Here is a 57671-nt window from a genome sequence, read left to right as displayed (position 1 = left end):
AGTATAACAGGAAGCCGCTGGCGCCAGTTCGGATGCTCGTCGATCGTGCCGGGGATGTTGGGCTGGTCGATCACGCCGAGCAGATCCTCCAGCGACACCGCGAGCAGCCGCGATGGCGTGCGCGACAGAAAGGCGAGCACGGAATAGAGATCGTTGGTGTTGATGCCGTTCTGGCGCAAAATCTCGTCGAGCCTGCCGAGCGCGTCCCAGCGCGCCTGCTCGCTTTCGCCGGGATCGATCCCGAGCGAAAGCTTCATCTTGAGGTCGCTGAAGGAGCGCCAGCCGGCATAGGTCGACAGGTCGTGCGTATTCAGCGTGACGAGTGCGTTGGGCCGGTAGTGGTCGACATTGCGGAAGTGGCCGGCATCGTCGCGCTCGAACATCATGACGAGGTAGGACCAGATGCCGAAATCCTGCATGGTCTCGCGGAAGCCTTCCGGCACCGTGCCGAGGTCCTCGCCGATCACGATGCATTTATGAGCCGCACTCTCGCACGCCACCGCCGCCAGCAGCGCCTCGAACGGCATCTGCACATAGGCACCGTTGTCGGGCTTGAAACCGCGCGGCACCAGATAAAGTCGCTTCAAGCCGAGCACGTGATCGAGCCTGATCGCCCCTGCATGACGCATCGAGGCCGCGAGCATGTCGGCGAACGGCACGAAGGATTGGGCCTCCAGGCCGCCCGCGTTGAAGCCGGCAAGACCCCAGTCCTGGCCGACGGTATTGAGCACATCGGGCGGCGCGCCGACGGCGAGATGGCGCGAAATCGCCATCTGCTCGTTCCAGGCATCGAAACCATTGGACTGCACGCCGACGGCAACGTCGAGATAGAGCCCGACCGGCATGCCGAGCTGGCTGGCCAGCTCCTTGGCCGCATGCAACTGGCTGTCAGCCGTCCATTGCACGAATTCGACGAACTCGACATCGCGCTTGTTGGCCCCGTTGCGCAGCTCGGCGCATTTCGCATCGTCGGGCTTTTGCCATTCCACCGGCCATTCCCACCAAGGCACGGTGAAGCGATGACGCAGCACTTCGAAGCAGGCAAAGCGGGACAACAGCGGGCCGCGGGCAGCGCGGAAGGCGTCAAACTCCCGGCGGCGTGCTTCGCTCGCGCTCGTCACGAAACTGTTGAAGGCAGCGCGCAGGCCCAGCCATTTCAACGCCGCCATGTCCGCGTACGGCACACGGTCGCCCTCGCGCAGCCGTGCTGCGGTCGCGGCGGCATCCGGCACGAGGTCGGGCGCAAATTCCGGGATCGCCGCGACGTCGATATAGAGCGGATTGAGAAACAGCCGGCTGTTCGGCGAATAGGGGCTGCAATCGGCGGGCTGGTCGTCGAACAGCACATGCAGCGGATTGAGCCCGACGCCGTCGGCCCCCAATTGTTTGGCGAGCCGGACGAGGTCGGCCAGGTCCGTGAAGTCACCGATACCCCAATTGCGGTTGGAGCGGACGCTGTAGAGCTGCACGGCAAGCAACCAGCCGCGGTCGAAATCGCCGCCGAAGGCGCGCTCGGGCGCCACGATCATCGGCACCTCTTCCGTCACACCTTCGGCATCGGTCAGCGTCAAACGGTGATAGCCGAGCGGCAGGCCGGCCGGCCAGGCGATCACGGGCTCGCGCGTCTGGCCTTGCGCGATCGATTTACCGTTTGCGGCCAATTTCCATTGCAGCGGCGGCGCACCGATGGCCGCCAATTCCGTCCGCGGATGCCCTAAGGCGCGCACCACGACCGGCCCGCCGACGAAGCGGTAAACCCGCTTCTCGGGCAGGGCGTCGAGGATGGATTTGAGGGCCACGGGGTCGGTGACCCGCAGCTTACCCAGGGCATCGATGAATTCGGACTGGACGCCCTTGATCCGGGCTTGAGTTATGAGATCCATTCGGCACGCAGCTTGCAGGCCACCCTTTTGCCGGGGGCATCGATTTAACGAGGCAGCGAAAGACGTTAGTCGGGCTTAACTCACAAACCGCGCCTGCCGTTCCCCGCCGGAACTAATGACACACAAGCGGCTTTTTATATAGGTATCAAGCGTAGGTTCCCGACAAGGGAAACGGGCCCCTGCTTTCTTGTCAATGGCATCACCGTGAACAAGACAATTCAAACTGTCGAAAGTGCCGCAGCCGGCAGCGCTTTCCTCATCGAAGACGTCTATCCCTTGATCGATGGCGGCCGCTTCGCCGTGAAGCGGATCGCGGGCGACCGGGTCGAGGTCTGGGCCGACATCTATCGCGACGGCGATGCCGTGATCGGCGCCGCGCTGCTGTGGCGCCGCGAGCAGGACCGCGAATGGCAGCGTGAGCCGATGAGCCATCATGGCAATGACCGCTGGTCGGGCGCCTTCGTCCCGACCGCGGCCGGTCAATACATCTACGCCATCGAAGCCTGGACCGACGAGTTCGCCACCTGGTCCCACGGCGTCGCGCGCAAACAACGCTCCGGTGCGGACGTCACCCTCGACGCGATCGAGGGCGCCGGCCTCTTGACCAAGGCGCATGGCGCCGGGCAAGACGCAGCGGTGGTCATCATCAGGCAATGCGAGGACTATCTGCAGAGCGGCGACGTCGGCCCGCTGCTCGCAACCGAGCTCGGTGAAGCCATGGCCGAGAGCCAGTCGCGGTCCGACCTCACCCGCTCGGCCCTCTTTCCGCTGATCATCGACCGCGACAAGGTACGCTTTGGTGCCTGGTATCAGATGATGCCGCGCAGCCAGAGCCGGATCCCCGGCCAGCACGGCACCCTGAGAGACTGCATCGCCCGCCTGCCCGACATCGCCGCGATGGGTTTTGACGTGCTCTACCTCACGCCGATCCACCCGATCGGCCACGCCCGCCGCAAGGGCCGCAACAATGCGCAGGTCGCGAGTGCAGGCGATCCCGGCTCGCCCTATGCGATCGGCGCGACGGAGGGTGGCCACGATGCGCTGCATCCCGAGCTCGGCACGATCGAGGATTTCCGCGCATTGGTTGCGACCTGCCTGGAATACGGCCTCGAGCTCGCGCTCGATTTCGCCGTGCAATGCTCGCCGGACCATCCCTGGCTGACGCAGCATCCGGAATGGTTCAAGTGGCGGCCGGATCGCTCGGTGCGGACGGCGGATGGCCCCTATTCGGACATCGTCATCCCAGATTTCAACTCCGTCGACAGGCCTGGACTGTGGAACGCGTTTCGGGATGCTCTGCTGTTCTGGATCGACCATGGCGTGACCATCTTCGCCATCGACAATCACGACACCGCGCCGCTTCCGTTCTGGGAATGGCTGATCCGCGACATCCGCCGCCGCCACCCCGAGGTGATCCTGTTCTCCAAGACATTCGCGCGGCCGAAGCTGATGAAGGGCCTCGCCAAGCTCGGCTTTGCGCAGTCCTTCACCTATTTCCCCTGGCGCACCTCGCGGTGGGAGCTGGAGCAATATCTCGGCGAGCTGACGCGCTATCCCGAACGCGACTTCTATCGACCGAACCTGTTCGTCAACACGGCCGACCTGCTGCCCTATCACCTCCAGAGCGGCGAAGCCTGGGCGTTCAAGTCGCGCCTCGCGCTGGCCGCGACGCTGTCGGGCAATTACGGCATCTTTGGCGGATTCGAGCTCTTGGAGCACGAGGCGATTCCCGGCCGTGAAGAATATCTGGATTCCGAGAAATACCAGATCAAGCAGCGCGACTGGGACAAGCCCGGCAACATCAAGCCCTACATCACCGCGCTCAATCGCGTCCGCAACGAGAATGCGGCGCTCCGGCAGACGGCCAATTTGCGCTTCCTCGGCGTCGAGGACGGCGAAACCATCGCCTTCGCCAAGGAGGCAGCCGAGACAGCCAACACCGTCATCGTCGTGATCGCGCTGTCGCGCCATGTGCGCGAATTCTGGCTGCCGCTCGGTGACGTCACCGTTGACGCCGGCGGGCAGCGACACCATGTGACGGCACTCGAAAACCTCCTCACCGGCGAAAAGTCCCGCATCGAATGGGGCGGGGTCAGGCTGCGTATCGATCCCGAGCGCGATCCGGCGCTCTTGTTCCGCGGCCTGGCGTAAGGGTTCACGCCATGAATGTTCTGTCTTCCGTCGACACCAAGAAAGCCGAGGCTGCCGAGATCGTGGACGAGCTCTGGTACAAGGACGCCATCATCTACCAGCTCCACGTCAAGGCGTTTGCCGACAGCAACAATGACGGGATCGGCGACTTCGCCGGGCTGACCGAGAAGCTGCCCTATCTCCAGGAACTCGGCGTCACCGCGCTGTGGCTGCTGCCGTTCTACCCCTCGCCCGGCCGCGACGACGGTTACGACATCGCCGATTACGGCGCGGTCAATCCCGATTTCGGGACGATGAAGGATTTCAAGCGCTTCATCCAGGAGGCGCAGAAGCGGGGCCTGCGCGTCATCACCGAGCTGGTCGTCAACCACACCTCGGACCAGCACAAGTGGTTCAAGCGCGCGCGCCGCAGCCATCCGGGCTCGAGCGCCCGCAACTGGTATGTCTGGAGCGACACCGATCAGAAATACCAGGGCACGCGCATCATCTTCACCGACACGGAGAAGTCGAACTGGACCTGGGACCCCGAGGCCGGCGCCTTCTACTGGCACCGCTTCTTCTCACACCAGCCGGATCTGAATTTCGACAATCCGCGCGTCGTCAGCGCACTCATCCAGGTGATGAAGCGCTGGCTCGATGCCGGTGTCGACGGCTTCCGGTTGGATGCCATTCCCTATCTGTGCGAGCGTGAGGGCACCTCGAACGAGAACCTGCCCGAGACGCATGCGATCATCAAGCGCTTGCGCCAGGAGCTCGACGCCTACTCCAAGGGCAAGCTGCTGCTGGCCGAGGCCAATCAATGGCCGGAGGACGTGCAGGAATATTTCGGCCGTGGCGACGAGTGCCACATGGCCTATCATTTCCCGCTGATGCCGCGGATCTACATGGCGATCGCGCAGGAGGACCGTTTCCCGATCACCGACATCCTGCGCCAGACCCCGGACATCCCGGCGAGCTGCCAATGGGCGCTGTTCCTGCGCAATCATGACGAATTGACGCTGGAGATGGTCACCGACGTCGAGCGCGACTATCTCTGGACCACCTACGCCAACGACCCGCGCGCGCGCATCAATGTCGGCATCCGCCGGCGCCTTGCGCCGCTGATGGACAATGACCGCCGCAAGATCGAGCTGATGAACTCGCTGCTGCTGTCCTTCCCCGGCACGCCGATCGTCTACTACGGCGACGAGATTGGCATGGGCGACAACATCTATCTCGGCGACCGCAACGGCGTGCGCACGCCGATGCAGTGGAGCCCGGACCGCAACGGCGGCTTCTCACGCTGCGACCCGGCCCGCCTTTACGCGCCGCTGATCATGGATCCGGTCTACGGCTACGAGTCGGTGAACGTGGAGGCGCAGTCGCGCAGCCTGTCCTCGCTGCTCAGCGCCACCAAGCGGCTGATCTCGGTGCGCAAGTCGACGCTTGCCTTCGGCCGCGGCACCATGACCTTCATCCGCCCGGCCAACCGCGCCGTGCTGGCTTATGTCCGGCAATACCGCGACGAGGTGATCCTCTGCGTGGCCAATTTGTCGCGCGCCGCGCAGGCGACCGAGCTTGACCTGTCGCCTTGGAAGGACCGCATCCCGCAGGAAATGCTCGGCCGCACGCGCTTCCCCGCGATCGGCGAGCTGCCCTACATGATCACGCTGGGGCCCTACGGTTTCTACTGGTTCCAGCTTCAGGAGCGCGACAAGTCCGAGCCGGTGACGCCGCGCGCGGTGCCGGAGTTCGAGACGCTGGTGGTGCCGGTCAACTCGAATTGGGTGTCGCTCGCCCGCGAGCGCGGCGTGTTCGAGCGCGACGTGCTGCCGGGATTCCTGTCGCGGACGCGATGGTATCCCGAGCACAATGCCAAGCACATCAAGACCACGCTGACCTCGGCGGCGCCGTTCTGCGACATCGGCGACAACCGGCCCTGGATCGCGTTCTTCGAAACCAAGCAGGGGAACGAGACGACACGCTACGTGCTGCCGTTGCAGATCGAGTGGGTGCGCTTCGATCGCGAACGCTTCAACCCGAAGGCGCTTGCCGCAGTGCGTCAGGGCGCGCGCGAAGGCACGCTGCTCGATGTTGCGACCGAGCAGATCTTCATCGGCCTGTTCCTGCGCAATTTGTCGCAGAACCTGGCAGTGGAAGAGAACAACCTGCGGCTGGAATTCAAGGCGACCAGCCGGTTTGCCGATTACATCATCAAGGAGCCCGAACGCATCCGCGCGATCGAGCAGTCGAACAGCACCGCGCTGATCGACAATCAATACGTCGCCAAGATCTATCGTCGTCTCGAAAGCGGCATCAGTCCCGAGATCGAGATCGGCCACTATCTCACCGAGATCGCCCGCTTTGCCAACACGCCGGCGCTGCTGGGTAGCGTCGAGCTGGTCGAGGGCGAGCAGCGCAGCGCGCTCGGCGTGCTGCATGCCTATGTCGAGAACCAGGGCGACGGCTGGACTGTGACAACGGGCTACCTCGATCGCTATATCGACGAGCAGCGCGTGTTGCCGGCAGGCGAAACGCTCCGCGAAACCCAGGAGCAGGCGCCTTATCTGCACTTCATCGCGCAGATCGGCCGGCGGCTCGGCGAGCTGCATGTCGCGCTGGCCGCGGCAAAGCCGGACGAGCTCGCTCCGGAGCCGATCGGCTCCTCGTACATCACGCGCCTCGTCTCCGACCTCAAGGCGCGCGCCGAGCGGGTCTTCGAACGGCTGGCCAACAGCCGCGACGGCCTGCGGGAGGCGGATCGGCCGCTGATCGATCAGCTCACGGAGGCCCGCGCGACCCTGCCCGACCGCCTGAATGCGCTATTGCCTTCCGGGATCGGCGGGTTGAACATCCGTCATCATGGCGACTTCCGTCTCGGACAAACTCTGATCGTGAAGGACGATATCTTCATCATCGACTTCGACGGCGATCCGCGTGTGCCATTGGCCGACAAGCGGCGCAAGGCGCCGGCCGCGCGCGACGTCGCGGGCATGATCCACTCGATTGATGTTTCGGTCAACGCGGCCCTCAGTCGCGCGCTGACGGGCGCTTCCGACGAGCAGGGCCGGCTCGCAGCCGCGCTCGACGAATGGCGCGAGCGCGCTACCGCAACCTTCTTGTCCGCCTATCGCGAAACCATGACCGATCGGCGGATTTGGCCGCAAGATCCGCAATCCGCGGAAGGCCTGATAAACTTCTTCCTGCTTGATCAAGCGTTCAACGAAGTAGAGTACGAGCTGTCCCACCGGCCTGAGGGGCTCAATGCGCCGCTGACCGGACTGCTTCGCATTCTGTCCAGTGCCGAGAGCGAAGCCCATGCCTAAACTGCCTGCTGAGGCCTACGCGATCATCGAAGGCCGCCACTCCGATCCCTTCCACTATCTCGGGCTGCATCCCGAGGGCGGTAGAAGTGTGGTGCGCGCCTTTCTCCCCGAAGCCTCGAATGTCGAGGCGGTCGGCGAGCATGGCGAAGTCGCCCCGCTCGACCGCGTGCACGATTCCGGCCTGTTCATCGGGGCCCTGCCCAACGGCTCGAAGCATTACCAGCTGCGCGCGAAATTCGGCGGCAACGTCGTCGAGTTCGAGGACGCCTACCGCTTTCCGCCGATCCTGACCGATTTCGACCTTTATCTGCTCGGCGAAGGCACCCACCAGCGCCTCTACGACAAGCTCGGCGCCCATCCGATGCGGCACGAAGGTGTCGACGGCATCGGCTTCGTGGTGCTGGCGCCGAATGCGCGGCGCGTGTCCGTGGTCGGCGATTTCAATTTCTGGGACGGGCGGCGCCATCCCATGAGGGTACGCGGCAGCGGCTATTGGGAGCTGTTCATCCCGCATGCGAAGATTGGCGATCACTACAAGTTCGAAGTCATCGGCCCGCATGGCCATATGCTTCCGTTGAAATCCGATCCGCTGGCCTTTGCGAGCGAGGTGCGGCCCAAGACAGCGTCGATCGTGTTCGACGAGGCGCGCCTGCCGCGGCCGCGGCCGGCGCCCGACGGCATCAACGCGCTGTCGGCGCCGATGTCGATCTACGAGGTCCATCTCGGCTCGTGGCGGCGCAAGAACGGCAATGAATGGCTAACCTATCGCGAACTGGCCGAGCAGCTGCCGGCCTATGCCCGCGACATGGGCTTCACCCATCTCGAATTTCTCCCGGTGAGCGAGCATCCGTTCGACGGCTCCTGGGGTTACCAGCCGACCGGCCTCTATGGCCCGACCAGCCGCTTCGGCACGCCGGAGGATTTTGCCGTTCTCGTCGATGCCTGCCACCGCGAAGGCGTCGGCGTGCTGCTCGACTGGGTGCCCGGCCACTTCCCGGACGATCCGCACGGGCTAGGTCATTTCGACGGCACCTCGCTCTACGAGCACGCCAACCCGCTCCAGGGCCGCCACCTCGACTGGGGCACGCTGATCTACAATTACGGCCGCACCGAAGTGACGAACTTCCTGGTGTCGAACGCGCTGTTCTGGCTGGAGCGCTATGCGATCGACGGCCTGCGCGTCGATGCCGTGGCATCGATGCTCTATCTCGATTACAGCCGGCCGCCCGGCGCGTGGATTCCGAACCAGTATGGCGGGCGGGAGAACATCGAGGCGATCAACTTCCTGCGCCGCTTCAACACGGAAGTCTTCGCCCGCTTCCCGCAGGCGACCACGGCGGCTGAGGAGTCCACCGCCTGGCCTCAGGTCTCACGCCCGGTCGAATTCGGCGGGCTCGGCTTCGGCTACAAGTGGAACATGGGCTGGATGCACGACACGCTGAGCTACATCAGCAAGGATCCGATCTACCGCAAGCACCACCACGGTGAGATCCTGTTCGGCCTGCACTATGCGTTCTCGGAAAACTTCATCCTGCCGCTGTCGCATGACGAGGTCGTGCACGGCAAACGCTCGATCCTCGGCCGGATGCCCGGCGACGAGTGGCAGCGCTTTGCGAACTTGCGCGCCTATTACAGCTTCATGTTCGGCCATCCCGGCAAGAAGCTGTTGTTCATGGGCGCGGAGATCGCGCAGAGCCGCGAATGGAACCATGACCAGTCGCTCGACTGGCACCTGCTCCAATACAAGTACCATTCCGGCATCCAGGCGCTGATCCGCGACCTCAACCGGCTCTATCGCGCGGTGCCCGCGCTGCACCAGATGGATTGCGACCAGGCCGGCTTCGAATGGCTGGTCACCGACGACGCCAACCGCAACGTGTTCGCCTGGCTGCGCAGGGGCTTCGACGAGCAAGCGCGGTGCCTGGTGATCGTCAACTTCTCGCCGAACGTCTACCAGAACTATCGCGTTCGCGTGCCCTTTGGCGGCAAGTGGAAGGAAGTGCTCAACTCGGATTCCGCCCACTATGGCGGCAGCAACGTCGGCAACATCGGCGAAGTCCATGCCGAGGGCGGCGAGCTCCGCCTCACCATTCCGCCACTTGCCGCGATCTTCCTCGTTCCAGAAAGCTGACACATGCGCTTGACTGCTGGATCGCCCGCACGCCTCGGCGCAAGCTGGGACGGACGCGGCACCAATTTCGCGCTGTTCTCCGCCAACGCGCAGAAGGTCGAGCTCTGCCTGTTCGACACGCAAGGCCGCCGCGAGCTCGAACGCATCGAGTTGCCGGAACGGACCGAAGACGTCTGGCATGGCTATCTCAACGACGTCTCGCCCGGCCAGCTCTACGGTTATCGTGTGCACGGCCCCTACGAGCCCGAGCACGGCCACCGCTTCAACGCCAACAAGCTGCTGCTCGACCCCTATGCCAAGCGGCTGGCCGGACGGCTGGTCTGGAGCGATGCGCATTTCGCTTACCGCACCGGCTCGCCGCGCGAGGACCTGTCGTTCGACCGGCGCGACAATGCGCGCGGCATGCCGAAGGCCGTCGTCGTCGACGAGACCTTCAACTGGGGCCGGCGCGAGATCCGTCCCAACATCCCCTGGGAAGACACCATCATCTACGAGGCCCACGTCAAGGGCCTGACGCAGAAGCGCGACGACGTGCCGCCGAACCTTCGCGGCACCTATGGTGGCCTGTCATCGCCGGCGATGATCGAGCATCTGAAGAGGCTTGGCGTCACAACGATCGAGCTTCTCCCGATCCACAGCTTCGTCGACGACCGCATCCTGGTGGAAAAGAAGCTCGCCAATTACTGGGGCTACAACACGCTGTCCTTCTTCGCGCCCGAGCCGCGCTACGCCCAGGACAACGCGCTGGATTCCTTCCGCACCACGGTCGCGCGGCTGCACGATGCCGGCATCGAGGTGATGCTGGATGTCGTCTACAACCACACCGCCGAGGGCAATCACCTCGGCCCGACGCTGTGCTATCGCGGCATCGACAACGCCTCCTATTACTGGCTGAACCGCGAGAACCCGCGCTATTACGACGACTTCACCGGCTGCGGCTCGTCGGTGAACCTCACCCATCCGCGCGTGCTCCAGATGGTGATGGATTCGCTTCGCTACTGGGTCGAGGTCTGCCATGTCGACGGCTTCCGTTTCGACCTTGCGACCACGCTGGCGCGCGGCCCGAACGGCTTTGATCGCGGCATCTCGTTCCTGACTGCGGTCCGGCAGGATCCGGTGCTGGCGACCGTCAAGCTCGTGGCCGAACCGTGGGATCTCGGGCTTGGCGGCTATCAGGTCGGCGCCTTCCCCTCGCAATGGTCGGAGTGGAACGATCGCTATCGCAGCGCCATGCGCCGCTACTGGAGCGGCGAAGGCAGCCTGATCGGCGACATCTCCAGCCGCATGACGGCGTCATCAGACCTGTTCAACCATGACGGACGGCGGCCGCGCGCCGGCATCAACCACATCACCGTGCATGACGGCTTCACGCTCGCCGACCTCTTCAGCTACAACGAGAAGCACAACGAGGCCAACGGCGAGGACAATCGCGACGGCTCCAACGACAACCACAGCAACAATTGCGGCGTCGAGGGCCCGACCGACGATCCCCAAATCCTCAGCCTGCGCCGGCAGCTTCGCAAGAACGTGCTGGCCTGCCTGATACTGGCGCAAGGCGTTCCGCTGATCCTCGCCGGCGACGAGGTCGGCAATTCTCAGTCCGGCAACAACAACGCCTATTGCCAGGACAACGAGGTCGGCTGGGTCGGCTGGGACAATCTCGGCAAGGAGGGCGACGACATGATCGATTTCGTCGCCCATCTCGCCGACATCCGCCGCCGGTTCTCGCAACTCCGCAGCCATCGCTGGCTCGACGGCCGCACCAAGGACGGCATCTCCTACGGCGCGCTGTGGCTGACGCCCGCCGGGGACGAGATGACGGAGAACGACTGGAAATTCCCGGAAGGGCGGTTTCTCTCCTATGTGATGGGGCCGATGGAACCGGGCAGCGCCGCGATCTTTATCGTTCTGAACGCCGCTCCCGAAGAGATCGCATTCAAATTGCCCAAAATGACCGAATACAAGAGCTGGCAGCAGATCCTCAACACGACCGAGGCCAGGCTGAACTCGATCGACTTCCTGCCCGGAAGCGACAGCAAGGCGCCGCCGCGATCCGTGCTCGCCTTCGCGGGGGCGCTATGAGGCCATCCTTCGGGGCGAGGCCGACCAAGGACGGCGTGTCGTTCCGGCTGTGGGCGCCCGGCGCGCGCCGCGTCGATCTCCTGCTCGACAGAAGGCACGCGATGCAGCGCCGGCGGGATGGCTGGTACGTGGCCGACATTGCCGGCCTGCGCGCCGGTAGCAATTACAAATTCCGGATCGACGACGAGATCGACGTGCCCGATCCGGCCTCGGCATTCCAGCCCGAAGATGTGTTCGGCCCGAGCGAGGTGATCGATCACGACGCCTTTGTGTGGCGCGCGCGCGATTGGCGCGGCCGTCCCTGGGAAGAGACGGTGCTGATCGAGACCCATGTCGGCACCTTCACGCCAGAGGGTACCTACCGCGCCATGATCGACAAGCTCGATCATCTCACAGCGAGCGGCATCACCGCACTGGAATTGATGCCGCTGGCCGATTTCGCCGGCCGCCGCGGCTGGGGCTATGACGGCGTACTGTGGTATGCGCCCGACAGCGCCTATGGCCGCCCTGAAGACCTGAAGACGCTGATCGACGAGGCGCATTTGCGCGGGCTCATGGTGTTCCTCGACGTCGTCTACAATCACTTCGGCCCCGAGGGGAATTACCTCGGCCGCTATGCGCCGACCTTCTTTACCGACGCGCACACGCCCTGGGGCAGCACAATCGACTATCGCGTGCCGCAGGTGCGCGCGTTCGCGGTCGAGAACGCGCTGTCCTGGCTCAGCGACTACCGCTTCGATGGCCTGCGGCTGGATGCCGCCAACCACATCATGGCGGTGCCCGGCGAGCAGTCCATGCTGCAAGACCTCAGCGTCGCTGCCGGCGAGCTCGCCAAAGCCACGGGACGGCACATCCATCTGGTGCTCGAGAACGGTGACAACCGCGCGAGCCTGCTCGATGCCGCGCAGGAGCCGCCGAACGGCAAATATCGCGGACAGTGGAACGACGACTATCACCACGTCTGGCACGTGATGCTGACCGGCGAGCTCGCAGGCTACTACGCGGACTACCAGACGCCGCGCATGGATCTTGCGCGCGCGCTCGCCTCCGGCTTCGTCTACCAGGGCGAGATCTCGGAATTCTGGGGCAAGAAGCCGCGCGGCGAGCCGAGCGGCGAGCTGCCGCCGGCGACCTTCGTCAACTTCCTGCAAAACCACGACCAGATCGGCAACCGCCCACTCGGCGACCGGCTCGAGAGCCTGGCATCGCCAAAACAGATCGAGGCCGCGCTCGCGGTCACCCTGCTCGCGCCGATGGTGCCGATGCTGTTTCAGGGCGAGGAATGGGGCTCCACGGTGCCCTTCCCATTCTTCTGCGACTTCCACGACGGATTGGCCGATGCCGTGCGCAAGGGGCGCAAGCAGGAATATGCCTGGGCCTATGAGAAATACGGCGACGAGGTACCTGATCCGCTCGATCCGGCAACGCTGCAATTGGCCGTGCTCGACTGGAACGGCCGCACGCCCGAGCAGGACGCGCGGCTTGCGCTGGTGCGCGAGCTGCTCGCGCTCCGGCGCAAGGAGATCATGCCGCGGCTGAAAGGAGCGAGGTTCGGCGATGCCGAGGCAGCAGATACCGGCTTGCTCACTGCACATTGGCGCATGGGGGACGGCGCGACGCTCCACCTGACCGCGAATCTCTCGGACAAGGACGTCGCGTATTCCAACAGCAATGCGGGCACGCCGATCTGGGGCGGCGAGGCCGGCGAGCGGCTTCCGCCCTGGTCGGTGGTTTGGCATCTCGGAGGTTAGCATGCCTCCCGCCATTCCGCTCGCGACCTACCGGCTCCAGCTCACCGCGGATTTCGACTTCGACAAGGCCGCCGCGGTCGTGCCCTATCTCAAGGCGCTGGGGATCACGCATCTCTACGCCTCGCCGGTGATGAAGGCGCGCAAGGGCTCGACCCACGGCTACGACACCGTCGATCATAGCCAGCTCAGTCCCGAACTCGGCGGCGAGGCCGGCTTCGCACGGCTGAGCGAGACGCTTCAGCAGCACGATCTCGGCCTCATCATCGACTTCGTGCCCAATCATGTCGGCGTGCATTTCGCCGACAATCCCTGGTGGCTCGACGTGCTGGAGTGGGGCCAGGCTTCACCGCATGCGGTCTCCTTCGACATCGACTGGGATCAACTGGCCTTCCGCGCCCGCGGCGGCGTGCTGCTGCCGATTCTCGGCGTGTCCTATGGCGAGGCGCTGGAGCGGGGCGAGATCGAGCTGCGCTACGATCCGGATGAGGGAAGTCTTTCCGCCTGGTATTTCGAGCATCGCTTACCTGTCGCGCCGGAGCGCTATGGCGAAGTGCTGCGGATGATCGTCAAGGAAGCGGACGCGGCAGAAACGGAGCCCGGCAAGCGCCTGCTCGCGCTCGCGGCGCGCTACACCGGACTGCGCCGTCCCAACCGCAAGGAAGCTCCCGCCTTTAAGGCAGAACTCAAGAACATTGCGGGTGCTGCCGACATCATCGCGCGAGGTCTTGCCGCCTATCGCGCCGCCAAGGACCGTCCCGCGCACACGCTGGCGCTGCATCATCTGCTCGAGCGCCAGCACTACAAGCTCGGTCACTGGCGGCTCGCCTCCAGCGACATCAACTATCGCCGCTTCTTCGACGTCAACGGGCTTGCGGGCTTGCGCGTCGAGGATCCCGGCACGTTTGCCGCCACGCACCGGCTGGTCAAGCAGCTCATCGCCGACGGCAGATTGCAAGGCATCCGCCTCGATCACATCGACGGCCTGCGCGATCCCGCGCAATATTGCCAGCGACTGCGCCGGCTGGTCCGCGATGCGCAGGGTACGACGAAGCCCTTTTATACCCTGATCGAGAAGATCCTGTGCGAGCACGAACGCCTGCCGCACTTCGCCGGCGTCCAGGGCACCACCGGCTATGAATGGATGAACGTCATCACCCAGGTCCTGGTCGACGGCAAGGGGCTGGCGGCGCTGGACGAGACCTGGCGGCAGATCAGCAACCGGCCGCCACGGCTTGCGCCTTACGTCAAGGACGCCAAGCGGCGGGTGCTGGAGACGCTGCTCACCAGCGAGTTCACCGTGCTGACGCGGCTTTTGGCGCGCATCGCCAACGGGCATTACTCGACGCGCGATTTCTCCGCCGACAGCCTGCGCCAGGCGCTCGAACTCTATGTGCTGCATTTCCCGGTCTACCGCACCTACCTCACGACGAGCGCGCCGACCGCGCACGATCGCAAGCTGATCGAGGAGACCATCGCGCGGGCGCGCGCAGAATGGTTCGCCGCAGATGACGGCATCTTCGACTTCCTGCGCGACGCCCTGACCATGGACCTGCTCAAGCCCGGCCGTCCCCCGCACAGCGCCCCGCGCGTGCGCCGCTTCGCGCTGAAGGTGCAGCAATTCACCGGACCGATGATGGCGAAGTCGCTGGAGGACACCGCGTTCTATCAATTCCACCGGCTGCTCGCGCTGAACGAGGTTGGCGGTGATCCCGCAAGCATCGGCCTTACCATTCCCGCCTTCCATCAGGCCATGCAGACCCGCGCCAGGGAATGGCCGCACGGCATGACTGCGACGGCTACCCACGATACCAAGCGCGGCGAGGATGCCCGCGCGCGCATTGCTGCGCTCAGCGAGATTCCCGGCGAATGGACCAGCGCGGTGGCGCGCTGGAAGGTGTTGAACGCGCCGCATCTCACACACCACGGCAGTTTCCGCGCGCCGTCGGCGACCTTCGAGTACATGCTCTACCAGACCCTGCTGGGGGCCTGGCCGCTCCAGGGGCCGGTCGATGCTGATGTCGTCGAGCGCATCCAGGCCTATGCCCTCAAGGCCGCGCGTGAAGGCAAGGAGGAGACGAGCTGGCTCAATCCGCATGAAGCGTATGAAAACGGCGTCAAGAGCTTCATCGGCAAGATCCTCGATCCCGCTCAGTCCGCAGAATTCCTGGAGGCGCTGCAGACCCTGGCCCGCCGCGTTGCATTGCTCGGCATGTTGAACTCGCTGAGCCAGCTCACGCTCAAGGCGACACTGCCGGGCGTGCCGGACTTCTACCAAGGCACCGAATTCTGGGACCTGTCGCTGGTCGACCCCGACAACCGTCGTCCCGTGGACTTTGTCGCCTGCCGTGCAGCGCTGAGCTCATTGGACAAGCCGGATTGGCGTGGCCTGATCAAGGCCCGGCCGGACGGCCAGCTCAAGCTGGCCTGGACGCGTCATCTTCTCGAGCTGCGCAACCGGCTTCCCGACATCTTCGTCCGGGGCGACTATCAGCCGCTCGAGGTAAGCGGCGGGCATGCTGACCACGTCATCGCCTTCGCCCGCCGCCATGGCCGCGCGGCCGCGATCGTCGTGGTCGGGCGTCACTTCGCGCCGTTCACGCAAGCGGGCCGGGAATGGCCCGCGCTGGAGGGCTTCGATGCGACCGTCGACATCACCGGCTATGCCGCGACGGATCTTGCGAGCAACGAACTGCCGCTTGCGCAGGCTCTGCGCGATCTTCCCGCGACAATCATCGAGGCGCGCACCGCCAGTGCAGCGAAGCCGATGCGGCAGCGCGTGCGCGCCTGAGGCTACTTGCCGCCGTCCTTGGTCAGCAGCAACTGTCCGCGCTTCCTGATCGCGGCCTGGGCCATCTCGGCAAAGCGCTGCAACAGCCAGGGCAGCACCACCTCGACCCGGACGTGATCTTCGGTGACCTCGACCTGCCCGGTCGCAATCTGCCCGAGCGCGCGGATACGGAAATTCATGCTGTCGCCGCTCCAGCGCTCCTCTTCGACTTGCAACACGGGAATGCTTGCTGCGGCGCGGCCAAGCCCCGTCTTGAGGCGGCGCACCGCCTCATCGCGGCCGAGACGATGCGGAATTGAAACGACGAGCGGTTCTGACATGGCCGTGGCCCTGCTGACTGCCCCTCACCTGATCATGCCGCATGAAACGGCAAAAGTTCCATGCATGCCGGAGTTGGGGCCCATTTGCGAAGGCGGAACTTTAAAACCTGCGGCAAGTTGCCCCCGCACGACGGGACAGGTGCAACGACCCTTTCAAGAAAGGGCTGGAGGAGACTCGCATGTCTATCGGCACGATCATTCTGATCATCTTGGTCATCGCCCTGCTCGGCGGCTTCAGCGGCATTGGCGGCGGGCCGTTCTACGGCACCGGCTATTACGGCGGCGGCGGCCTCGGACTCGTCATCGTCATCCTGCTAATCCTGCTCCTGATGGGACGGATATAGGCACGCTTGTAGGGTGGGTTAGCGAAGCGTAACCCACCACGCTTCCTGCGAATATTGAACGAAATTGGTGGGTTACGCCTTCGGCTAACCCACCCTACTTCACCTTCGACGCCAGCTTCTTCATGGCCGCCTTGATCGACGCGGCGGCATCATCATAACCTTTCCACGCCTTCGATCGCGCCAGCAGGCCCGGCACGGTGCGCATCGTATAACGCTTCGGATCGAGATCGCTCTTCACCTGCGCCCAAGTCAGCGGCATCGACACCGTGGCACCGGCGCGCGCGCGCGGCGACAGCGGGGCAATCGCCGTCGACATACGGTCGTTGCGCAAATAGTCCAGGAAGATCTTTCCCTTGCGCAATTTCTTGGACATGTTGAGCAGATAGCGTTCGGGATCGTCATTGGCCATCCACTGGCAAACGCCTTGCGCAAACGCCTTGGCCTCCTTCCAGCTCACCTTGTCGCGCGCGCCGTGGAGCAGCGGCACCACCACATGGATGCCCTTGCCGCCAGTGGTCTTGCAGAAGCTGTCCATGCCGATATCGGCGAGCCGCTGCCGCATCTCCTTGGCCGCCTCGACGACGTCGGCGAAGTCGACGTCAGGCGCAGGGTCGAGATCGAACACCAGCCGGCCCGGCGTGTCATAGGCATAAGGCGCGCAATTCCAGGGATGCAGCTCGACGCCGCCGACCTGCGCCACCGCGGCGAGCCCTTCGATCCGATCGATCTGCAGGTACGGCTTGCGGTCGCCGGAGACCCTTGCGAGCTCCAGAAGGTTCGACGTGCCCTGCATGGCATGGCGCTGGAAGAAGCATTCGCCCTTGATGCCGTCAGGAGCGCGGATCAGCGAGCAAGGCCGGCCCTTCAGGTGCACGATCATCCATTTGCCGACGGCTTCGAGATAGCGGGCAAGGTCCAGCTTGGTGACGGGATCGCCATGTCCGTCGTCGGGCCAGAGCTCCTTGTCCGGCTTGGAGATGACGACACCCATGACCTCGGCGTTGCCGCCGCTGGGGGCCGATCGCGCGCCTGGCTTCGCTTTTGCGCGCTTCACTCCTTTGGCCGAGGGTTTGGCGAGCTCGGTGTCGACTGGCGTTTCGGCCTCGACCTCCTCGGCCGGCTTGTCCTGCCGCAGGCCTTTGAAAGCCGCTTGGCGGACATTGCCGTCGGCGGTGAAGCCGGCGAACTCGATCTCGGCGACGAGCTCCGGCTTCAGCCAGTGTACCTCGCGGGTCTTCTTCGGCGCGTTCTTGCCGCCGAAGGGGCTTTCCTTCGCCTCCATGGCCTTCAGTGACGGCATGATGCGCTTGACCTTGTCCGCGCCAAAGCCGGTGCCGACCATGCCGACGAAGGCGAGATGATCGCCGCGCTGCACGCCGGCCATCAGCGAGCGGAACTTGCCGCTCGTGGTCTTGTAGCCGCCGATCACCACCTCGTGGCCGGCACGGCATTTCGACTTGACCCAGCTCTCGGTACGGCCGGAACGATACGGGGCATCCAGCTTCTTCGACACCACCCCCTCGAGCTCGAGCTTGCAGGCCGATTGCAGCACGGCATCGCCCCCGCTCTCGAAATGCTCGACATATCGGATCTGGCTCGCCTTCCGTTTGTGCGATTCCAGGAGCTCCTTCAGCCGGGCCTTGCGTTCGCCGAGTGGCAGTCGGCGGTAATCCTGATTCTCCGCGAATAGGAGGTCGAAGGCAAAGAAGATCAGCTCGTCGGTCTTGCCATCGGACAACGCAGCCTGAAGCGAGGAGAAGTTCGGCGCGCCGTTGTGATCGAGCGCGACGATCTCGCCGTCGATCATCACGTCCGGCAACGCGCCCGCTTCCTTGGCAATGGAGGCGAACTTGCCGGTCCAGTCTAGCCCCTTGCGCGTCTTGAGCGTCCCCTCGCCGTCCTCGACCCGGAGCTGGACGCGATAGCCGTCGAACTTGATCTCGTGGCACCAGCCCCGGTCGGCCGGCGGCCGCTCGACCAGCGTACAGAGCTGCGGCGCCACGAAATCCGGTATCTCTGAAACCTTCTTCGCGTTTGCTGCTGTCGTCGCCTTCTTCCTTGCGGTCCTTCCGGCCTTCAACGCCGTGCGCGGCGCCGGCTTCACGGTGCGCCCTTTCGTCTCCTCGGCGCGGTCGGACTGCCAGACTGCATCGGCCTTGCCCTTGGGACCCTTGAGACCCTTGGCCAGCATGAAGGGTTTGGGCGCGCGGCCCTTGCCTTCGGCGATCTGCTCCATCGCGCGGCCGGAGGCGACGGACTTGTCCTGATCGAGGATGTCGTTGTCGGCGCCTTCGCGGACATGTTCATCGCGGTGCTTGATCAGCAACCAGTTGGTCCGCTTTTCGCCGCCGCGGTTGCGCATGCGCACCAGCACCCAGCTTCCGTGCAGCTTGTCGCCATGCAGGGTGAATTTGAGATCGCCCTTCTTGAATCCGGCTTCCGGATCTTCCGATTCCCAAGTGCCTCGATCCCACAGCATCACGGTGCCGCCGCCGTACTGCCCTTCGGGAATCGTGCCTTCGAAATCACCATAGTCGAGCGGATGGTCCTCGACCTCGACCGCCAGCCGCTTGTCGTGCGGATCGAGCGAGGGCCCCTTCGTCACCGCCCAGGACTTGAAGACGCCGTCCAACTCGAGCCGGAAGTCGTAATGCAGCCGACTGGCATCATGCTTCTGGATCACGAAGCGCCGCTGCTTCGAGGGCGCGACAGGGGTCTTGCCTGATGGCTCGGGCGTCTTCTCGAAATCACGCTTCTGTCGGTAAGTGGAGAGTTTTTGCAGCACGACCGGTCCCGCTTCTCTTTCGGCATTCAAGCCTATCACGGCCAAAGTCCCACCCGGAACCAAAACCCCACGGACGGGTTGGGGTTCCAAAACGCCTTGAAAACGCTGGAGAATGGAATGGCCCCGCGTGCCTATTGGAAGGGAACGTTGAAGCTCTCGCTGGTCAGCTGTCCGGTCATGCTCTATCCGGCTGCGACCGCCGCGGAGAAGACTCGGTTTCATCTCATCAACCGCGAGACCGGGAACCGGCTCAAGCAGCAGATGATCGATTCCGAGACCGGCGACGTCGTCGAGAGCGACCAGAAGGGGCGCGGCTACGAGCTGAGCAAGGGCAAATATGTCGAGGTCGAACCGGAGGAGCTCGAGGCGGTCCAGATCGAGAGCAACCACACCATCGACATCGAGAGCTTCGTGCCGAGCGAGGAAATCGACCAGCGCTACCTCAACCACCCCTATTACATCGCCCCCGATGGCAAAGCCGCGGTCGACGCCTTCGCGGTGATCCGCGACGCCATGAAGGACCAGGACCGCGTGGCACTCGCAAAAATCGTGCTCACCAACCGCGAGCACGTGATGGCGATCGAGCCGCTTGGAAAGGGCCTGCTCGGCACCACGCTGCGCTATCCTTACGAGCTGCGCGACGAGGATCAGTTCTTCGAGGACATCAAGAGCCCGAAGATCACCAAGGACATGGTCGAGCTCGCCGGCCACATCCTGCACTCCAAGGCCGCGCATTTCGATCCTAGCGAGTTCAAGGACGAGTACGAGAACGCGCTGAAGGCGCTGGTGAAGCGCAAGGCCAGCGGCAAGAAGATCGAGCTGCCGGAGCCCGAAGAACGGCCGAGCAACGTCGTCAGCCTCATGGATGCGCTGAAGCAAAGCCTGAAGGGACGCGGAAGAGGGAAGAAGACTGCGGCGAAGTCCCATGCGCGGCGTGCGCAGGGGCGGCACCGAGCCGCCAGGAAGGCGCACCGGTCAGCGGCGACGCACAGGAAGGCGGGCTGATTCACTCCGTCATTGCGAGCGCAGCGAAGCAATCCAGAATCTTCCCGCGGAGGAACCCTGGATTGCTTCGCTGCGCTCGCAATGACGATGTGGATACAGGCTCGCGCGACAACTCAGTCATGACCATAGGAAGGACCTAATCCCCCGCCTTCAGCCTGTATCCGATCCCCGTCTCCGTCAGCACATATTGCGGCCGTTCCGGGTCGGCTTCGATCTTCTGGCGGAGCTGACGGACATAGACGCGCAGATATTGCGCATCCGTCAGCTCGTCCCAGAGCTCCTTGAGCAGGAAGCGGTGGGTGAGCACCTTGCCGGCGTGCTGCACCAGCACGCGAAGAAGATCGTATTCCTTCGGTGACAGCTTCACGTCGCGCTCGCCGACCTTGACGATGCGGCGAACGAGATCGACGGAGAGGTCGCCGGTGCGGAACACAGGGCGCTCGCCTTTGACCTGAAGCTGGTGGCGCAGCGCGGCACGCAAGCGGGCCAGCAGCTCATCCATGCCGAACGGCTTGGTCAGGTAATCGTCGGCGCCGAGATCGAGCGCTTGCACCTTGCCGGCCTCGTCGCCGCGGCTCGACAGCACCACGATCGGCACGCCCTCGTTGCGGGCGCGGATGGAGCGCAGCAGCTCATGGCCCTGGATGTCGGGCAGGCCGAGATCGAGGATGATCAGCGCCGGCTCCTCGGCAAGCTTGTCCAGCGCGGTCTTGCCGTTCGACGCCTCCAGGATCTCATAGCCCTGCGTCGACAGCCCCATCCGCAGCAGTTTACGGATCGGCGGCTCGTCATCGATGACCAGGACCTTGATCGGGGCAGCACTCATGCAGCGGTATCCAATGCGTGGGTCTGCACTGGGACGGGCAGACGGATGGTGAGGATCGCGCCGCTGCGGTCGCTGCGGTTGGCGGCCGAGATCGTGCCCCGCATCGCCTCGACGAAGCCGCGGGAGATGGCAAGGCCGAGCCCGGTGCCGGGACGAACATGGTCCCCCTTCTGCACGCGATAGAACTTGTCGAACACGCTCTCGAGCTCGTCGGGTGGGATGCCTCCGCCCTCATCGGCGATCTGGAGAACGACTTGATCGCGCTCGCGCTGACTGCGGATCGCAATCGTGGTGTCGGCCGGCGAATATTTTGCGGCGTTGTCGAGCAGGTTGAACAGCACTTGCTCGAACAGTACGGCATCGAGCTCGAGCATCGGCAGATCGGCCGCCAGCACGAGCTCGACCTTGTGGGCAGCGAGGATCTTGGCCGCCCGCCGCAGCGCGCTACCGACGATCTCGCCGAGATCGTGCAGCGCCGTGTTGGGCACGATGGCGCCGGATTCGAGCTTGGTCATGTCGAGCAGATTGGCGATGAAGCGGTTGAGCCGTTCGGACTCGTCGATCACGGTCGCGAGCAGGTCGCGCTTCTCGGTGTCCGAGAGTGCGCCGGCGAGGTCGCGCATGGTGGAGGCCGCACCAAGCACGGAGGCCAGCGGCGTCTTCAAATCGTGCGAGATCGAGGTCAGGAGCGCCGAGCGCAGCCGCTCGGATTCGACGGTGCGCTTGACGCGGTCCATGTCCTCGACCAGCAGCACGCGCTCGATCGCGAGTGCGCCCTGGTCGACCAGCGCGTCGAGCAACCTGCGCTGGTCCGGGGTCAATAACGGGCCGGTGCGGTCGTTGTCGATGCCGATGACGCCGATTGGCCCGCGCCCGGTGCGCATCGGCAGGAACAGCCGTTTCGCACCCGGCAGCGTGTCCGAGCCGCGGCCTGCGGGGCGGTCGTTGCTCCAGGCCCAGTTGGCGGCGGCGAGGTCGGCCTGATCGAGCTCATCCTCCGGCGGATAGCCGGATTTCACCGTGAGCAGGCCCTCTTCCGGCAGCAGCAACACGACGCGGACCTTCAGCATCAGCGCGATCTGGTAGGCGGTCGCCCACAGCACATCGTCGAGCGTGGCGGTGCCGGCGAGTTTGCGGCTGAAGGCATGGAGCTGCTCGGTCATCCGGATCCGGCCGATCGCGGTGTCGGCCTGGATGCGCACGCGCGCCGCGACATTGGAGACGATCATCGCCACCACCATGAACAGCACGAAGGCGGCAACGTTGGTCGGGTCGGTGATCGTGAAGGTGTAGATCGGCGGAATGAAGAAGAAGTTGTAGCAAAGCGACGCCGCCACTGTTGCCATCAGGGACGGCCACAAGCCATAGCGGACGGCAACCGCGACGACCGAGGTCAGCAGCACGAGATCGACGTTCTCGAGGCCGAAATAGGGCTGGATCAGCTCGGCGGCGCCGAGGCCGATCAGCACGATGCCGAGCGCCTTCAGATAGGGCCGCGGGTTGAACGGCTCCGAGCGAGCAGCGGTCTGCACCGCGGTCTTGGGCACGGCCTCGCCGGGCAGCTCGTCACCGGCGATGACATGGACCGTGATGTTGCCGGCGCGGCGCACCAGGTCATGCACGACTGAACCGCGCGTCATCTCGAACCAGCGCGAACGCGTCGACTTGCCGATCACGATCTGGGTGACATTGTTGCCTTGTGCGAAGTTGACGACGTCGTCGGCGATGCGGCGGCCGACGGCGGGAATCGTCAGCGCCTCGCCGCCGAGCGATTCGGCAAGCCGCAGCGTATCGGCCAGCCGGTCGCGCTCATCGTCGGACAATTGCAGGGATCGCCGGGTCTCGATCGAGAGCGCGGTGAACGGGGCATGGAGCCGGTCGGCCAGCCGCTTGGTATAGCGCACGAGGCCAGCCGCGCGCGGATCCTCGCTGACGCAGACGAGGATGCGTTCGCCCGCTGCCCAGGGACCGGCGATGGCGTTCGCCTGCATATGGGTGAGCAGTTGCTCGTCGACCCGCTCGGCCGTGCGCCGCAGCGCGAGCTCGCGCAGTGCGGTCAGGTTGCCTGGCGAGAAATAATGCTCCAGCGCCCGCTCAGCCTGCTTGGGCACATAGACCTTGCCCTCCTTCAGCCGCTGGATCAGATCATCAGGCGTGAGGTCGATCAGCTCGATCGCATCGGCCCGGTCGAACACCGAATCCGGCACGGTCTCGCGCACCCGCACATGGGTGATCTGGGCGACGACGTCGTTCAGGCTCTCGATGTGCTGGATGTTGACGGCGGTATAGACGTCGATGCCGTGGGAGAGCAGCTCCTCGACGTCGAGATAGCGCTTGGGGTGGCGGCTGCCCGCCGCGTTGGTGTGGGCGAGCTCGTCGACCAGTGCAATCTGCGGCCGACGCGCAATTACGGCGTCGAGGTCCATCTCCTCGACGACCTGGCCGCGGTAATCGAGCCGCTTGCGCGGGACCACCTCTAGCCCGCGCACCAGCACCTCGGTCTCAGCGCGGCCGTGGGTCTCGACGAAGCCGACCACGACGTCGACACCCGCCTTGCGCTTGGCGTGAGCGCTTTGCAGCATCTCGTAGGTCTTGCCGACGCCGGGGGCGGCGCCGACGAAGATCTTCAGCCGGCCGCTCGCGCTCTCCTCCCGCCGCGCTGCTTCCAGCAGCGCCTCGGGCGATGGACGTTGTTCGGGATCACGGCGCTGTTGAACCATCAGGCCAATATAATCACCCCCGTGTGCCGAGCCTAGACTACTTCGCGGCGCGGTCGAGCGCGAGATTCAGCGCCAGCACGTTGACGCGGGGCTCGCCGATCAGGCCTAGCAAACGGCCTTCGGTGTTGGCAGCCACGAGTTGCTCGACTTGATCCTCCGGCATCTTCCGCGCCTTCGCCACGCGCGGTATCTGGAATTGCGCCGCCTCCGGCGAGATATCAGGGTCGAGGCCGCTGGCCGACGTCGTGACCAGATCGATCGGCACGGCCGCATTCGGATTCTCCGCCTTCAGCTTGTCCACATCTTCCTTGAGCCGGTCGGCCAGCGCCTTGCTGGTCGGGCCGAGATTGGAGCCGCCCGAATTGGCGGCGTTGTAGGGCGCCGGCACCGTTTTGGTTGAATCATTAGGGTCCGGCGCAACCGTCGCCGAAGGGCGGCCGTGAAAGTATTTGTCCTCCTTGAACTCCTGCCCGATCAGGGCGGAGCCGACCACCTTGCCGTCCCTCTCGATCAGGCTGCCCTGCGCCTGCACGGGAAACAACGTGCCGGCGATGGCAGTCATTGCCAGCGGATAGGCAAGGCCCGTGATCGCGGTGAGCGCCAGCAAGAGCACGATCGCGGGGCGAATTTCTCTGAACATGTTGGGTCTCCTATTTCTTCCGTCATTGCGAGCGAAGCGAAGCAATCCAGAGTCTTTCCATGGAGGCAGCCTGGATTGCTTCGTCGCAAGGGCTCCTCGCAATGACGGGGCTATGCCAAATGCAAGGCGGTGACGACGAGGTCGATCGCCTTGATGCCGATAAAGGGAATGACGATGCCGCCGAGGCCGTAGATCAAGAGGTTGCGTTGGAGCAGCGCGCCGGCGCCGACGGCACGGTAGGCAACACCTTTCAGCGCCAGCGGGATCAGCGCGATGATGATGAGCGCGTTGAAGATGATCGCCGACAGGATGGCGCTCTGCGGACTCGACAGGTTCATGACGTTGAGCACGCTGAGTTGGGGGTAGAACGCCAGGAACATCGCCGGGATGATCGCAAAATACTTGGCGACGTCGTTGGCGATCGAGAACGTGGTCAGCGCACCGCGCGTCATCAAGAGCTGCTTGCCGATCTCGACCACCTCGATCAGCTTGGTCGGATTGGAATCGAGGTCGACCATGTTGCCGGCCTCGCGGGCGGCCTGGGTGCCGGTGTTCATGGCGACCCCGACGTCGGCCTGCGCGAGCGCCGGCGCATCGTTGGTGCCGTCGCCGCACATCGCGACCAGCTTGCCCTTGGCCTGCTCGTCGCGGATCAGCTTGAGCTTGTCCTCCGGCGTTGCCTGCGCCAGGAAGTCGTCGACGCCGGCCTCCGCGGCGATCGCAGCCGCCGTCATCGGATTGTCGCCGGTGATCATGATGGTGCGGATACCCATGCGTCGAAGCTCGGCAAAGCGCTCGCGGATGCCGCCCTTGACGATGTCCTTGAGCTGGATGACGCCGAGCAGCTTGCCGTCCCTGGCGACCGCCAGCGGGGTGCCGCCGGCCTTCGAGATATCATCGGCAATGGCCTGGATCTCGCGACCGAGATCCGACAGCGCGGCCGGCTGGATTGCCCGCGCCGCGTTGCCGGAGGCAACGGCCAGCGGCGCGCCGCCGCCGACATAATTCAGCATGGCATCGACCGCGCCCTTGCGCACCGATGAGCCGCCGGCATCGACGCCGCTCATGCGAGTTTGCGCGGTGAACGGGATGAAAGTGGCGCCAAGCTCGGCCATGTCGCGGCCACGGATGCCGTATTTCTCCTTCGCCAGCACGGCGATAGAGCGGCCCTCCGGTGTCTCATCGGCGAGCGAGGCGAGTTGGGCCGCGTCCGCCAGCTCCTGCTCGGTGACGCCGCGCACAGGACGGAACGCCGTCGCCTGTCGGTTGCCGAGCGTGATGGTGCCGGTCTTGTCCAGCAGCAGCGTGTCGACGTCACCGGCAGCCTCGACGGCGCGGCCGGACATCGCCAGCACGTTGAAGCGCACCAGGCGGTCCATGCCGGCGATGCCGATCGCCGACAACAGCGCGCCGATCGTCGTCGGGATCAGCGTCACGAACAGGGCGACCAGCACGATCACTGAGATCGAGCCGCCGGCATAGGCCGCATAGCTCGGGATGGTGACGGTCGCGAACACGAAGATGATGGTGAGACCGGCGAGCAGGATGTTGAGCGCGATCTCGTTCGGGGTCTTCTGCCGCTCGGCGCCCTCGACCAGCTTGATCATGCGGTCGATGAAAGTCGAGCCCTGGGCTGCGGTGATGCGGACGCGGATCCAGTCCGACAGCACCTGCGTGCCACCGGTGACCGCAGAGCGGTCGCCGCCGGATTCGCGGATCACGGGTGCGGATTCGCCGGTGATGGCGGCCTCGTTGACGGAGGCGACGCCCTCGATCACCTCGCCGTCGGAAGGAATGGTGTCACCGGCCTCGACCAGCACGATGTCGCCGACCTTGAGGCTCGTGCCAGGCACGAGCTTGAACGGCTGCTCGGACCCGGTCAGGAGCTTGGCCTGGCTTTCGGTGCGGGTCTTGCGCAGCGATTCGGCCTGCGCCTTGCCGCGGCCTTCGGCCACCGCTTCGGCGAAATTGGCGAACAGCACCGTGAACCAGAGCCAGACGATGATCTGGAAGGTGAAGCCGAGGCTGGCACCACCGGTGACGATGTCACGCAGGAAGATCACCGTGGTGAGCGCAGCCACGACCTCGACCACGAACATGACAGGGTTCCTCACCATCAGCCGCGGATCGAGCTTGGTGAAGGAGGCGCGGATCGCGGGCATCACGATTCTGGGATCGAGCATTGCCGACATCGGCGCACGTTTTTGCAGTTTCATCGTCTCCATGGAGGTCACTCCAAAAATCAGAACAGGTTGCCGGCGTTCATCGCCAGATGTTCGACGATCGGGCCGAGCGCGAGCGCCGGGAAGAAGGTCAGGCCACCCATGATCAGGATGACGCCGACGACGAGGCCGACGAACAGGGCGCCGGTTGTCGGGAACGTGCCCATGGACGGCGGGATCGACTTCTTCTCCGCAAGCGATCCCGCGATCGCCATGGCCGGGACGATCATGAAGAAGCGGCCGACGAACATCGCGCTTGCCAGCGTCAGGTTGTAGAAGAACGTATTGCCGGTGAGCCCGGCGAAAGCCGAGCCGTTGTTGCCGGCCGCCGATGTGAAGGCGTAGAGCACTTCGGTGAAGCCGTGCGGTCCAGCATTTGCCATGGAGGCGACTGCCGCCGGATAGACCACGCCGACGGCGGTCCAGCCGAGGATCATCAGCGGCAGCACCAGGATGGCCAGCATCGCCATCTTGACCTCGCGCGCCTCGATCTTCTTGCCGACATATTCCGGGGTGCGGCCAACCATCAGTCCTGCGACGAAGATCGCGAGAATGACGAACAGCAGCATGCCGTACATGCCGGCGCCGACGCCACCGACGATGATTTCGCCGAGCTCGATGTTGATCAGCGGGATCATGCCGCCGAGGGCGGTAAAACTGTCATGCATCGCATTGACCGCGCCGCACGAGGCGGCGGTGGTGACGATCGCGAACAGCGAGGAGGCGACAATACCGAAGCGGACTTCCTTGCCTTCCATGTTGCCGCCGGTCAGACCCAGCGCATGGAGCGTCGAGGTGCCGTTCGCCTCCGCCCAATAGGTGATGGCGACGCCGGCCAGAAACAGCACGCCCATCACGGAGAGGATCGCCCAGCCCTGGCGCTGGTTGCCGACCATGCGGCCGAACACGTTGGTGAGCGCGGCGCCGAGCGCGAAGATCGAGAGCATCTGCACGAAGTTCGACAGCGCGGTCGGATTCTCGAAGGGGTGCGCGGCGTTGGCGTTGAAGAAACCGCCGCCATTGGTGCCGAGCATCTTGATCGCGACCTGCGAGGCGACCGGCCCGACCGCGATGGTCTGCTTGGCGCTTTCGAGCGTCGTCGCCTCGATATACGGCCCGAGCGTCTGCGGCATGCCCTGCCAGACCAGGAACAGCGCATAGACGACGCAGATCGGCAGCAGCACGTAGAGCGTACACCTGACGACGTCGACCCAGAAATTGCCGACCGTGCGCATCGAGGCGCGCGAGAAGCCGCGGATCAGGGCCATCGCCAGCGCGATGCCGGTCGCGGCCGACAGGAAGTTCTGGTGCGTCAGGCCGAGCATTTGCACGAGATAGGACAGCGTGCTCTCGCCGCCGTAGTTCTGCCAGTTGGTGTTGGTGATGAAGGAGACCGCGGTGTTGAAGGAGAGATCCTCGGCGACAGCGCCCTGCCCGGCCGGATTGAAGGGCAGCACGGCCTGAAGCCGCATCACGCCGTAGATGATGAGAAAGCCGCCAACATGGAACAGCAACATGGCGACCGTGTAGGTCAGCCAATGCTGCTCGCGCTTCTCGTCGACGCCCGATACCCAGTAAATTCCGACCTCGATCGGACGCAACACCGGCGACAGGAACGTCCGCTCGCCGTTGAACACGCGCGTCATGTGCCAGCCGAGCGGCTTGGTCAGTGCAACGATAATGGCGCAAAACAGAATGATCTGGAGCCAACCGATCACAGTCATGGAACTAACCCTTCAGGCATGGTGCCGGCACAACAGCGGCAGGAGCACCGTCAGCAGACAGGCGACGAGCACGGCGTCGGCCAGCAGCAATTCGACGAGCAGCAGCACGGCTCAGAACCGCTCGGGCCGCAGCAGCGCATAGGTGAGATAGACCAGGAGGCCGAAGGAGACGGCGCCGGCGAGGGCATAATCAAAGATCATGATCCGCTCCCTCACAGCCGTTCGCAGGCGTAAGTGTAGCCGATCGCGAGGGCGAAGAAGACGAAGCCCAGCGCCAGCATCAGAATGTCCATCATGACGATACTCCTCAATACGAGACGATATCCGGCGAGCCCGTCTCAGGCCGGCGGGCGGCTTTGCTGGGAGCGAATGCAATGCATGCCGGCCGGAAACTTCACCGCGCTGAGGTGCCACCGCGCACATAGGTTTTCGAGATGAGGCCTACGGCGACGTTATAGGAATCTCATAAAGGCGAGCGGGCTGGGGCTCGCCCAACTTTGCGCCGTCGTCCCGGCGAAGGCCGGGACCCATAACCCCAGGAAGTAGTTGCGCCCCGAAGCCGGTAATCAAGAGTCTTCGCCGAACCACCTTGTGTGGCTATGGGTCCCGGCCTTCGCCGGGACGACAGCGGAGAATGTGAGCGACCGAGCCTTCCACGAGCGCACGCCCTCCCCCGCACTTATGAAATCCCTATATCTCTCGCCCGATCCTCATCTCGCTTTCAAATGCCCTCCCGGCCATCTTGGCAATGCCGGCCGACTGACCGACGCCAATTCCAGGAGGCCTGATATGACCGCCGCCCTCCGACGCCTTGACCCGCCTTCCCTCAGCCAGCGGCTTCGCGCGGCACCGGCGATGACACGGCCGCTGATGCTCGACATCATCGAGCACGCCTGCCGGCGCGTCTCCTCGCTTGGGCAAAGCGAACGCACCACACGCATCATGCGCCTGATCGACGTCGAGGCCTGGGCCGATGCGGCACTGGCGCTGGTGCAGCTTGAGCTGCCGCTGTGGCAGGTCCGCCGCATCGCCTATGACGACGGCGAGTGGCATTGCGCGCTGTCGCGCGAGCGTGAGCTGCCGGACTGGCTGGACGCCGCGGTCGAGGCGCGCCATGCCGACCTCGCGCTCGCGCTGTTGTCGGCCTTCCTCGAGGTCCGGGCTTTGGTCGCGGACGTGCCGCGACCAAGCGTTCCTTCGGTTCGTCCTGCGCCGGATCCGCTTTACGAGCAACTCGTCTGCGACAATTTCGGCTAGGGCAGCCTGGCGGATCGATGCCGTGTCGCAAGCTCCGGACATGCCGCGCACGCTGAACCCGTCGCGCGTGATCGCACGTTTCGCGGTCCGCCTCGCACTGCTCGTTGGCTTTGCCGCATTCGGCAGCGTCGGCTTCGGCCGGAGCCTCGCCGTCCTGCTCTGGATGTCGATCATCCTGTGCGCGCTCGCTGGCCTCGTCAGGCGCGAGCCGCTGTTCGGAGCCGCGCTCAATCATTGGGACGAAGGCGTCGCGTTCGGCGCGCTGTTCGCGCTGGTCCGCATCGTCAACGATGCGGCCTGAACGTCCGGCTTTATGATCTTCCTATGAGATCGCCGCGCCCCCGCCCTCGAAATCATATTCGCGACTGAGGATATTGAGGGCGCCGGCAAGGACGTACGTCCCGCGCCGGCACCGTTCAGAAGGAATATCCCCGTGAAACTCAAATACGCATTGAGCGTGCTTGGCCTGATGTCCGCCGATACACGGCTTCCGATCGTGCCGCCGGACGCGGCCGCGCAGAGAGAGGTGGTACGCGCGTTCGCCGCGATCGCCGACGAGGAATTGATCGACAGCGTCAGGGCATAGATCTGCGCGCTTATGAGATTCCTATACAGAAGCCTCGGCGTTCATCTCGCAATCCTACACATCGCTGATGATCATGAGAGAGAGATCGGAGCGGCCAATTCACCGCACCACGGACAAGGACTTTCAAATGTCGATGCTGACACATGGATTTGAACGGCCTCTTGGCTGGGCAGAGAACACCATGCGGCTATCGCCGTTCCGCGAGGCCCAGCTCAAGCGCGTCGCGCTCCGCGCGCTGACCCTGCTCACGATGGGCAGCGTGCTCACCGCGCTGATTGCGCTCAGGACCGCAATCTATGTCTGGCATCTCCACGCCTGAGCGGGGCCACCATCATGACCTTGCAGCCCTTCAAGGGAAATCTCGAGCAGGCGGTCACCGTAACCGTCCTGACCATGACGCTGAGCATGGTCTGGGGCGCCATCCTGACGATCGTGATCACGCTCGTCGCGCGCGGGCTGGGGGTCTAATCCTCACTTATGCTCCTGGCTTGCGCACGATCCACCAGCCGTCGAATGTCACCGCGAAGAGCTGCCTGCGCCAGCCGGCCATGGACGCCATGCGCATGGCGATCGACCGCGAACTGACCATGGCTGCCTAGGAGGCGAGCAACCGGGCGCGCAGCGCGGTCGCTGTGCCCGGTTGAGGCGGCATATCCCGCGGAAAAGACCCGACCGATCTGGCGCAATTTCACGGAACCGTGTAGAGCGGTTTCATGAGCACAAGCAGCGTCAACGTCGTCGCCCACCCCCTGGTCCAGCACAAGCTCTCCTTGATGCGGGAGAAGGACCGCTCGACCAAGAGCTTTCGCGAGATCCTGAACGAGATCGGGATGCTGCTCGGCTACGAGGTGACGCGCGACCTGCCGCTGGAGCTGGTGGAGATCGAAACGCCGATCGCACCGATGCAGGCGCCGAAGATCGCGGGCAAGAAGCTCACGCTGGCGCCGATCCTGCGCGCGGGCGTCGGCTTCCTCGACGGCATGCTGGCGCTGATGCCCTCGGCGCGCATCGCCCATATCGGGCTCTACCGCGACCCCGAGACATTGCAGGCCGTGGAATATTACTTCAAGGCGCCGCAGGACCTGTCCGATCGCACCGTGATCCTGATGGATCCGATGCTGGCCACCGGCAATTCGGCCTGCGCCGGCGCCTCGCTGCTCAAGGCGCGCGGCGCCCGCGACATCCGCTTCGTCTGCCTTTTGGCCGCGCCCGAGGGCATCGCGAAGTTCCAGAGCGAGCATCCCGACGTCCCGGTCTGGACCGCCGCGATCGACGAACGGCTCAACGACCACGGCTACATCGTGCCGGGCCTGGGCGATGCCGGCGACCGGATGTTCGGCACCAAGTAGACAGCTTCGCGCGATCGGGTTACTCCGATTGCCATGCTGACCGACAGATTTTCGCTGCAATCGCTGATCCGGACCGAGACCGCCAGTCCCGCCTTCGTGTTCGACGGCACGCCGGTTTCGTGCGCGGAGTTATCAGGAAGGATCGAGCAGACCGCCGCCTGGCTCGCCGCGCAGGGCATCGGCAGAGGCGACGTCGTCGCGGCCTGGCTGGTCAACCGGATCGAATGGCTCGCACTGCTGTTCGCCGCGGCCCGCCTGGGCGCGGTCGTCGCCGCCGTCAATACGCGCTATCGCAGCGCGGAAGTCGCGCATCTGCTGCGCGTGTCCGGTGCCAAGCTGATGGTGGTCGAAGCCGCGTTCCGCTCGATCGACTTTGCCGCCATCCTCGCCGATATCGCCAAGGACGAGGTGCCCGCACTGCGACAGCTCGCGGTGGTCGGCGCGGATGCCATCCCGGCGCACTGGCCTTGTGTGCGGTTCGATGCCTTCGAGCGGCCCTATCCGCCCGCCCCGCCGGCTCAGGACGACATCGACCTGCCGGTCCTGCTCTACACGACATCGGGCACGACCAAGGGCCCGAAGCTCGTCGCGCATTCGCAGCGGACGCTGGCAACGCACGCCGCTTCCGTTGCCAAGGCACTCAAGCTCGATCCACAGCGCCACTCGCTGCTCGCGATGCTGCCGTTCTGCGGCACGTTTGGCATGACGAGCCTGCTCGGTTTCATCGCAGCGGGCGCGACCATCCATGTACTCGACGCCTTCGAAGCGGCGCCGGCGGCGAAGATCCTCAGCGCGTGCAGGATCACGCACTCATTCGGCTCGGACGAGATGTTCCGCCGCATCCTTGCGCTCACCGATGCACCACGTCCGTTTCCGCATCTCGAAATCTGCGGCTTCGCCGCATTCCAGCCCGGCTGGCGCGAGCTGGCCGCGGAGGCCGAGGCGCGCGGCATGTCGCTGTTCGGCCTCTACGGTTCGAGCGAGGTGCAGGCGCTGTTCTCGATCGGCCGCGGCAGCGATGCCTTCGCCGATCGCATCGAAGGCGGCGGCTGGCCGATGTCGGCGGACGCGAAAGTCCGCGTCCGCAATGTCGAGACCGGCGAGCTTGCGGACAGCGGCGTTTCCGGCGAGATCGAGATCAGCGCGCCATCGCGCTTCCTCGGCTACTTCAACAATCCCGAGGCGACGCGCGAAGCGATCACCGCCGACGGGTTCTTCCGCACCGGCGACATCGGCCACCTGCGCGGCGATGGTTCCTTCGTCTACGAGACCCGCGCGGGCGATGCGATGCGGCTCGGCGGCTTCCTGGTCGCGCCCGGAGAAATCGAAGACGAGCTCAAGTCGTACGTCGGTGTCGCTGACGCTCAGGTGGTCGCGGTCGATCTGAAGGGCCAGGCGCGCTGCGTCGCCTTCGTGATTCCGGCTGGAGAGCCACCGCGACAGGACGCGCTGACTGCCCATCTGCGCGAGCGGCTCGCCGGCTACAAGGTGCCGGCGCGGATCTATGTCGTGGACGCCTTTCCCGTCACCGACAGTGCCAATGGCGTCAAGATCCAGCGCGCCAGGCTTCGTGCCATGGCGATGGAACGGATCGCCGCCGAATAGGCCGACCTATTTCAAATAGCTCGCGAGATTGAGGCTGAGGATCTTGGCGAGTGCCGAATAGGATGCGGTGAGCTGGGCCTGGTAAGTCGAAAGCTGTGCCGTGATGGCGGCCACGTCGACGCCGGTAAGGTCGTTCGACAGCGTCTCTGCATAGCTCTTGTAGTCGCTCTGGCGGGCGCTCGCGCTCTCGATCGACGACGCCGCGCTGGACAGCTTTGCCTGCACGGCCGCGGTGTCGTCGAGCGCCGTGCCGGCGAGATCGAGCGCGCTGGCAATATCCGAAGACGACAGCGAGGTGCTGTTGGCGACGAACTTCAGCACCCGCATCACCTCCTCGAACGCCGCATTGTCGGCGGTTACGCCGTACGACACCGTCTCATCCGAGGCGACGCGGACCGCGGCGATCTCGTCATCGCCGTAATAATAGCTGGTGTCCGCCATGGTGGTGGAGCCGGTCCCGGACGAAAAGCTCGTGAGATCGACCGGCGCCGTATCGGTCTTGCCGCCGGCGAACACATACTGACCGTCATATTGCGTGTTCATGAGCGAGCCCATCTGCTCCAGCATCTGCTGGGCGGTCGTGATCACCGAATTCGTCTCGGTCGAGCTGCCGGTCGAGGCTGCGCTGAGCTGGGAGCGGAGCTGCGTGAGGATGTCGGTCATCGAGCCCACGGCCGAATACATCACCTGGACCTTGCTGTCGGCCAGCGTCGCGGCATCGATATAGGATTGCGCGCGTGTCACCGAGACCTGGAGATTGACGATATGCTGCGCGTCCGCGCCGTAGCCGCCGAAATCGGTCGAGACGACGCCCGACGATTCCTGGATCTGCTTGTTGGCCATGACCGTCTCGACGCGCATCGCATCGGCGATCATCTTGTTCGACTGCGCGAAGGTCGCAACCCGCATCGCAACCATGGCCCTTCCCCCTTACGTCGACTGCACGGCGGTGAGCAGCGCCGAGTACATCGAGTTGATCGCCTGGATCAGCGCGGATGCCGCAGAATATTTATTCTGGAGCGTGCTGAGCTTGGCGGATTCCTCGTCGAGGTTGACGCCCGACTGCGACGCCAGCGAGCTCGCATAGGTCGACTGCGCGGTCTCCTTGGCGGTGTAGCTCGTCGACGCCTGGGACGCTTTGCTTGCGACATCGGCCACGATGGCCGAGGCGTAGTCGGCCAGAGAGCCGGTGGTGGCGGCAAGCCCACCGGTGGAGGCAAGTGTCCGGGAGTCCGTCAATGCGTCGTAGAAGGCATTGACCACGGTGGCCGACCCCGACGACAGCACGGAGCTGCCGACCGTCAGGCTCGATGACGAATCCAGCGTCGCGAGCTGAAGCTCGTTGGTGCCCGACAGGATCTTGCTGTTGACCGCGATATCCGCCGCGCTCGTTCCGGTCACGAGATCGTTGAGGCCGAAATACTCCGAAAATCCCTCACCCGAGCTTCCCATTGAGCTCGTCATCTCGTTGATGGCGACACCATTGCCCGACCCGGTCGCCGTGATCGAGAGATGGCCGTCGGAATCGACCGAGGCGGATAATCCGGAAATGCTGTTGATGGCCGTGACGAGATCGCCGACTGTGGAATAGGACGACAAATCGAGATCGCCATAGGAGATCAGATTGCCGCTCTGGTCGGTGACGCCAATGCGCACCGTTCCGGTGGCAGAGAGCGCCGTAGAGCTGGTGACAGCGGTCGTGCCGGTGAGGCTCGTCGGCGCCGGCACCGACGAAGCGCCGTTCGAGACGCTGTTCATCGCCGAGGCAAGCTGCTGTGCGAGCTGGTCGAGCTGGGACTGCGCCGCCGGCAGGGTCGTGTCGCGAAGCGTGATGAGCGCGCCGATATCGCCGCCTGATATCTGGGAGGTGATGTCGACCCCGTTCACCGTGATCGCGCTGAAGCCGCTCGACGACGAGCCGGCGGTGTAGGTCGTCGATGCCGTCACGTTGGCCGCAGCGGTATAGCTGATCGTGTGCGCGGACGAATCGACCAGCGCCTGGCCCGAATTGGTGTAGATCTGGAGATCGCCGTTCGACGCCGTGAAATAGCTGATGTTCATCTTCGAGGCGAGATCCTGGAGCGCGGTGTTGCGCTGGTCCTCCAGGTCCGCGGTCGATTGGCCAGCCGCCGCCGTCTGCTTGATCTGGGCATTCAGATCCGCGATCTGCCCCAGGTCCGCGTTGACGTCGTCGATCGCAGACGCAATGTCCTGGTCGGCATCGGCGCGGAGCTTCTGGATACCGCTCGATGTTTCCCGCAACTGGCTCGCGACGTCGTCGAGCGCGCTGACGACATTGGATTGCAGCGAGGCGCTGCTCGGCGTACTCGCCAGTGACGACAGCGCCGATTCGAGCGAGGCAATGCTGTTAGCGAGCGAGGTCCCGGTCGACGAATCGTCGGCGCTGCTGGTCGAGCCATAGAGCTTCTGCAGCGAGGTCAGATAGGTGTTGGCCGTGTCGGCCGAGCCGAGCTCGGAGGTCGCAGCGATCAGCGACTTCAGCAGCAGCTTGTCGACCGTCGAGGTGATGCCGGTCACCGTGACGCCGGTGCCGACACCGTTGGTGACGCTGCTCGACTGGTTCGCGGTCTTTCGGGTGTAGCCCGTCGTGTCGGCATTCGAGATGTTCGACGACGTCACGCTGATCTGCACGGACGTCGACGACAGCCCGCTGAAGGCGATCGATCGTGCGATATCGAGTGACACGGCGGCTTCCTCGGCTCGTCAGGCGCTGCGGCAGGTGCCGCTGGAGACCGCGCGCGCGGCGACACGGCCCGAGGCCCCGTAGGGCGACACCGTCGCGATCTGCTCGCGGATCGCCTGCATGACCGCTTCGATCCGGCGGTTGCTGGCCTCGATCGCCGCGCGCAGGCGCACCAGATTCTCGTCCATCGCCGCACGCAGCTTCAGGATCCGCTCCATCAGCTGCTCGCGCAGGATCCGGTCCCCCACGTTCAGGCTGGTCGTGCCCGCCGCGCATTCGGCAACGGTCCGTTCGAAGATCTCCGCCAGCTGGTTCTTCTCGTCAACCTGCTTCAGGCGCGAGGCCGGCAGGCCCTTGGCAAGCTCGGCATTCTCCTCCACGACCAGCACAGTCAGCGCATCGATGAGCACGATCAGCGACTTGATCCGTGCGTCGCCGCTCGCAGCGTTCGTCCTCGCTTGGCTCTTGGCTTGAGCTACACTCATGATCATTGCCTTCTTCTAGTTGTGCCGTTTGCCGCGATGGACTTGCGAGTTGCGCAGATACGTGCCGATCGCGGTCGCCCTGATCGTGGCCCGCCTCATCTCGCCCTCGATCTCCGCGCACTCCTTCAACAGGCCGCGGCGGGTCGTCTCGAAATCGTCGAGCAGCGCGAGCAATTGCTTGCGGTCGCGGCCTGTGACGGTTGCGGCGCGGCCGACCAGCCGCCGCAACCGGCGCAGCAGCGCTTCGCCCGCCTCGCTTGCCTTTTCACCGGGCATCGCTCACCTCATCGCCGAGATCAGGGTGTCGTACATCTTATTGACGGTGGAGATGACCTGGGACGCGGCGGAATAGGCCTGCTGCGCCGAGATCATGCTTGAGAACTGGCTGGAGGTGTCGGTGGTCGAGGATTCCAGCTCGCTGCCGTAGATCGTGCCCGCACCGTTCTCGCCGGAGGCCTGCAAGGCGGCGTTGCCCGACGTCACCGTCGCCGAGTAGATGCCGTCGCTGGAAGCCGCGAGCCCGTTGGGATCGGCGAAGGTCGCCACCGCGATCTTGTAGATCGCAATGGTCTGGCCGTTGGAATAGGTGGCGTCGACCACGCCGTCCTTGCCGATCGAGATGCTGGATAGTTTTCCGTAGGACAGGCCGTCCGAATCGATGCTGGTGACGTTGACCGAGGGCGTGGTCTCGCCGGAGGCGTATTGCGTCAGACCATCGGTGCCCCCGGCGGTGCCGAGGTCCATCGTGATGGTGCTGTCGGCCGCACCGTCGGTCCAGCCCGTGATCGACACGGTGGCCGGGTCCGGGCTGGTGCTGGCGAGCGAGCCGTCGCTGTTGAAGGTGATGTCGATCGTGCCCGAGGCTGTGCCCGTGCCGGTCGTGGTGTCCGAGGCCGACGTTGGATTGGCGAAGCTCGCGCTCCAGGCGTTGGTCCCGGTCTTGGTCCAGGTGATCTGCATCGTGTTCGCTGCACCGAGCGAATCGTAGACCGTCATCGAGCTGGTATAGGTGTCGCCGGTGGCAGCGTCCGACGGCAGGTTCGCCGCGATCGTGGTCTTGGTGGTGGCGCTGCCACTGGTCGAGGCGACCTGGGTGTTGATGGCCTCGAGATTGCTCGCCGATTCGCTGCCGACGACGTTGCCGTCGGCATCGGTGCGCCACCCCTCGAGATAATAGCCGTTGTTCTCGAGATAGCCCGCATTGTTGATCGTGAAGGCGCCGTTACGCGTATAGGCGACGGTGCCGCCGGTGGTGGCATTGGTCACCACGAAGAATCCGGACCCCTGGATCGCAACGTCGGTGGCATTGGAGGTCGCAGCCAGCAGGCCCTGCTGGGTGATGTTGGCGCGGCCCGAGACGGTGACGCCGCCCGAGGCGTAGGAGGTCGTATTGCTGGACGCGGTCACGAGCGCGTCGAACATCGCCGACGTGGTCTTGTAACCGGTCGTATCGGAGTTGGCGATGTTGTCGCTGATCATCGACAGGGACTGGCTCTGGGCGCTGAGCGCCGAGATCGCCGAGAACAATGCACCGGTGAGACTCATGATGAAACTCCGAGGAAATCAGGATGTCAGATCAGGACGTGACGCCGAGGATGTTGGCGGCGCTGACGGCGACACCGTTCACCGTGAGCGAGGGCGTGGAGGTCGAGGTGTCGATGCCGGTCACCGTGCCGGTGACGGTCGTGTAGTTGAGCACCGAGTTGCCGGCGGAATCTGTCGCCGTCACCGAGATCGTGTACTGGCCGCCATCGGAGAGCTGATTGCCGCTGGAATCCTTGCCGTCCCAGGTGAAGCTGTTCGAGCCGGCATTTCCCGTTCCGGTGCCGGTGTAGACGACATTGCCGGAAGAGTCCGAGATGCTGATCGACACGTTGGAGGCCGCCGAGGACAGCGAGTAGCCGAAGGTCGCCGAGCCGTTGCTCAGGGTCGACGTGTCGGTCTTCGCTTCGACGGTGTGGCCGATGTAGTTCACCGAGTTGAGCGTCACGAGGCTCGAGAACGAACTCGCCAGCGACGACATGTTGGAGTTGATCGACTGCTGCTGAGTGAAATTGGCGTAGGAGGTGAGCTGATTGATGAAGTCGGTGGTCGACGTCGCGTTCAGCGGATCCTGGTTCTGAAGCTCACTGACGAGCAGGCTGAGGAAGTCGCTGGAGGTCAGCGTCGAACTGGACGATGTGCTCGACGACGACGTCGTCGTGGTGGCTGTCGAGACGGAGCTCGTCGCGGAAACGGTCATCGGTCACTCCGGTTCTCGTGCGGCCGGCGGTGACGATGTCGGCGGGCGGCACGTGAAATCTGTGTGCTGATGAAACGCGTGGGCGCGTGGATTCAGGCGCGGATTCGCCCGCGCAAAAACCGCTTTTGACACGGCAAAATCTGCCGTACGCGCGTTTAGAAGTGCGATGATGTCAGGTTGATTTAGCGGCGCGCTGCCGCTGCGCTCCCTCTCCCCGCCTGCGGGGAAAGGTGAAAGAGACACAATTTGTCAGAAAGAGCCGCTCAGCTCTCCGCCGTCTCGCCTTCGGTGCGCGGCTCGGCGGTATCATCCTTCATTTTCGCTGCCGCAGCGACGATGCGGCCGGCAAGGCCTTTGGGCGCGCGGACCGGAGGTGCGGCGAGCGCATGGCGCAAGGCGCGCGCTTGTTCCAGCAGCGCTTGCGCGGTGGCCGATTGCGTCAGCAGCTCTTCGGCGGGCAAACGCCGGTCATCGGGCCAGAGCGAGAGATCCTCGCCCAGCCGATCGATCAGTTCCTCAAACTCGGTGACGTCCATCGCCCGCCGATTCCGCTTCGGTCAGGCCCGTCATAAAGCATTGCCGGCATGCCGAAAACCGGATTTCGGCGGACTGAAGCGCAAAAGCGTCCGCAGCACCACGGAAACCGGCCGGAATGGAAGGCCGGGACGATTCCCCTTCCCTCTGGATCGGGAAGCCGAGGCCTAGCCCGTGCGGACCGAACCCGTGGGCGCAGCCTTGCCGCCCCGCACGGTCGCATCGACGGACTCCCAAGCCTCGCGCAACTCGGTCAATGCGGCGACGATCCGCTGAAAAGCTTGTCGGGCGTGCGGCCGGCCGTAGGCCTTCAGGCTCGCCAGGATGAGCGCGTTGTAGGTCTGGAACAGCCGCTCGGCGACCGCCCCGCCCTTGGCGAAATCGAGATTGTGGCTGAGGCCGCGGAGGATCGCGGTTGCCTTCATCAGGTGTTCGTGCCCTTCCTCGAAGCGGCGCGCCTCCTGGGCGGCGAGCGCCTTCTGAAGGAAGGTGATCGCGCCGCCGAGCAGCATCGACACCGCCTTGAGCGCCGGTACGGTGGTTGCCGTGCCCCGATAGGCCTGGTTGGCCATGTACGCGGTTGGATTATGCATCATCAATTCACTCGGTCTGATCAATCGCTCGACGAGCTGTTCAGCAATGCCTTGAGATATGTCAGCGTGCTGTTGGCGCTCTCGATCGCGGCCTGATATTTCGCGTATTGCGTCTCCAGCTGCGACTGCAGGGTCGATGCCGCGCTGTTGATGTCGTCGACCTTCTGCTGCAGCTCTTCATCGCGCGTCGTGAGGTTGGTGATCAGCGTTTGCAGCGCGCCAGTCGAGGACGAATAGTTCTTCGCGACCTGATAGAGCTGCGTCGCGATGCCGGAGGTCGACGTTACCGTGATCGACTGCGAGGTCGATCCGCTATAGGTGAAGGCCATGCCGGCATAGATCGAGCCGGAGGCGCCGATGATGGTGTTGCCGCTGACCGTGAACAGCGAGGAGTCGCCGCCGACCGAGGCCGAGGTGAGGTTTCCGTCGGAATCGACCGCCAGATCCAGGGTGAAGGATTGCGGCGATGTCCCGGTATTGATGACGCTGAGCTGGCTGGACGACGTCGTCGTCTGCGCCGACAGCAGGTTGGTTACGCCGCTGAGATTTGTGGTCAGGATGTCCGAAAGCGTGCTGGTGTCGAGCTCGAGCTCGTTGTTCTCGTTGAACGACAGACCGAGGTCGGCCATCGTCAGCCCGCCCACGGTGCTATTCAGGGCATTTTGCAGCGCATCCATGATGTTGCGCATGGTTCCGTCGCCGAACAGAACCGCGGTCGAGGCTGCCGTGCCGTCCGTCGCGGTCGCCTGCTGGGCGACGACCTCGTCGCGAAACGCGTTGTAGTTGGTGACGAAGGTCTCGACTGCCGATTCGATCTGGCTGGTATCGGGCTCGATACTGATGTTCAGCGTCGTTCCGTCGGGCGTCGCCTGGAGCAGGCTGAAGGTGACCCCGCTCAGGACGTCGGAGATGTCGTTGGTGTCGCGGGTCATCGCGATGCCGTCCAGCGTGAACTCCGCCGATTGCGCCTGCTGAAGCACGTCGGCGAAATTCCCCGAACTGTCGGTCACGCCGAGCTCGTTCAGGATGTCGTCGCCCGACGTGCTGGAGTAGGTGATGTCGGCGGCATCCTCCGTGCCCGTCAACACCATCTCGTATGAGCCGCTGGAGACCTGCACGATCGATGCCTGGACGTTGGTGGTCGAGGTCTGGGCATTGATGGCATCGACGACGTCCTGGAGCGACATCGTGCTGGTGACGGTAATGTCGGACGTAGCACCGCCTTCGAGACCGATCGAAAACGTGCCGGAATAGCCGAGCTCGTCGGTCTGGCTCGACTGCGAGGCGCCGATCACCTTCTGCGCGGTCGCGAGCTGGCTGATCGTCAGCGTGTGGTCGCCCGTCGCGGCACCGCTCTGAAGGGTCATCGAGAGCGCCGAGGAGGCGCTCACGTCTCCCGTCGAACCGATACTTGCCGCGCGTGTGGCGAATGCGCTGCTGGAAAGCGAGTTGACGACCGAGGTCGCCAGCGACGCCAGCCCCGAATACAGCGTCTTCAAATCGCTCTGGAGCGTCTGATACGCCGAGATCTTCGCCTCGTTGTTCGTGATCGAGGTCGAGATCGTCGTGGCCTGCGCGGTCTTGGCGTCGACGGCGGCCTGGATCAGCGCCGACCAGTCGATGCTGCTCGAATTGGTGGTCCCGCTCGTGGTGACCGAGACTGCCGAACTCGTGGAGCTTGTGCTGGTGCTGGAACTGACGGTGGTCACTTTGCGTGGCGGTCCCTGATAGAGGGCGGGCCGGCATCATGCCGGCCCGCGCTGGTTTTCATCAGCCCAGCAGCTTGAGCAGGTACTGCGGCATCTGGTTCGCCGCGGCGAGCGCCGAGACGGCAGCCTGGGTCTTCACTTCCGCGGAGGAGAGCTTGGATTGTTCGGCCGCGATGTCGACGTCCTTGATGGCCGAGTTTGCGGATTGCAGGTTCTGGGTCTGGGTCGAGATCGAGTCCGCGCTGAAGTTAAACCGCGACTCCTGGGCGCCGATGCTGGCGCGGGCCGCGGAGACCGTGTCGATCGCCGTATCCAGCGCGGTCAACGCCGAGGTCGCATCCGACAGCGTGCTGACGTCGAGCGAGGACACGCCGAGCGAAGAGGCCGTGAGGCTCGTGAGCGTGATCGTGATGGTGTCCGAGCCCGAGGAGCCGACCAGCACCGAAACGCCGGAGGCGAACACGCTCGAGCCATCGAGCAGGCTCTGGCTGGAGTAGCGAGTGCCGGAGGCGATCGAATCGATTTCGCTCGTGAGCTGCGTGAACTCCGAGTTGATATAGGCGCGGCTGGAGTCGGTCGTGGTTCCCGAAGCGGATTCGGAAGCCAGCGACTTCATGCGCGCCAGGATGTCGGAGATGTTCGAGGCGCCGCCATCCGCGGTCTGGAGGATCGCGGTGGCCTGCGAGGCGTTGGTCGCGGCCTGCTGCAAGGTGGTGACGTCCGAGGAGATGCGGGTGGAGATCGCAAGGCCGGCGGCATCGTCGGACGCAGACGTGATGCGCGAACCGCTCGACAGCTTCGAGAGCGAGCTGGTTTCCTGCGAGGAGTTGATGTTGAGGTAGCGGACCGCGGCATTGGCGGCGGTATTGGTATTGATTGCGGGCATTGGAAGCTCCTGTGCTGATGGGCAAGCGTGCCGCATCGTTGAAATCGACTTACGACGACGCGGACCGCAGCCCCGTCCGTTCGCTCAAACGACGGAGCGCTGGGAGATCAGGCGCGAAATTTTTCGCGAGGCAATTTTTATGGTTAGCAGTCGGTAAACGCGGTGCGGATGTCGCGCTCGTGCTTGCGCAGGAGCTGGCGGAGCTGCTGCCGGCCGCGCTTGAGCAGCGACTCCACCGCAGCCACCGTGGTGTCCATCACCTGCGCGATCTCGCCGTTGCTCATGTTCTCGTGGTACGACAGGATCACCGCGATGCGCTGCTGCTCGGGCAGGCGCTGCATCGCGAGCTCCAACATGTCGTTCAGCTCGTTGCGCTCGATGATTTCGACGGCGCCGGGCTGGGCGTCGGCGACTTCCGGCACCGTCTCGACATTCTCGTTGCGCGGCTTGCGCCGGAGATCGATGCAGCGGTTGGAGATGACGCGGTAGAGCCAGGTCGAGAATTTGGCGCGGCCGTGCTGCCAGCGTCCGCGATGGCTCCAGATCTTGAGCATAGTGTCCTGCACCACGTCCTCGGCGTCCGCAGCGTTGCCGACGATGCGCAGCGCGATCGCGTAAGCGCGATCGATATGGCGCTCGACCAGCATGCGGAACGCGGCTTCGTCGCCGGCCGCTAGCCTATCCAGCAGTTCGCTGTCCTCGTCGAAGACGACATCGGCGGTATCAGGCGAGCTGTCAGGCGCGAGCGGCACCGACGGCGTCAACGGCATGACCGCATCGGCCGGCCCCGTGATCTCGGCCTCGGCGGGAGCCATGACATCAGCAGCGTAACTCATCCCGCAACCTCCAACCCGCAATGCCGGCGGCGCACATGCCACACGGCTTCCAGGCGTTGAACGCGGGGCCCAAACAATCCAGGCGGAGAATTTTTGTTGTTTTTCAAGATGTTAGCAGGTCACTTTTGCCGAGTATCGGGCAATAATTGCCGACTGTGCGCGAAGTGCGCGCGTCAATCCTGCAATCATCACATCGTCTCGCGCCATGGCGGATCATCCATCCTGAACAGATGTAGCGGTAAGAAAACGCTGACATTACGCGGCACTAGGTGATCGCACGCGACACGCGCGCAGCGCGTGAAAGAAGCGATCGTTTCCGAGTGTGAATGAACGCGCGACGACTTCTGCACTCGGCAATTTTTTCCGAATCACCTTTTTCGAACCTAGCGATTTTTTTGAATCTGTCAGTCGCGACGAGCGCGATTTTGAATCGCGCGTGAATTTTTTTCGCATTCGTAGCGCCTGACTCCACGCATGCGCACGTTAATCGTGTTGGTGGACGGGGAATTGCAGCATGAAGTTAGCGACGGCCGGCGCAGAGCGCCGTGCGCAAATTGTTTCTGCTTGGTCATTCGATGTTTTCGATACGTTTCTGCTGCGCGCCTGCACGACGCCGGATGGCGTATTTGAAAGGACTTACGAGCTTTTGGACATTTCAAGATCTCGTCCGAATGTTTCCACGAGTTTCGTTCAGCATCGAATCCAGGCCGAATCGCGCGCGCGCCGAACGGCGAAGGAGAAGCGCGGTGCTAGCGAAGTGCACATCGCCGAGATCTATTCCTATTTTCCGTTCAGGCTGTTCGGCCTTTCACGCGGCGACCTGAACGATCTGGTCGAGGCCGAGTTCGCCGCCGAACTCGAGCTCTGCCGCGCCAATCCCGACATGATCAGGCAATATCTGGACATGAAGCGCGCCGGCAATCACGTCGGATTCATCTCCGACACGTATTGGGATTCCGAGCGGCTGGGCCATTTGCTGCGGGCTTGCCGTCCCGGACTGACATGGGACTTCCTCTATGCGTCCTGCGACCATGGCAGCAGCAAGAGCGAAACACTGTTCGCCACATATCTCTCCGAGCAGGGTATCGACGCCGCCTCCTCCTTCCATGTCGGCGACAGCGACAAGGCCGACATCAAGGGCGCCAAGCGCCACGGCATCCACCCCCGCTATTATCCGCAGGCGACCGCGCAATTGGCTTCGAAGTTTCAGCGCGAGACGGCATTGTTCGAGCTGCTGTGCACGGGCGCGCCATCGCGGCTCGATCACGGCGCGCGAACGCTGCGGCGCGTCGTCACCAACCGCAGTGTCGAGAGGTCTCCAGCCTTCCATCTGGGTCTGACCGTTCTAGGCCCCGTGATGGCGGCATTCGACGCTTTCGTGGCGCGGCGCTGCGAAGACCTTGCGGGCCACGGCCGGCAGGTCGCCCTCGGCTTTCTCGGCCGCGACGGCTTCCTGTCGCACCGGATCTGGCAGGATCTGCATGGCGGGACGGCATCCTATCTCGAGATCAACCGCCGCGTCAGCCTGATCGCTTCGGCCGACACGATGCAGCCGCTGGTCGATCTTCTCGGCAAGGTCTTCAAGATCGACGCACCGACCTTCCACGACATGCTCAAGATCATGCCGCCGAAGGTGGCAGCGTTCTTCGCCGGCTGTCCCGTTGGCATCGCCTCCGGCGAAGAGCTCGCCGAGGCGCTTCCCGGACTGATGGATCCGGCCGAGATCGTCGCGCTCGGCGCGGGCCTGCGCGCCCGGCTGCTCGCCTATCTCCGCCATGCCATCCCCGGCTTCGACGATTGCACCGATCTCGTCCTCGCCGATCTCGGCTATTCCGGCAGCGTGCAAAAGGCGCTGCGCCGCGTCTTCGATTTGGAAGGCATCAAGATACGCCTCCACGGCGCCTATCTGATGACGCTCGACGACGCCTTCGACGACCTCACTGAGGAGGACAGCGCGGCCGGCTTCATCTCCGATCTCGTGGTCACACCGCATGTCAAACGCATGCTGATCCGCAACGTCGCGTTGCTGGAGCAGGCCTGCTGCGCCGCCGACGGCTCGGTGCGCGACTACGACCGCGGCGCGGTGCTGCGCGAGATCAATCCACGTCCCGCCGAGCAGGTGGCGCTCGCCGCGGAGATCCAGGCCGGCGCGCTGGCTTTCGCGGCGAGTGCAGGCGAGATCGCGCGCAACTACCGCCTCGATCCTCACGCTGCACCCGACGTCGCCGCGCGCTGGTGCGCGGCGACGCTGGCACGGCTCCTGCTGCTGCCTGACGATGACGAGCTGGCGCTGCTCGGCACGTTGAAGCACGACGTCAATCTCGGCACCCATGCGCTCGCGCCGTTGCTCGACAAGCAATTCGTACGCGATCAGATCACCGCCCGCGGGCTCTCGGCCGCCTGCACCGCGGCTGCGCCACCGATGTGGCTCGCCGGCAGCTTTGCCGCCCTGTCACCGTCCTACGGCTATCTCTATGTGCTGTTCGGTGCCAACCGCCTGCCCGCAGACGTGTTCGAGGAAAGGCCCTGCGAGCGGGTTCAGGTCGGCCTGTTCCGTGCCGACGGGAGTGCAACGATGGAGAGCGTGACCATCCATCGCAACGGGCTCGGCGAGCTGCGCCTGCGCGTTCCCTTGGCCCGCACCATGGCAATCGCCGTGATCGCCCTGCCGCTGGCAAAATTCGCGCCCGAGGGCCTCCTTCATGGCATGACCGTGCAGCACGGCGAGGATGTTCGCGATGCCGCCGGCAGCCAGGACGTCATCGGCATTGCGGCCGATGTCCTGGTCTATGCCGGCGTGCAGCGGACCGGCGGCCACTATCGCACCGAGACCGAGGACGGCTGCCTGCTGATTCCGGTCCTCCCGATGACGCAGGAGATCGCGATCTATTCCATTGCGATCACATCGCTCGCCGCCAGCCCGAAATAGTCCGCCTGATCGCGCCGCCCCAAGCGTTGAAGTCCAAGGGCTTACGAGGGGGCACGCAATTGACGGACGAGACACACGCGAATCTTGATCGGCTGCTGCAATCCGGCGGCATCCGGCTCGGCCGGACCCAGCGCGACCGGCTGGCCTGGCTCGTCGGTCAGTACGGTGCGCCGACGCTCGACGGCGTCCCGGACGGGCGCAACGGTGTCATGATCCTCGAGGAGCCGCCGAGCGGCGCGGCAGCCGAGCTGCTCTACCGCGCGCTCAATCCCGCTTGCGCCGTCGTCATTCCCAGAAGCGAGAATCCCGGCTTCGATTTCCTCAAGTCCAAGCTGACCGAATTCGGCACCGTCGGCCCCTGCGGCGCGGACGGCCCGCACGAGATGTGGTGGGGCGGCATCGGCTGGTCGAAATTCCTCGTCACGGCCGACGCCTGCACGCTCCGGCCGCGGATCATCTCCTGCTATCCGCGCGGCAGCGACGAGGCGGCGCCCCTACGCCTCCGCCAATCGGTCGAACGCCTGCACCTCGATTGCCATATCGAGCCGGTCGAGACGGAGTTCGACGACCGCATCCTCTGCTTCGAGAAGGCGGAGTTCATTGTGCGGATGTGGAACAAATATCGCGAGCCGCTGCTGTACGTCGACGCCGAGGCGGCCTTGCGCGAAGCGCCGCTGCTGCCCTCCTTCCTCGGCTGCGACGTGGCGCTCCACAAGTGGAATCGGTGGGAGATGTCGGCGCGCACGCTCTATCTCGGCCGCTCCGCCGATGCGGAGCGGCTGCTTCGCACATGGCAACAGCTTGCCGCCTCCTATCCCGCGATCTGGGAGGGCTATCTGTTGGACCAGGCCTGGAGCCTGACGTCGTCACAGGTGCCGCTCGACACCGTATGGCTGCCGCGGTCCTATCACGCGCTGAACGGCGACCTCAGTGCGATGCGGGCCACGATCCTGCACGACCAGCAGACGACGACACTCGAGCTCGGCCCCGATCCTGGCTTTGCAGGCATCGTGCGCACGGCCCGCCGCGCCGGCCGCACCGGCGCGCGTGACGCCTTCATGGTCATGACCTCGAAACCCGAAGCCGGCAACGGCATCGCCGTGATCCTGCGCGACATTTCCACCAGCGATGCCGGCGCGGTGGCCGCCACCGTTGAGGCTGTGACGGGCGCTTATGCCGCCGATTGCGGCGGCTACGGCCGGCTGGAGCTGTCGCTCTGCGCCTGGCAGGAGGACGTCGGCGCCGTACGCGAAGCCGCTGGCTTGGCCCGTTACCGCATCCTGGAGATCGCGCCGGGACATCGCATCGCCAACGATTTCTTCGCCACCTGTGCTTCCGACGACGCGGTCACGACCGCACGCCACCTCTTTCCCTGAGGAACATCCCAGATGCTCAAGACCATCATCCTGCTCACCGACACCGTGCAACAGCAGCAGCCGCTGGCCAATCTGCTCCGCGAGCACAATCGCGAGCTCGCCTTCTGCTCGGCGCTCCGCGCATCGGACCTCGGCGCGATCGACCCGGACATGCTGAGCGAAGCCCGCCTGGTCTCCTTTGCCGCCGACGCAGCCATCTCCGAAAAATTCCTGCTCCAGCTCGGCTATGGCGCCTACAAATTCTACGCCGCGCCGACGCAATATCCGGGCCTGCCACCCGCGCCCGACGAGAGCGACGAGGATCCACGCTGCTACTCCGTGATCGCGCAGTCGATGACGATCTGGCCGGATTTCAAGAAGGTCGTCGGCCTGGAAACCGTGACCATCCCCGATGGCACCGTTCGTGCCGAGCGCGAGCGGCTGGTGTTCTCGCGCCTCGCCCATCTGTTCTGGCAGATGTCGGGCATGATCGCCGGCGAGGCGGCGGATCTGCCTGGGATCATCGGGTCCGGCGAGAGCCAGCGCCCGACGCTTGCGATGATGAATTGAGTTATCTCGCGAAGCCACGCAGCTGCATCAACAGCCGTCAGTTGGATCGATCAGCGAGGTCTCTCCGGACATCGCAGATCCTGCCGGACAATCCGCAGATCAATAGGACTTGGCGAGGCCAAGCACTTTTTCTGCGATGAAGCTGAGCGCAAGCTGCGGGCTGACCGGCGCGATGCGTGGGATCAGGATCTCGCGCAGGTACCGCTCGACGTGGAATTCCTTGGCGTAACCAAAGCCGCCATGGGTCATCACCGCCTGCTCGCAAGCCGAGAAGCCGGCTTCGCCGGCGAGATACTTTGCCGCATTAGCTGCGGCGCCGCAGGGCATGCCCTTGTCGTATTGCCAGGCCGCCGACATCACCATCAGCCAGGCCGCCTCGAGCTCGACCCAGTTCACCGCCAGCGGATGCTGGATGCCCTGGTTCTTGCCGATCGGGCGGTTGAACACCACGCGCGTCTTGGCGTACTCGGTCGCGCGCGACAGCGCGAGCTTGCCGAGGCCCACGGCTTCCGCCGCGATCAGGATACGCTCCGGGTTCATGCCTTCGAGGATGTACTGGAAGCCCTTGCCTTCCTCGCCGATCCGATCCTCCATCGGAATTTCAAAGTCCTCGAAGAACAGCTCGTTGGAATCGACGATCTTGCGGCCCATCTTCTCGATCTCGTGGACCTTGATCCTGTTGCGGTCGAAATCGGTGTAGAACAGGCTGAGGCCGTGGGTCGGCGAGCGTACCTCTTCCAGCGGCGTGGTGCGCGCCAGCAGCAGGATCTTGTGCGCGACCTGCGCGGTCGAGATCCACACCTTCTGGCCGTTTACGATGTAGCGGTCGTTCTTGGCGACCGCGCGGGTCTTGAGCTGGGTGGTGTTGAGGCCGGTGTTGGGCTCGGTGACGGCGAAGCACGCCTTCTCGCGGCCCTCGACCATCGGCGGCAGCATGCGCTTGCGCTGCTCCTCGGTGCCGAATACGACGACGGGATTGAGCCCGAACACGTTGATGTGCACCGCGGACGCGCCGGACATGCCGGCACCGGATTCGGCGATCGTGCGCATCATGATCGCGGCTTCCGTGATTCCGAGCCCGGAGCCGCCATACTCCTCCGGCACGCAGATGCCGAGCCAGCCGGCATCGGCCAGCGCCTTGTGGAAGTCGTGCGGGAAGCCGCCGTCGTGGTCCTTCTTCAGCCAATAGGCATCGGGGAAGCCTTCGCAGATCTTGGCGATGGCGTCGCGAATGGCTTCCTGCTGATCGGTGAGCGCGAAATCCATGTTCTTGATCTCCTTATTGGGAGCAGCGGCGACTCACGTGCCCGATCTTTGAGGCGAGCCAGAAAATGACCGTGGAAGCCGCGACCGCGCGCAATCTCTCTTCTCTTCGCGTGACCCACCCAAAAGGCTATGGCCAATTTCTACCCGGACGTTCCCTCGGTTGCGTTCTTTAGCTCGAAAAACTGAATACAGATACGTGAATTTGTCTGCCAACTGTGTGTACCATGCATAGGGTCATGCGGCGCGACTGTGCGAGCGCGCTGTTATTTCGCAGGGAGGGAAACCGCGATGACCGGACTTTATTTCGAGGACTTTTCCGTGGGCCAGGAGTTCAGGCATCCGCTGACCCGGACCGTCACGGAGATGGACAACACCATGTTCAGCCTGCTGACACTCAACCCCCAGCCGCTGCACATCGACGCGCATTTCTCCGAAAAGACCGAATTCGGCCAGCGCATTTTCAACAGCCTTTACACCCTCGGCATCATGATCGGCATGACGGTCTATGATACGACCCTGGGGACTACCGTTGCCAATCTCGGCATGACCGACGTCACTTTTCCAAAGCCTGTCTTCCATGGCGATACGTTACGGGCAACGACGAAGGTGCTTTCGTTGCGGGAATCGAAATCGCGCCCCAGGGCGGGCATCGTCGAGTTCGAGCACCACGCTCTTAACCAGAACGACGATGTCGTCGGCAAATGCCGGCGCATGGCGATGATGCACAAGAGGCCAGTCTGATGCGTTCGATGCTGTTCGTGCCGGGTGATTCCCCGCGCAAATTCGAGAAGGCGAGCGAAGGCAAGGCCGACGCGCTGATCATCGATCTCGAGGACTCCGTCGTCATCGAGAAGAAGGACGAAGCGCGCGGGTTGACGCTGGCGATGCTGAAGAGCTCTCGCGGCCCGCATCAGCTCTACGTCCGCGTCAACGCGCTCGACACCGGCATGACGCTCGCCGATCTCGCCGCCGTGATGCCGGGCAAGCCCGACGGCATCGTGCTGCCGAAATCGCAAGGCGGCGACGACGTACGGCAGGTGGCGACCTGGCTCGAAGCGTTCGAGGCGGCGTCTGGCATCACGATCGGCACGACGCGTATCGTCTGCGTCGCGACGGAGACCGCGGGCTCGATCTTCGGCCTCGGCAGCTACAAGGGATGCTCCCCGCGCCTCGCCGGCCTGATGTGGGGCGCGGAAGACCTCTCGGCCTCGCTCGGCGCCACCGAGAAGGCGTCGGGCGGCGTGTTCCACAGCCCCTATCGGCTCGCGCGCGATCTCTGCCTGATGGCGGCGGCGGCGGCCGAGGTCGCGCCGATCGACACCGTCTACACCGACATCGACAATCTCGCCGGCCTCGAAGCCGAAACGCGCGCGGCACGGCGCGACGGTTTTTCGGCCAAGGCGTTGATCCATCCCAAGCATGTCGATGTCGTCAACGCGGCCTTCGAGCCGACCGACGCTGAGCGCACATGGGCTACGAGGGTGATCGCCGCGTTCGCGAGCAATCCCAATTCCGGCACGCTGCGCCTCGACGGTCAGATGATCGACAAGCCGCATCTTCGCGCCGCGAAGAAAATCCTCGGCCAAGCCTAGATCAGGACGCAGGCCTCGCCATGATCGTTCGCCAAGCCGCGCTGATTGCGCGGACTATCGATCGGCCTCAGTCGAATCCCTGAACGGGCGGCGTCGAGGTTTGCGGCGGTACGGGGGGCGCGGCTTGAACCGGCGGGGTCGGATTGCCGGCAGCTCTCATCTGGCCGTTGGCAGCCATCGCCTCGCGCGTGGGCGCTGGAACGCGGGTCGCGGCCGCGCGACGCGGCGGCTGGCGGTGCCTTGCCGACTGCGAACCTCTCATGCCCCAGGACCGGGCGATCGAAGGTCCAGCCGTGTAGCCGACCAAAGCTCCGGCGACGGCCCCGACCGGGCCCAGCACGACCGCACCGGACAAGGCGCCGAGCGCTGCATCGCCCGCGCGCTCCTGCGCAACTGCGCTCGCGGGCACGCAAGCCAGCATTGCAATGGCGGTGATCAGAGCCTTGTTCATCGGAGTGCCTCCCTCGCGGGAGATCACTCCTGCTCAAATATGGCCGTACGAAGTTCGCTTGCCGGCCAACAAGGGGCAATCGACCATGGAACTCGCTGTTTCCAGCTTGCGCCCTCAACCGGGGTTGTAAGCCGGCCACTCAGCGCAACTGTTACACGATCTTGATCGACATGTCCGGGAGGCCCTCGAGCTTGCACACGAGCACGTCGCCCTTCACCACCGGGCCGACATTCTCCGGCGTGCCGGAATAGATGATGTCGCCGGCCTTCAGTTCGAACGCTTCCGACAGCTTTGCGATCTGCTCGGCGACGCTCCAGATCATCTTGCTGAGATCGGAGTTCTGTCGCACGGTGCCGTTCACCGCCAGCGAGATCGCACCCTTCTCGAAATGGCCGGTCTTGCTTGCCGGATGAATCGGACCGAGCACGGCAGCATGATCAAAGCTCTTGCCGATCTCCCAGGGCTTCTTCTCCGTGGCCATGCCGTTCTGGAGATCGCGCCGGGTCATATCGAGACCGAGCGCATAACCGTAGACATGGTCGAGCGCCTTCTCGACGGGAATGTTGGTGCCGCCGGATTTCAGCGCCGCGACCAGCTCGACCTCATGATGATAGTTCTTGGTCAGCGACGGATAGGGATGATCGGCGACCTCGCCGATCGCGACGTTCTGGATCGCGTCGGTCGGCTTCTGGAAGAAGAACGGCGGCTCGCGGTTCGGATCCGAGCCGCGCTCGATCGCATGCGCCGCGTAGTTGCGGCCGATGCAGTAGATGCGGCGGACCTGGAACACTTGAGTCTCGCCGACGATCGGGATCGTCACCATCGGCACCGGGAAGATCGGCTTGGGCCCGGCCTGCGCGGCGGCCGGTGCGACGTTCGCCATGGTGGCCGCGGTCGCGACCGCGGCGGTTGCGAGCAGATCGCGTCGCGTGGGTGAGGTCCTCTTCATCTCAGGTGCTCCCTTCGCCTTCTTGGGCGGCGTCATGCGCGCCGATCTGGCTGATAATCGATATTTGGTATGCCAGCAACACTGATCGGCGCGGCGACTGGTTGCCGATCGCAAGCACGAAATCCCCGACTTCGAGCGCGTCGCTGTCGCCGAAGGAAAGCGCCTTGAGCCCGGCCGGGTTCTGGATCTGGAGCACCGCGACATCCGTCGGCGGATCACGGCCGATGACTTTGGCGGAAAACTGCCGGCCGTCCTTGGTGGTGATCTGAACGGCGGAGGTACCTTCGACCACGTGATTGTTGGTCAGTACGTAGCCGCGCTGGGCATCGACGATGACCCGGACGAGAGGATGATCCGTTTCTCCGGTGTGGAGAGCTCCTCAGCATTCAGGACGTCGGCAGGTGAGTCGTAATGGGCAGCGGGATGAAACAGCGGGTTGAGAGCGCCGGCATTGGTATTCACGTTGGTCATCGGTCGTGCCTCCCCTCATGCTCCTTTCCAAGGGGCGGGTTTGTTGACGATGGACGGCGGCGCCGACCGGCGCCGCCCGTGGTTGCTAATGCGTATTGATTGCGATGCGCTTGACGCCTTCGCGTGCCTTCTCCGACTTCGGCAGCGATACGGTCAGGACCCCGTCCTTAAACGATGCCTCTGCCTTGTCTTCATCGACGTCCTCAAGCGGAATCTGCCGCTCGAAGGCGCCGTAGTAGCGCTCGGTGAAGTATTTGCCTTCGTGCTTGCGCTCATCCTTCTTCTCGCCGCGGATCGTCAGGACGCCCCTGGCGATTTCGATCTGGACGTCCTTCTCCGTCATCCCGGGCAGCTCCGCCGAGATCGTCAGCGTCTTGTCGGTGTCGCTGAGCTCGATCTTGGGCCAGCCGAAGCGCCCCTCCATGAGCGGCGACAGGCCGGGTCCGCCGAAGCCCCGGAACATATCGTCGAACAGACGGTTCATCTCGCGATGCAGCGTCATGAACGGATCGTAGCTGCCGCGCGCCTGCACAAGCTCCTGGTTTCTCGACCAGGGAATAAGATCGCGAATAGCCATGGTGTTCTCCTTCATTCAACGGTCTCGGGAGCGCGGAGGCCACATGCCGTCCACGCTCCAAGACAACGCTTTGGACGAGCCTAAGCTGCTTTCTCCTGCTCGATCTGCGACGTAGGAGATGTGCAGCTCGCGATCTCGATCCGGCGCGGCTTCATGGCTTCCGGAACCTCGCGGACGAGGTCGATGATCAGGAGCCCGTCCTGGAACGAGGCCTGCTTCACCTGAACATAGTCGGCGAGATTGAACACGCGCCTGAAGGGGCGGGCGGCAATGCCCTGGTACAGGTATTCGCGCGCAGCAGTCTCGGGCTTCTTGCCCTCGATGGTGAGCGCGTTCTGTTCGGCCGTCACCGCGATGTCGTTAACGCCGAACCCCGCCACGGCAAGGCTGATCCGGTAGTGGTCTTCACCGGAACGCTCGATGTTGTAGGGGGGATAGTTGTCCTCGGTCGCCTGGCGCAGCGTGCTGTCGACGAGGTCGGCCAGGTGGTCGAAGCCGATGGTGGAGCGCCACAGAGGCGCGAAATCAAAATTGGTCCTCATAACCAAGTCCTCCAAAGAGCAAGATGGATACGAAGGAGCGCAAGGCGGGGGTTTCAGACGGGTCCGAAAAGACCAGCCCGGCGCCCGTGCCGGACCCGATTCTGGCATCCGGCACACCGCTCTCGCGGCAAAAAACGACCTAGAAAAACGGATATCGATTTCAAGGGGGCTGCCAGAAATTTTTTCGCCCTACCCGCGCTGATCGTCGGCTGTCGGGCTCGTCCCAGCAGGCCCTCGCAACGGGTTCTCCAGGCGCCCCGGTGCGGATGCCCCGGAAGCTCTCGGCGGCGACGGCGACGTCAAAGGAAGATAGAAATGTCGGTTTAGGCAAGGGCCGGGGGGCCCTTATGCATGTGGACCCGCAGCGGGCATGAAGAAATACCATGCATGATCGACAAGGCTCCCGAACGCGCCGGACCGCTTGCGCAGCAGCAGGGGCGATGACGATTGCGCTGCTCGCGGCCGCAACGTTGTGCGCGGCGAGCGTCGACGACGGCACCGTCGCGGCAGCGGAATTGAAGGCGGTCGGAACGGTCGATACGCGCTTTCAGTCCTACAACATCGAGATGGTGGAGGTGACGGGCGGACGGTTCTGGAAGCCCTATCCGCGAACGGCACGAGGCTTCGACCAGCGGGATCGTTACAGCGCAAGACCGCCGATCGATCTGGCCAATGCACGCCTGCGCCTGCTCGCCGCCGCCTTGTCGCCGGCCTATCTGCGCGTCAGCGGAACCTGGGCCAATGCGACGTTCTTTGCCGACGCGCCGGGAAAGCCGCCGCCGGGATTCAACTCCGTGCTCAGCCGTGCGCAGTGGCGCGGCGTCGTCGAGTTCGCGCGCGCGGTCGATGCGGAGATCGTCACCTCTTTTGCGATCAGTCCCGGCAGCCGCGATACCGATGGCGTGTGGAAACCGGACCAGGCGCAGCAGCTGGTCGACACCACACACGCGCTGGGCGGCCGCATCGCCGCCGCCGAATTCATGAACGAGCCGACGCTCGCAGCGACCAACGGTGCACCGGCCGGCTATGACGCGGCCGCCTATGGCCGCGACTTCAAGATCTTCCGCGACTGGATGCGGCGCGCCGCGCCGGAGACGCTGATCCTCGGCCCAGGCTCGACCGGCGACGCACCATCGCCATCCGGCGCGGCCATCACAACGCGCGACCTGCTCGCCGCATCCGGACCCGGCGTCGATCGCTTCTCCTATCATCACTACAACACGATCTCGCCACGCTGCGGCGGGCACGATGATCCGGCGCAGGCGCTCTCGGAGGAATGGCTGGCGCGCACGGATGCGACACTCAAGACCTACCAAGCCCTGCGCGATGCCTTCGAGCCGGGCAAGCCGATCTGGCTGACCGAGACGGCTGATGCGGCCTGCGGCGGCAGCCGATGGGACCAGACCTTTCTCGACACCTTCCGCTATCTCGACCAGCTCGGACGCCTGGCGAAGGCCGGCGTCCAGGTGGTGATGCACAATACGCTGGCCGCCAGCGATTACGGCCTGCTCGACGAAGCAACGTTCCGGCCGCGGCCGAGTTACTGGGCTGCGCTGCTCTGGCGCGGGCTGATGGGAACGATCGTGCTCGACGCAGGCAGGGCCGCTTCGTCCGATCTTCATCTCTACGCGCATTGCCACCCGGCCATGGCGGGCGCGGTGTCGCTGCTCGCCATCAACGCCTCGCGCAGCGCAACGCACCCGCTGACGCTCTCGGATTCTGCCGAGCGGTACACACTGCACGCGGTGCGGCTCCAAGGCCCGACCGTGCAGTTGAACGGCAAGACGCTCACGCTGACTGCCGATGGCATGCTGCCCAGGCTCGAGGCGCAGGCAACGCCGGCGGGAGCAATCCGGCTTGCGCCAGCGACCATCACCTTCCTGGTGATTCCGAACGCGGCAAATCCCGCCTGCTTGCCGCGACGCTCAGAACTTCAGTGACTCGCGCGCCGTCTCTGGTGCCATCAGCGTTGCGATGATCGTGATGATCGACAGCGCGATGATGTAGACCGACACCGCCCAGTACGAGCCGGCCCATGCCAGCAGCGCGGCCGCAATCAACGGCGAGAAGCCGCCGCTCAATGCCGCCGCGACGTTGGCGCCGAGCGAGGCGCCGCTGTAGCGCACCTGGGTGCGGAACAGTTCCGGCATGAACGCGGCCTTCGGCCCGAACAGCAGCGCATGGGTCAGCGTCATGGTGACGACGAGCGCGAGCGTGATCAGCGCCGGCTCCCTGGTGTCGAGGAACCAGAACAGCGGGAACGCCAGCGCCACCGAGAACACGCCGCCGGCGAGATACAGCGCCTTGCGGCCGAAGAGGTCGGAGAGCCACCCCGCGAGCGGCAGCGTCGCGAACTCGACGATGGCGGCACAGACGACCGCGTCGAGGATCACCTGCCGCGGCAGTCCGAGCTTCGTCGTGGCATAGACCACGGTGAAGACGGTGAGGAGATAAGCGAGCCCGACCTCCGACACCGTGATGCCGATCGCCAGCAGAAAGCTGCGCCAGTCGCGGCGCAGCACCTCGAGCACCGGCTGCGCCAGCACCTCCTTGCGCTCGACCACCTCCTTGAAATGCGGCGTTTCCGCGAGCTTGAGCCGCACGATGAAGCCGATGCCGACGAGCAGAATGCTGATCAGGAACGGCACGCGCCAACCCCAGCTCAGGAAGTCGGCCTCGGGCAGCTTCGTCATCAGGCCGAAGATGCCGGTCGAGGCGGCGACGCCGACGGGAAAGCCGACCTGCACCAGGCTGCCGTAAAAGCCGCGGCGATTGCCGGCGTGCTCGATCACCATCACCACCGCGCCGCTCCATTCGCCCCCGAGCCCGATGCCCTGGATGAAGCGCAGGCAGACGAGCAGGATCGGCGCCCAGACGCCGATCTGGCTGTAGGTCGGCAGGCAGCCGATCAGGAAAGTGCCGAGCCCCATCGCGATCATGGTCGCGACCAGCATGGTCTTGCGGCCGAGCCGGTCGCCGTAATGCCCGATGATCGCGCCGCCGATCGGCCGCGCCACGAAGCCGACCGCATAGGTCGAGAACGCCACGAGCGTGCCGACGAAGGGATCGAAGCTCGGGAAGAACAGCTTGTTGAACACGAGCGCCGCGGCAGTGCCGTAGATCAGGAAGTCATACCATTCGATCGCGGTGCCAAGCGCGCTCGCCCACACCACATGCGCCGTCGTCGATTTCTCCGCCGAGACGGAGAGCCCCGTTGCTGCCGGCATGCCCTGCCCCAAAGATCCCGGGTGGCATCATGGCCAATCAGGCTGACCGTTGCAACCTGCGGGATGTTCGCTCTCACAGGACTGCGCGAGACTTGTGCACTCTGCTCCCACACCCGTCATTGCGAGGAGCCCTTGCGACGAAGCAATCCAGACTGTCTCCGCGGAAACATTCTGGATTGCTTTGCGGAGCCTGTCATCGGGCCGCGCGTCGCGCGGACCCGTTGGCTCGCAATGATGGGATGGACGGCCCCCGAACGGCATCGGTGTGCCAGACTGGTG

Annotated in this window: 49 protein-coding genes (1 of these 49 running past the window's edge); 21 read left to right on the top strand and 28 right to left on the bottom strand. The window is 64.5% G+C overall.

The genetic code is table 11. From position 1 onward, the window contains the following. Positions 1-1883 carry the 5' portion of a 4-alpha-glucanotransferase gene (gene malQ, locus AAE027_RS29295; RefSeq protein ID WP_370989423.1) on the bottom strand. The gene continues 79 nt to the left of window position 1, outside the view, so only the first 1883 of its 1962 coding nucleotides appear in the window; the start codon lies at positions 1881-1883; its stop codon lies beyond the left edge, outside the window. A 204-nt stretch (positions 1884-2087) separates the two neighbouring features. Here malQ and AAE027_RS29290 point away from each other — a divergent pair, with 204 nt between their 5' ends. From AAE027_RS29290 to treY, 6 genes are read left to right on the top strand one after another with little or no spacing between them, the layout of a single operon-like run. Continuing rightward, the gene (locus AAE027_RS29290; RefSeq protein ID WP_370989422.1) at positions 2088-4034 is read left to right on the top strand and encodes a maltotransferase domain-containing protein; all 1947 of its coding nucleotides are present in this window, start codon (positions 2088-2090) and stop codon (positions 4032-4034) included. Positions 4035-4045: 11 nt separating this feature from the next. After that, positions 4046-7339 (top strand): maltose alpha-D-glucosyltransferase, encoded by a 3294-nt coding sequence (treS, locus tag AAE027_RS29285; RefSeq protein WP_370989421.1) that lies wholly within the window; start codon positions 4046-4048, stop codon positions 7337-7339. Then, positions 7332-9470: a 1,4-alpha-glucan branching protein GlgB gene (gene glgB / locus AAE027_RS29280; protein ID WP_370989420.1), complete on the top strand. Its 2139-nt coding sequence runs from the start codon at positions 7332-7334 to the stop codon at positions 9468-9470. The genes treS and glgB overlap by 8 nt, the downstream gene beginning before the upstream one ends. 3 nt (positions 9471-9473) lie before the next feature. Next, entirely contained in the window at positions 9474-11552 is a 2079-nt protein-coding gene (gene glgX / locus AAE027_RS29275) for a glycogen debranching protein GlgX (RefSeq protein WP_370989418.1), read from the top strand. Next, entirely contained in the window at positions 11549-13303 is a 1755-nt protein-coding gene (gene treZ, locus AAE027_RS29270; protein WP_370989417.1) for a malto-oligosyltrehalose trehalohydrolase, read from the top strand. The genes glgX and treZ overlap by 4 nt, the downstream gene beginning before the upstream one ends. A 1-nt stretch (position 13304) precedes the next feature. After that, on the top strand, positions 13305-16091 hold the full coding sequence (gene treY / locus AAE027_RS29265; RefSeq protein ID WP_370989416.1) for a malto-oligosyltrehalose synthase: 2787 nt from the start codon (positions 13305-13307) through the stop codon (positions 16089-16091). A gap of 2 nt (positions 16092-16093) precedes the next feature. Here the strand turns inward: treY and AAE027_RS29260 are convergent, their stop codons facing one another. Further along, on the bottom strand, positions 16094-16411 hold the full coding sequence (locus AAE027_RS29260; RefSeq protein WP_370989415.1) for a polyhydroxyalkanoic acid system family protein: 318 nt from the start codon (positions 16409-16411) through the stop codon (positions 16094-16096). 179 nt (positions 16412-16590) lie between these two features. Between AAE027_RS29260 and AAE027_RS29255 the strand changes: the two genes are divergently transcribed. Then, positions 16591-16755 carry a DUF3309 family protein gene (locus AAE027_RS29255; protein WP_018318514.1) on the top strand — a complete coding sequence of 55 codons (165 nt, stop codon included), beginning with the start codon at positions 16591-16593 and terminating at the stop codon, positions 16753-16755. 94 nt (positions 16756-16849) lie between these two features. Here the strand turns inward: AAE027_RS29255 and ligD are convergent, their stop codons facing one another. Beyond that, a complete protein-coding gene (ligD, locus tag AAE027_RS29250; protein WP_370989489.1) occupies positions 16850-19540 on the bottom strand; it encodes a DNA ligase D in 2691 nt (896 codons plus the stop codon). A 117-nt stretch (positions 19541-19657) separates the two neighbouring features. Here ligD and ku point away from each other — a divergent pair, with 117 nt between their 5' ends. Further along, positions 19658-20545 carry a non-homologous end joining protein Ku gene (gene ku / locus AAE027_RS29245; protein WP_370989414.1) on the top strand — a complete coding sequence of 296 codons (888 nt, stop codon included), beginning with the start codon at positions 19658-19660 and terminating at the stop codon, positions 20543-20545. A 136-nt stretch (positions 20546-20681) separates the two neighbouring features. Here the strand turns inward: ku and AAE027_RS29240 are convergent, their stop codons facing one another. The 6 genes from AAE027_RS29240 to AAE027_RS29215 form a co-directional block, all read right to left on the bottom strand. Continuing rightward, positions 20682-21371 (bottom strand): response regulator, encoded by a 690-nt coding sequence (locus AAE027_RS29240; RefSeq protein ID WP_370989413.1) that lies wholly within the window; start codon positions 21369-21371, stop codon positions 20682-20684. Continuing rightward, positions 21368-24091, bottom strand: coding sequence for a DUF4118 domain-containing protein (locus AAE027_RS29235; RefSeq protein ID WP_370989412.1), 2724 nt, complete (start codon positions 24089-24091; stop codon positions 21368-21370). Before AAE027_RS29235 ends, AAE027_RS29240 begins: the two co-directional genes overlap by 4 nt. Before the next feature lie 37 nt (positions 24092-24128). Then, entirely contained in the window at positions 24129-24731 is a 603-nt protein-coding gene (locus tag AAE027_RS29230; RefSeq protein WP_370989411.1) for a K(+)-transporting ATPase subunit C, read from the bottom strand. A gap of 110 nt (positions 24732-24841) precedes the next feature. After that, positions 24842-26956 (bottom strand): potassium-transporting ATPase subunit KdpB, encoded by a 2115-nt coding sequence (kdpB, locus tag AAE027_RS29225; protein ID WP_370989410.1) that lies wholly within the window; start codon positions 26954-26956, stop codon positions 24842-24844. A 17-nt stretch (positions 26957-26973) separates the two neighbouring features. Further along, positions 26974-28677 (bottom strand): potassium-transporting ATPase subunit KdpA, encoded by a 1704-nt coding sequence (gene kdpA, locus AAE027_RS29220; protein WP_370989409.1) that lies wholly within the window; start codon positions 28675-28677, stop codon positions 26974-26976. Between the two features lie 111 nt (positions 28678-28788). Beyond that, the gene (locus AAE027_RS29215; protein WP_018641117.1) at positions 28789-28878 is read right to left on the bottom strand and encodes a K(+)-transporting ATPase subunit F; all 90 of its coding nucleotides are present in this window, start codon (positions 28876-28878) and stop codon (positions 28789-28791) included. A 588-nt stretch (positions 28879-29466) separates the two neighbouring features. Here AAE027_RS29215 and AAE027_RS29210 point away from each other — a divergent pair. From AAE027_RS29210 to AAE027_RS29180, 7 genes are all read left to right on the top strand, one after another. After that, complete coding sequence (locus tag AAE027_RS29210; protein WP_370989407.1) at positions 29467-29934, top strand: hypothetical protein; 468 nt, start codon at positions 29467-29469, stop codon at positions 29932-29934. Between the two features lie 22 nt (positions 29935-29956). After that, positions 29957-30235 carry a hypothetical protein gene (locus tag AAE027_RS29205; RefSeq protein WP_370989405.1) on the top strand — a complete coding sequence of 93 codons (279 nt, stop codon included), beginning with the start codon at positions 29957-29959 and terminating at the stop codon, positions 30233-30235. A 132-nt stretch (positions 30236-30367) separates the two neighbouring features. Next, positions 30368-30520: a hypothetical protein gene (locus AAE027_RS29200; protein WP_370989403.1), complete on the top strand. Its 153-nt coding sequence runs from the start codon at positions 30368-30370 to the stop codon at positions 30518-30520. 127 nt (positions 30521-30647) lie between these two features. Further along, a complete protein-coding gene (locus tag AAE027_RS29195) occupies positions 30648-30839 on the top strand; it encodes a hypothetical protein (protein WP_370989402.1) in 192 nt (63 codons plus the stop codon). A gap of 14 nt (positions 30840-30853) precedes the next feature. Next, a complete protein-coding gene (locus AAE027_RS29190; protein WP_370989401.1) occupies positions 30854-30988 on the top strand; it encodes a hypothetical protein in 135 nt (44 codons plus the stop codon). 245 nt (positions 30989-31233) lie between these two features. Next, the gene (gene upp / locus AAE027_RS29185) at positions 31234-31869 is read left to right on the top strand and encodes a uracil phosphoribosyltransferase (RefSeq protein ID WP_370989400.1); all 636 of its coding nucleotides are present in this window, start codon (positions 31234-31236) and stop codon (positions 31867-31869) included. 33 nt (positions 31870-31902) lie between these two features. After that, positions 31903-33474: an AMP-binding protein gene (locus tag AAE027_RS29180; RefSeq protein ID WP_370989399.1), complete on the top strand. Its 1572-nt coding sequence runs from the start codon at positions 31903-31905 to the stop codon at positions 33472-33474. Between the two features lie 6 nt (positions 33475-33480). On the opposite strand, the gene AAE027_RS29175 is transcribed toward AAE027_RS29180, so the two are convergent. The 11 genes from AAE027_RS29175 to AAE027_RS29125 form a co-directional block, all read right to left on the bottom strand. Beyond that, positions 33481-34392 (bottom strand): flagellin, encoded by a 912-nt coding sequence (locus tag AAE027_RS29175; RefSeq protein WP_370989398.1) that lies wholly within the window; start codon positions 34390-34392, stop codon positions 33481-33483. A 12-nt stretch (positions 34393-34404) separates the two neighbouring features. Further along, a complete protein-coding gene (flgK, locus tag AAE027_RS29170) occupies positions 34405-36180 on the bottom strand; it encodes a flagellar hook-associated protein FlgK (protein ID WP_370989397.1) in 1776 nt (591 codons plus the stop codon). Positions 36181-36198: 18 nt separating this feature from the next. Next, positions 36199-36669, bottom strand: coding sequence for a flagellar protein FlgN (locus AAE027_RS29165; RefSeq protein ID WP_370989396.1), 471 nt, complete (start codon positions 36667-36669; stop codon positions 36199-36201). Positions 36670-36678: 9 nt separating this feature from the next. Next, positions 36679-36939 carry a hypothetical protein gene (locus tag AAE027_RS29160; protein ID WP_370989395.1) on the bottom strand — a complete coding sequence of 87 codons (261 nt, stop codon included), beginning with the start codon at positions 36937-36939 and terminating at the stop codon, positions 36679-36681. A 3-nt stretch (positions 36940-36942) separates the two neighbouring features. Next, a complete protein-coding gene (gene flgE, locus AAE027_RS29155; RefSeq protein WP_370989394.1) occupies positions 36943-38208 on the bottom strand; it encodes a flagellar hook protein FlgE in 1266 nt (421 codons plus the stop codon). Between the two features lie 31 nt (positions 38209-38239). Continuing rightward, a complete protein-coding gene (locus AAE027_RS29150; RefSeq protein WP_370989392.1) occupies positions 38240-38905 on the bottom strand; it encodes a flagellar hook assembly protein FlgD in 666 nt (221 codons plus the stop codon). Positions 38906-39168: 263 nt separating this feature from the next. After that, positions 39169-39441 carry a hypothetical protein gene (locus AAE027_RS29145; RefSeq protein ID WP_370989391.1) on the bottom strand — a complete coding sequence of 91 codons (273 nt, stop codon included), beginning with the start codon at positions 39439-39441 and terminating at the stop codon, positions 39169-39171. Between the two features lie 165 nt (positions 39442-39606). Then, a complete protein-coding gene (locus AAE027_RS29140; protein WP_370989389.1) occupies positions 39607-40035 on the bottom strand; it encodes a flagellar export chaperone FliS in 429 nt (142 codons plus the stop codon). A gap of 17 nt (positions 40036-40052) precedes the next feature. Continuing rightward, on the bottom strand, positions 40053-41741 hold the full coding sequence (gene fliD / locus AAE027_RS29135; RefSeq protein ID WP_370989388.1) for a flagellar filament capping protein FliD: 1689 nt from the start codon (positions 41739-41741) through the stop codon (positions 40053-40055). A 61-nt stretch (positions 41742-41802) separates the two neighbouring features. After that, complete coding sequence (locus tag AAE027_RS29130) at positions 41803-42627, bottom strand: flagellin (protein ID WP_091879725.1); 825 nt, start codon at positions 42625-42627, stop codon at positions 41803-41805. 143 nt (positions 42628-42770) lie between these two features. After that, positions 42771-43463, bottom strand: a complete 693-nt coding sequence (locus AAE027_RS29125; RefSeq protein ID WP_370989387.1) for an RNA polymerase sigma factor — start codon at positions 43461-43463, stop codon at positions 42771-42773. A 514-nt stretch (positions 43464-43977) separates the two neighbouring features. Between AAE027_RS29125 and AAE027_RS29120 the strand changes: the two genes are divergently transcribed. From AAE027_RS29120 to AAE027_RS29110, 3 genes are read left to right on the top strand one after another with little or no spacing between them, the layout of a single operon-like run. Continuing rightward, complete coding sequence (locus AAE027_RS29120; RefSeq protein WP_370989386.1) at positions 43978-46392, top strand: hypothetical protein; 2415 nt, start codon at positions 43978-43980, stop codon at positions 46390-46392. Between the two features lie 59 nt (positions 46393-46451). Further along, positions 46452-47768 carry a hypothetical protein gene (locus tag AAE027_RS29115; protein WP_370989385.1) on the top strand — a complete coding sequence of 439 codons (1317 nt, stop codon included), beginning with the start codon at positions 46452-46454 and terminating at the stop codon, positions 47766-47768. A 12-nt stretch (positions 47769-47780) separates the two neighbouring features. Beyond that, on the top strand, positions 47781-48317 hold the full coding sequence (locus AAE027_RS29110) for a hypothetical protein (RefSeq protein ID WP_370989384.1): 537 nt from the start codon (positions 47781-47783) through the stop codon (positions 48315-48317). 99 nt (positions 48318-48416) lie between these two features. Here AAE027_RS29110 and AAE027_RS29105 read toward each other — a convergent pair whose 3' ends face one another. Then, positions 48417-49583 (bottom strand): acyl-CoA dehydrogenase family protein, encoded by a 1167-nt coding sequence (locus tag AAE027_RS29105; RefSeq protein WP_130216610.1) that lies wholly within the window; start codon positions 49581-49583, stop codon positions 48417-48419. A 288-nt stretch (positions 49584-49871) separates the two neighbouring features. Between AAE027_RS29105 and AAE027_RS29100 the strand changes: the two genes are divergently transcribed. Both AAE027_RS29100 and AAE027_RS29095 read left to right on the top strand, forming a co-directional pair. Continuing rightward, complete coding sequence (locus tag AAE027_RS29100; protein WP_370989383.1) at positions 49872-50324, top strand: MaoC family dehydratase; 453 nt, start codon at positions 49872-49874, stop codon at positions 50322-50324. After that, positions 50324-51175: an HpcH/HpaI aldolase/citrate lyase family protein gene (locus AAE027_RS29095; RefSeq protein ID WP_370989382.1), complete on the top strand. Its 852-nt coding sequence runs from the start codon at positions 50324-50326 to the stop codon at positions 51173-51175. The genes AAE027_RS29100 and AAE027_RS29095 overlap by 1 nt, the downstream gene beginning before the upstream one ends. Positions 51176-51242: 67 nt before the next feature. On the opposite strand, the gene AAE027_RS29090 is transcribed toward AAE027_RS29095, so the two are convergent. From AAE027_RS29090 to AAE027_RS29065, 6 genes are all read right to left on the bottom strand, one after another. Next, positions 51243-51626 carry a hypothetical protein gene (locus AAE027_RS29090; RefSeq protein ID WP_370989381.1) on the bottom strand — a complete coding sequence of 128 codons (384 nt, stop codon included), beginning with the start codon at positions 51624-51626 and terminating at the stop codon, positions 51243-51245. A gap of 151 nt (positions 51627-51777) precedes the next feature. Beyond that, positions 51778-52575, bottom strand: coding sequence for a fumarylacetoacetate hydrolase family protein (locus AAE027_RS29085; protein ID WP_370989380.1), 798 nt, complete (start codon positions 52573-52575; stop codon positions 51778-51780). Between the two features lies 1 nt (position 52576). Then, a complete protein-coding gene (locus AAE027_RS29080) occupies positions 52577-52867 on the bottom strand; it encodes a S1C family serine protease (protein ID WP_370989379.1) in 291 nt (96 codons plus the stop codon). Between the two features lie 11 nt (positions 52868-52878). Further along, positions 52879-53046: a hypothetical protein gene (locus AAE027_RS29075; protein WP_370989378.1), complete on the bottom strand. Its 168-nt coding sequence runs from the start codon at positions 53044-53046 to the stop codon at positions 52879-52881. Positions 53047-53131: 85 nt separating this feature from the next. Further along, complete coding sequence (locus tag AAE027_RS29070; protein ID WP_370989377.1) at positions 53132-53623, bottom strand: Hsp20/alpha crystallin family protein; 492 nt, start codon at positions 53621-53623, stop codon at positions 53132-53134. Between the two features lie 80 nt (positions 53624-53703). Further along, positions 53704-54165: an Hsp20 family protein gene (locus AAE027_RS29065; RefSeq protein WP_370989375.1), complete on the bottom strand. Its 462-nt coding sequence runs from the start codon at positions 54163-54165 to the stop codon at positions 53704-53706. 440 nt (positions 54166-54605) lie between these two features. Here AAE027_RS29065 and AAE027_RS29060 point away from each other — a divergent pair, with 440 nt between their 5' ends. After that, positions 54606-56105, top strand: a complete 1500-nt coding sequence (locus AAE027_RS29060; RefSeq protein WP_370989374.1) for a glycosyl hydrolase family 79 N-terminal domain-containing protein — start codon at positions 54606-54608, stop codon at positions 56103-56105. On the opposite strand, the gene AAE027_RS29055 is transcribed toward AAE027_RS29060, so the two are convergent. Beyond that, positions 56091-57392, bottom strand: a complete 1302-nt coding sequence (locus AAE027_RS29055; RefSeq protein ID WP_370989373.1) for an MFS transporter — start codon at positions 57390-57392, stop codon at positions 56091-56093. The two genes, AAE027_RS29060 and AAE027_RS29055, sit on opposite strands and share 15 nt — an antisense overlap. Between the last annotated feature and the right edge of the window lie 279 nt (positions 57393-57671).

It is taken from the genome of Bradyrhizobium sp. DN3, from assembly GCF_041357655.1.
Lineage (GTDB): Bacteria > Pseudomonadota > Alphaproteobacteria > Rhizobiales > Xanthobacteraceae > Bradyrhizobium.
The sequence above is the reverse complement of the archived record's forward strand: the minus strand, read 5'-3'. Positions and strand labels throughout refer to the sequence as shown.

Excerpts from the sequence above, each read along its gene's own strand:
- treS (WP_370989421.1), top strand. The coding sequence starts at position 4,046 with ATGAATGTTCTGTCTTCCGTCGACACCAAGAAAGCCGAGGCTGCCGAG.
- glgB (WP_370989420.1), top strand. The coding sequence starts at position 7,332 with ATGCCTAAACTGCCTGCTGAGGCCTACGCGATCATCGAAGGCCGCCAC.
- glgX (WP_370989418.1), top strand. The coding sequence starts at position 9,474 with ATGCGCTTGACTGCTGGATCGCCCGCACGCCTCGGCGCAAGCTGGGAC.
- treZ (WP_370989417.1), top strand. The coding sequence starts at position 11,549 with ATGAGGCCATCCTTCGGGGCGAGGCCGACCAAGGACGGCGTGTCGTTC.
- treY (WP_370989416.1), top strand. The coding sequence starts at position 13,305 with ATGCCTCCCGCCATTCCGCTCGCGACCTACCGGCTCCAGCTCACCGCG.
- AAE027_RS29260 (WP_370989415.1), bottom strand. The coding sequence starts at position 16,411 with ATGTCAGAACCGCTCGTCGTTTCAATTCCGCATCGTCTCGGCCGCGAT.
- AAE027_RS29255 (WP_018318514.1), top strand. The coding sequence starts at position 16,591 with ATGTCTATCGGCACGATCATTCTGATCATCTTGGTCATCGCCCTGCTC.
- ku (WP_370989414.1), top strand. The coding sequence starts at position 19,658 with ATGGCCCCGCGTGCCTATTGGAAGGGAACGTTGAAGCTCTCGCTGGTC.
- AAE027_RS29240 (WP_370989413.1), bottom strand. The coding sequence starts at position 21,371 with ATGAGTGCTGCCCCGATCAAGGTCCTGGTCATCGATGACGAGCCGCCG.
- AAE027_RS29235 (WP_370989412.1), bottom strand. The coding sequence starts at position 24,091 with ATGGTTCAACAGCGCCGTGATCCCGAACAACGTCCATCGCCCGAGGCG.
- AAE027_RS29230 (WP_370989411.1), bottom strand. The coding sequence starts at position 24,731 with ATGTTCAGAGAAATTCGCCCCGCGATCGTGCTCTTGCTGGCGCTCACC.
- kdpB (WP_370989410.1), bottom strand. The coding sequence starts at position 26,956 with ATGGAGACGATGAAACTGCAAAAACGTGCGCCGATGTCGGCAATGCTC.
- kdpA (WP_370989409.1), bottom strand. The coding sequence starts at position 28,677 with ATGACTGTGATCGGTTGGCTCCAGATCATTCTGTTTTGCGCCATTATC.
- AAE027_RS29215 (WP_018641117.1), bottom strand. The coding sequence starts at position 28,878 with ATGATCTTTGATTATGCCCTCGCCGGCGCCGTCTCCTTCGGCCTCCTG.
- AAE027_RS29210 (WP_370989407.1), top strand. The coding sequence starts at position 29,467 with ATGACCGCCGCCCTCCGACGCCTTGACCCGCCTTCCCTCAGCCAGCGG.
- AAE027_RS29195 (WP_370989402.1), top strand. The coding sequence starts at position 30,648 with ATGTCGATGCTGACACATGGATTTGAACGGCCTCTTGGCTGGGCAGAG.
- AAE027_RS29190 (WP_370989401.1), top strand. The coding sequence starts at position 30,854 with ATGACCTTGCAGCCCTTCAAGGGAAATCTCGAGCAGGCGGTCACCGTA.
- upp (WP_370989400.1), top strand. The coding sequence starts at position 31,234 with ATGAGCACAAGCAGCGTCAACGTCGTCGCCCACCCCCTGGTCCAGCAC.
- AAE027_RS29180 (WP_370989399.1), top strand. The coding sequence starts at position 31,903 with ATGCTGACCGACAGATTTTCGCTGCAATCGCTGATCCGGACCGAGACC.
- AAE027_RS29175 (WP_370989398.1), bottom strand. The coding sequence starts at position 34,392 with ATGGTTGCGATGCGGGTTGCGACCTTCGCGCAGTCGAACAAGATGATC.
- AAE027_RS29165 (WP_370989396.1), bottom strand. The coding sequence starts at position 36,669 with ATGATCATGAGTGTAGCTCAAGCCAAGAGCCAAGCGAGGACGAACGCT.
- AAE027_RS29160 (WP_370989395.1), bottom strand. The coding sequence starts at position 36,939 with ATGCCCGGTGAAAAGGCAAGCGAGGCGGGCGAAGCGCTGCTGCGCCGG.
- flgE (WP_370989394.1), bottom strand. The coding sequence starts at position 38,208 with ATGAGTCTCACCGGTGCATTGTTCTCGGCGATCTCGGCGCTCAGCGCC.
- AAE027_RS29150 (WP_370989392.1), bottom strand. The coding sequence starts at position 38,905 with ATGACCGTTTCCGCGACGAGCTCCGTCTCGACAGCCACCACGACGACG.
- AAE027_RS29145 (WP_370989391.1), bottom strand. The coding sequence starts at position 39,441 with ATGGACGTCACCGAGTTTGAGGAACTGATCGATCGGCTGGGCGAGGAT.
- AAE027_RS29140 (WP_370989389.1), bottom strand. The coding sequence starts at position 40,035 with ATGATGCATAATCCAACCGCGTACATGGCCAACCAGGCCTATCGGGGC.
- AAE027_RS29130 (WP_091879725.1), bottom strand. The coding sequence starts at position 42,627 with ATGCCCGCAATCAATACCAATACCGCCGCCAATGCCGCGGTCCGCTAC.
- AAE027_RS29125 (WP_370989387.1), bottom strand. The coding sequence starts at position 43,463 with ATGAGTTACGCTGCTGATGTCATGGCTCCCGCCGAGGCCGAGATCACG.
- AAE027_RS29120 (WP_370989386.1), top strand. The coding sequence starts at position 43,978 with ATGAAGTTAGCGACGGCCGGCGCAGAGCGCCGTGCGCAAATTGTTTCT.
- AAE027_RS29110 (WP_370989384.1), top strand. The coding sequence starts at position 47,781 with ATGCTCAAGACCATCATCCTGCTCACCGACACCGTGCAACAGCAGCAG.
- AAE027_RS29105 (WP_130216610.1), bottom strand. The coding sequence starts at position 49,583 with ATGGATTTCGCGCTCACCGATCAGCAGGAAGCCATTCGCGACGCCATC.
- AAE027_RS29100 (WP_370989383.1), top strand. The coding sequence starts at position 49,872 with ATGACCGGACTTTATTTCGAGGACTTTTCCGTGGGCCAGGAGTTCAGG.
- AAE027_RS29095 (WP_370989382.1), top strand. The coding sequence starts at position 50,324 with ATGCGTTCGATGCTGTTCGTGCCGGGTGATTCCCCGCGCAAATTCGAG.
- AAE027_RS29090 (WP_370989381.1), bottom strand. The coding sequence starts at position 51,626 with ATGAACAAGGCTCTGATCACCGCCATTGCAATGCTGGCTTGCGTGCCC.
- AAE027_RS29085 (WP_370989380.1), bottom strand. The coding sequence starts at position 52,575 with ATGAAGAGGACCTCACCCACGCGACGCGATCTGCTCGCAACCGCCGCG.
- AAE027_RS29075 (WP_370989378.1), bottom strand. The coding sequence starts at position 53,046 with ATGACCAACGTGAATACCAATGCCGGCGCTCTCAACCCGCTGTTTCAT.
- AAE027_RS29070 (WP_370989377.1), bottom strand. The coding sequence starts at position 53,623 with ATGGCTATTCGCGATCTTATTCCCTGGTCGAGAAACCAGGAGCTTGTG.
- AAE027_RS29065 (WP_370989375.1), bottom strand. The coding sequence starts at position 54,165 with ATGAGGACCAATTTTGATTTCGCGCCTCTGTGGCGCTCCACCATCGGC.
- AAE027_RS29060 (WP_370989374.1), top strand. The coding sequence starts at position 54,606 with ATGACGATTGCGCTGCTCGCGGCCGCAACGTTGTGCGCGGCGAGCGTC.
- AAE027_RS29055 (WP_370989373.1), bottom strand. The coding sequence starts at position 57,392 with ATGCCGGCAGCAACGGGGCTCTCCGTCTCGGCGGAGAAATCGACGACG.